Source organism: Altericista sp. CCNU0014 (assembly GCF_044923475.1).
Lineage (GTDB): Bacteria > Cyanobacteriota > Cyanobacteriia > Thermosynechococcales > Thermosynechococcaceae > JAAURS01.
On the sequence record NZ_CP137338.1, the window covers coordinates 3,543,729 to 3,601,399 of the forward strand.

Sequence of the window (57,671 nt, forward strand, 5' to 3'; positions counted from 1 at the left end):
ATGCTGAATATTGACCGTAGAGTAAACGTCAATGCCTGCATTGAGGATAATTTCAACGTCCTGGTAGCGCTTTTCCCGTGCGGAGCCGGGGACGTTGGTATGGGCGAGTTCGTCAATGAGGACGAGCTGGGGCGATCGCGCTAGTACGCCTTCAGTATCCATTTCGAGCAGTCTCAGTTCTCCGACGGCGATTCTGGGGATTGTTTCTAATCCAACTGCTTTATCAGCCGTTTCTTTACGTCCGTGGGTTTCTAATAAGCCGATGACGACATCAATCCCTTCTTGTTTGAGCAAATGGGCTTCTTCGAGCATTTTGTAGGTTTTACCCACACCCGGAGCCATACCGATGAAGATTTTGTGCTTGCCACGACGGGTTATTTGGAGATAGAAGGGGTCGGGGGATGAAGGATGCATGGCTGATAGGCTGTTGGGGTTGGACTTTTAATCGCTCCAGCAGGTTTTGACGTAAGCGATCGCCTCTTTCACGTTTAGCTTTTAGCAAAGCTAAGCCAACCAAACAACTCTCCTAGGGTTAACGGCCAATCGCCCAACAGCGACAAAACTGGCAATACATCAGATTCCTCTTCCAGCGCGATGGGTTGCTGATTGGGTTGGAATATAATCACCGTTTTTTCTTCAGGGTCAATCAACCAACCTAGTGTTGTCCCGTGATTGAGACAAAACAAAATGTTATTAATGACTCTCGTAGGACGCTGGTCTGGAGACAAAATTTCAATTATCCAGTCAGGATAAAGCGAAAACACATTCTCGACTTCGCCTGCGGCACTAGTCGGAATCCTGTTCCACTCAAAAACAGTAATGTCTGGAACAATAGAGCGTCCCCCAAAAGTGCAGCGTAATTCCGTAAAAGCATGGGTAATACGTTTCGGGACGACCAATTGGTTAATCGCAGGAGCAAAGAGAGTTTGAAGTAAGCTATGTTTTCCTTGAGGCATGGGTTTTTGGTAAATTCGACCGTCAATAAATTCGCTGGCAGGTTTTGTCTCCGGTAACTTCAGGAACTCTTCTAACGATATGGTCGGCGGTGCTACGGGCGATATGGTCATACAACGTTCCTCGTGAATTACCCGACGTTCACCTGAGTACAGGTAGAACGCGGGCTTCCCAGCTCAACCGCAACAGCCTCGACAGTAGTGGATTTGCGTCCATACCGCTTTGGTCTTACATCGCGTCCTTGGGCAGTAGCGCTGATTCCCAACGCCAAGATCCGTAAGCCTTCATTTCTGATATTGATGGCTGCATTCACATCTCGGTCATGACGCTCATGACAATAAGGGCATTCAAACGACCGAACAGACAAATCCATCTTTGGAACTGGCAGCAACGTCAAATGACACAAGTGTGACGATGGGAAAAATCGCCCAATCTCTAGGTAGATTTTTCCGTCAAATTCAGCCTTGTATTTGAGCATGGTACAAAATGTCGCCCAACCTGCATCGCTGATTGCTTTAGCAAGATTGTGATTTTGGACCATATTTTTGACTGCCAGGTTTTCTACAACAATAACTTGGTTCTCGTTCACTGTCTTACGGGACAGCTTGTGTAGAAAATCAGCGCGCACTCTCGCAATTTTAGAATGCACTTTTGCCACTGCAAGTTTTGCTTTGCGCCGCTTGTTCGTGGTTTTATCCTTTTTACGGGATAGTTTGCGCTGTTTACGTTTTAAGTTGCGCTCATGTTTTTGCAGATGCCTGGGATTCTGATATTTTGAGCCGTCTGATGTGACAGCAAAATCAATTAACCCCAAATCAATCCCAATCGCCTTCCCTTCACTACTGGGTTCTGGCTTTTCAATGCCATCCTCAACCAATAGAGAAGCGTAATAGCGACCATCTGGCATTCTGGATATCGTCACCGTTCTCAGCTTCCCGGAAACATCGCGATGCACCTTAGCCTTTACAGTCCCTAGATTTCCAGGAAACTTAATTTCAGTTTGGCTGAGCACTTTGACATTTGCGGGATATTGCAGGGATTGACGATCAAACTTACTTTTGAAGGTTGGGTATTGGGCTCGACCATCAAAGAAGTTGATGAATGCCTGAGACAAATTCAAAACGGATTGCTGAAGACATTGAGAATAACAAGTTTTCAACCAATCATGCTCAGCCTTCCACAACGGAATTTGTTTCTTCATGTCAAAGGCAGAAACCCCTTTCCCCGTCTCTTTATAGGTCAAGGATATGACTGCAAGAGACTGGTTCCAGACCCAACGAACACACCCAAAGGCTTGAGCCAAATGAGCTTGCTGTGCATCTGTGGGATAAAGCCTGATCTTCACTGCTTTCAACATATTCACATATTATCACACTCATTAAATTGCGATAATATAAAAATAAGTGATTTTGCGAGACATTATTTGTTCGTCTCGGCACTGTTACCTTCTCTCGCCTCCGGCATTGCTCAGGCAACGTACCTCGACTCACGCGTCTCTCATCCCGTCGCTCGCCTGGATACAGGTAGAGCGCGGGGCTTCCCGCCTACAAGCTAAAACAATCCTAACGAACAAATCATTTGCGGTTCTCGCTGCTGCTCGTCTTCACGCACGAGGCACAAGCGGTCGTCGATTCGGAGGGCGATCGCCAATTCTACCCGGATGGATGATATGGCTTTAGGGTTTAGTTTGCATCCTATCAAGCGCGAGATTGAGCTTCAAAACATTGACCCCTGGTTCGCCAAAGATGCCTAAAAATCGACCATCCGTATGTTGGGCGATCGCAATTTCAACGCGGTTGGTGGCTAGTCCGCGCGCCTTGGCAACCCGCTGGATTTGCGCTCTGGCTGCTTCTAGCGTGATGTGAGGATCCAAACTCGATCCAGAGGTATAGACTAAATCGGCGGTGGGTTGAATCCCTGCGTCTTTGAGTCTGGGCAGGTCGCCTGCGATCGCCTTGTTCGGGTCAGGATCTGCTTTCCCCCTAATCCGATCCAACAAAGCAGGATTACTGGGGGCCAGATTACTTGCTCCCGATACGCCCGTTTTGAGCACGCCAGCGTCGTCTTTTTTAGGGTCGGCGGTGCTGTAGTTGGTGGTGCTGGGGCGGCTGTTGAAATAGCGATCGCTCGCAAATGGCTGACCGATCAGTGCCGAACCCACGACTTGACCTCGGGCATCGGTCAGTAGGCTGCCATTGGCTTGAAAGGGAAATACAATTTGCCCGAAGGCGATCGTCATAAAGGGATAGATGATGGCTGTGAGCACCCACAAAACTAAAGTGGCTCGGATAGCTCGACTGACTTCACGCGCAAAACTCATCAGAATTTCTCCGGTACAAACATCACAAAGAATAGGTAGATGGAGAGGGCGACAGTCACTAGACCTAACCCAGCCAGCCAATACGCTTGAACCTTAGACAACTCGCCCCCCGTTGCGGCAAAGACGGCAGGAGCCAGCACCAAGTTGAAACACAGCCCTAGAAATAAGTACAGCGGGAATTTCTGCTGTCGCCAGCGTTCCCAAATCTCAGTAGCGGTTTCTAGAACCGTTGTTAAGGCGTGTGGGAATAAGTTCGGTTGGAAAGCGTTGCGTTTCATAGCAGTTCTGTTGGAGCAAACAACGTTAAGCAAGCGGAATCAGCACGTCGATGATTTTGATAGCAATAAATGGTGCAATCACGCCGCCTACGCCGTAGATCGAGATATTGCGGAGCAAGAGCCGATCGGCAGTCAGCGGTCGAAACTGAACCCCCTTGAGTGCTAAGGGAATCAAGGCCGGAATAATCAGCGCGTTATAGATCAGCGCCGAAATAATGGCAGATTGCGGACTTTTTAGTCCCATGATATTCAACGAACCGATCCCCGCCGCTGCGAAAATGGTAGGAATGATGGCAAAGTATTTGGCAATATCGTTGGCGATCGAAAAGGTGGTCAGCGCTCCCCGTGTAATCAAAAGCTGCTTGCCGATAGTAACGAGGTCGATCAGCTTCGTCGGATCGGAATCTAAATCCACCATGTTGGCCGCTTCTTTGGCAGCTTGGGTACCGGAGTTCATCGCTACGCCCACGTTGGCCTGGGCTAGGGCAGGAGCATCATTGGTGCCATCCCCCGTCATAGCAACCAGTTTCCCTTCAGCTTGCTCTCGGCGGATGACGTCAATTTTGTCTTCCGGCGTGGCTTCCGCAATGAAATCATCGACCCCTGCTTCTCGAGCAATCACCGAGGCCGTAATGCGATTATCGCCCGTGAGCATGATCGTTTTGACCCCCATGCGGCGAAGCTGGTCGAAGCGTTCTCGCAGCCCTGGCTTTACGATGTCTTTGAGGTAAATAACCCCGTAGATATCGCTATCCTGACAGACGGCTAAGGGAGTGCCGCCCAACCGCGAGACTTTCTCGTAGGCTTCGTCTAACTGGGCGGGGATGGTGCCACCCCGCGACCGAACAAAGCCCTTCACTGCTTCCACCGCACCCTTGCGAGACTCTTTCCCATCGGGAAGATTTGTACCGCTCATGCGGGTTCGGGCTGAGAATTCTACGCCTTCCGCTTGGGCTATATTAAACGTCGTTTTGGCCTGATGCTGTTGTTCGGCAAGCTGCACGATGGACTTGCCCTCTGGGGTTTCGTCAAAGACACTGGCGGCTAGGGCAATTTGTGCCACTTCCTCAACGCTGCGCCCGTTCACCGGAATAAACTCATTTGCTAACCGATTGCCCAGGGTAATCGTTCCCGTCTTATCGAGCACTAGGGTATTGATATCGCCGCAGGCTTCCACTGCCCGACCTGACGTGGCAATCACGTTAAACTGCGCCACTCGATCCATCCCCGCAATGCCGATCGCGCTTAGCAGCCCGCCGATGGTGGTAGGAATTAGAGCCACCAGCAGCGAGATCAGAATGGCGATCGTGGTAGGTGCCTGCACGTAGTTGGCGAGGGGCGATACGGTTGCGACCACAATCAGAAACACCTGCGTCAGTACCGTTAGCAATACCGTCAGCGCAATTTCATTCGGGGTTTTACTGCGCTCGGCTCCTTCCACTAGGGCGATCATGCGGTCAATAAAACCTTGGCCTGGGTCAGAAGTAATATTGAGAATTAGCTCATCAGATAGGATGCGCGTTCCTCCGGTCACCGAGCTGGAAATATCCGTTCCTGGCTGCTTGAGCACCGGAGCGGATTCTCCCGTAATTGCCGACTCATCCACGGATGCGACGCCCTTGATGACCTCTCCATCAGCAGGAATCATATCGCCTGCAATTACCTTGACCCGATCGCCCCGTCGCAGTTCTGTAGAGCTGATTTCCTGAATAGTGCCATCGGGAAGCAGTTTACGGGCAATAGTATCGGAGCGCGTAGACCGCAGAGAATCGGCCTGAGCTTTCCCGCGCCCTTCCGCAACGGCTTCGGCAAAGTTAGCAAATACGACCGTGAAAAAGAGGATTAGCGTAATCAGACCGTTGAGGATGCGTTGAGAGCCTGCATCGGCGGACACAGTCCCAAATAGGTTTGGGTCGAGGGTAACGAGTGCAGTGACGAGAGTACCCACCCAGACAATAAACATGACTGGATTTTTGACTGCATTGCGCAGGTCGAGCTTAATAAACGCTTCGCGGACGGCTCTTGGGTAAAGTCCGCTCGTGTTGACTTTGGGCGTATGTTTGCGAGTGGCGCGCTTACCGCTGGGCATACGCCGAACTGTAGAATCTTTTGGAGCTTGCATGGTTTATCCAATCCCTTTGGCAACTTGAAAGGCTTCGGCAATGGGGCCAAGGGCCAGAATGGGGAAGAATGTCAGGGCACCTAGAATCAAAATGACGCCTCCTGTAACGCCAATAAAGAGTCCGGTATCGGTGCGAAGGGTGCCTGCGGTCATGGGAACGGGTTGCTTGCGAGACATGCTATCTGCCAAGAGCAGTAGCGCAGTGATGGGGATATATCGACCTGCCAGCAGGCTAAAGGTGGTGCTCAAGTTCCACCAGAGGGCTGTCGCGGTGGGTGCTGTACCAGCAGCGATCGCAAAGGGCGATGGCTGGGAATCCCCTAGCCCTTCAAATCCAGAACCGTTGTTGGCGGCGGCTGAAGCATACTCGTAAATCACCTGTGCCAGCCCGTGAAACCCAGGATTGCTGATACCGCCCAACTGCTCGGAAAAGGCCAGCGTAATTGCCCCTGGAATCAAAATGGCAATCGGGTGAACCAGCAGCAGCAAAAAACTGGCGAGGACCACTTCGCGCTTTTCAATCTTGCGACCCAAGAACTCCGGCGTGCGACCTACCATCAGCCCCGTCACGAATACCGCCAAAATCATATAGGCAAAGAGATAGGCCGTCCCCGTGCCCTGTCCGCCCCACACGATCTGCAGGAACAGATTAGAGAGGGTCACAAATCCCCCGTTAGGCATAAAGGAATCGTGCAGGCTGTTGACCGCGCCCGTCATCGTCCCCGTCGTCGAGGCGGCGTACAGGGCAGACTGCGCCCAGCCAAACCGGACTTCTTTGCCTTCTAAGTTGGGTGCCTGACTGCCCAGGAACGCATTCACCGCAGGGTTGCCTTGATACTCGCCAATCGCCGTCACAATAACGAACGCGATATAGAGAACCAAGACCATGACATAGATTAGCCATGCCTGTTTGCGGTTGTTAGCAAACACGCCATAGGTATAAATCAGCGATGTAGGAATTGCCATCAGCCCTACAATTTGCAGCAGATTTGTAAACGGACTGGGGTTCTCGAAGGGATGGGCTGAGTTGATCGCAAAAAATCCGCCGCCGTTTTCGCCGATCTGCTTGATAATTTCAAAATGGGCGACAGGGCCACGGGCGATCGCCTGACTCACGCTTGGGTCTTCAAGGGTAGGAAGCACCACAGGCCCAGCGAAGGTTTCCGGGACGCCTGCTGCAATAAAGATAATGGCCCCCACAACGCTGATGGGCAGAAGAACCCGAGTAATCGAGCGAATTAAATCGACATAAAAATTCCCCAAAGGCCGACCCGTCAGCCCTCGGATAAACGCAATTCCTACGGCCAACCCGGTCGCTGCCGACGTAAACATGGGGTAGCCCAAAGCCCACATCTGGCTGCCATAGCTCAGGTAGGTTTCGCCAGAGTAGTGCTGCTGGTTAGTATTGGTCATAAAAGAAATCGCGGTGTGCAGGATCGTATCCCAGGTTGGGGCACCGACACCCGTGGGGTTGAAGGGCAGCCAACCTTGATTGGCAATAATAAAAATAATCAGCGCAACCATCACAAGATTGCTGTACAGAATTGCCCGTGCGTACTGCCAGCCCGTCATAGTTTCCTGCACTTGTAGACCCACCAGCCCATAAATAACGCGCTCAACCGGATTCAGCATCCGATCCAGAAAAGACCGTTCGCCCAGGTATACGCGGGCCATGTACCCGCCTAGGAGAGGGGTGACTGCCACAACAATCAGCAGTGTCAGGGCAATTTGAAACCAGCCTTGTAGCATGAATGTAAAACCGCCTGAAGGGTTTTGATGGTTTAATCTCACTTTCTATCAAACAGCGATCGTCTAGCAAAGAGAAGGTATAGAACGATATAGATTCGCGTTTAGATTTCTAAACGGTATTCAGGAAAGTTTGGGAAAGTGCTGAATGCTATCGGTACCGTTCTTTTATGATTGAGGTATGCAGATCTGAGCGCCAGCCTTACGAACAATGGTCAAAACTCCGCCGCAGTCAAAACTGTTATTGCCGCCCCTTGAAAATGGCGATCGCCTGAATCGCTACGAATTTGAGCGGCGCTACAGTGCCATGCCCAGCCTCAAAAAAGCAGAATTAATTGAAGGAGCCGTTTACATGGCAGCGGCAGCCCTGCGCTTCAAAAGTCACGGTCAACCCCACGCTCATCTGATGGGTTGGCTGTGGACTTATGAGGTCGCAACATCGGGGGTTGCGTTAGGCGATACGCCCACAGTCAGGCTAGATTCTGAGAATGAACCCCAACCCGATGCAGTGCTGCTTATTGAAGAACGGGCAGGCGGACAATCTCGAATCAGTGTGGATGATTATGTAGAGGGAGCACCGGAATTAGTCGCAGAGATTGCAGCGAGTAGTGCGGCGATTGACTTAGGAGATAAAAAGCGCGCCTACTGCCGTAATGGAGTGAAGGAGTACATTGTCTGGCAGGTATTTGACCAAAAGCTAGACTGGTTTTACTTGCAAGAGGGCGAGTATTTGTCCTTGCCTACCGATACAGATGGAATAGTTTGCAGTCAGATATTTCCAGGTTTATGGCTGGCAGTTGAGGATCTATTGGCTGGGAATATACCTCGCGTTTTAGCGATATTGCAGGAAGGGTTAGCTAGCCCAGAACACGCCATGTTTTTGCAGAAGTTAGCGAAGCCTTAGGCAAAAGTTGCTCGCCATGCCATTGATACTCGAAGGGGCAATCGCGCTAGCATAGCCTCAGGTACAGCCTGCACTATGCGTACAGACGCATGTAAATCGAGTAATGCACCATCCTAAATGCCAGCACTCAAACTTACTCCGTCCACTTTGAGCCTACGCTCTGGCATCCCTTGGCTGATTACCGTCTTATTTGTCGGCATCTTTACCCTGGAATTTTTAACCCCACCCAATTATATTTTTGGTTATTTCTACATCGGCCCCATTCTACTTGCCAACTCCCGCCTCGGACGCAAAGCCGCCATTATCGCGACAATTACCGCTGTCGTCCTCACCCTGCTCAACCTCTACATACCAGGCAACGAGATCGTGGAACCCTCGACGATCGCCAGCCGCTTCATCGCCGCCATTGCCCTCATCGTCACCGCCCTCTTGAGCGATCGCAACCGCCATTACGAAAGCGCGATCGCCCAGCAGCAGTCCAAACTCCAGTCCCAAACGCAATTAGCCCAACTGCGCGAAGACTTTGCCTCCACCCTTACCCACGACCTCAAAACTCCTATTCTAGGCGCGATCGAAACCCTCAAAGCCTTTCAAGTAGAGCAGTTTGGCGCAGTACAGCCCGCCCAGAAAAAAGTACTAGATACCCTCACCCGCAGCCACCAAACCAGCCTGCAACTATTAGAAACCCTCCTAGATGTCTACCGCAACGACGCCGAGGGACTAAAGCTTCAGCTTGCGCCCCTCGATCTCATCCCCCTCGCTGAAGAATCCGCCAGTACGCTCCTAGACTTAGCCGCTGCCCGTCGCGTCCATATTGGCTTCAGCTACGGCGCGTCGGATTTCCGTCAATCGCTGTGGGTCAATGGCGATGCCCTTCAGCTTCAGCGGGTGTTTGTCAACCTGCTGGTGAACGCCATCAACCATTCCCATCGCGGCGATCGCATTGAAGTCGTGTTGGAATCTCAGCCCTCGCACCAAGTTGTCAAAATCCTCGATACGGGCGCGGGGATTCAACCCGATGAGTTCGCCCACCTGTTCGAGCGATTTTATCAGGGCCGTGGCGATCGCCACGCCAAAGGTTCGGGGCTGGGTCTATACCTATCGCGTCAAATCATTGAAGCTCACGGCGGTTCGATCTGGGCAGAAAACCGTCAGTCCCATCCAGGGGGCGTTACCAAAGGCGCAATGTTTGGGTTTCGGCTCCCGGTTTACTTGGTTTAAGCTTTGAAATTACTGGCTGATTAGCCCTCAGGAATCAGCGATACTAAGATAAAGTGGCGGAGGTCAGACCATGCCAAAAACCGTACAAGAAGCAATGGGAAGAATCATTACAACATTAGTCATTACCAACCGTGTGGATGAAGGGCTATCCGAACGGGGATTTGTGCCAAAAGAAGAAGTACGTTCCGTCACGCTGAAGAATGTCTTAATCGATACTGGAGCCACGACCCTTTGTTTACCCGCTGACGTTATCGAACAACTTGGCTTAGAAATACTCAGAACGGTAGAAGTAGAGACAGCAACGGGCATCAACCAAGCTCGAATTTTTCAGGATGCCAAAATTTCGCTCTTGGGTCGGGAAGGAACGTTCGAATGTCTAGAGTTACCGGGCGGTCAAAGTCCATTACTGGGCGTGATTCCGCTGGAGGCGCTAGGAATTGAGCTAGATTTACAAAACCAAGCCCTCAAAGTGCTACCGATTAGTCCCACTCAAACGTATTTGACCATTCTGTAAGCTTAGGAATTACGAGCGCTCAGTGGAGACATTCAGCCAAAAGAACGTAATGACCCCTAAACCCCTTCGGATTTTGCTGGTTGAGGACGACGAACTCTTTCGCCTAGGGCTATGCGTCAGGCTCCAGCAAGAGCCAGATTTAGAAATTGCAGCAGAGGCTGAAGATGGCGAAACCGCGATCGCCTCAGTCAACCAAACATTACTGGACGTCGTTTTACTGGATGTGGGGCTACCGGGCATTGGCGGCATTGAAGCCTGTCGTCAAATCAAGCAAAGGCAGCCTCATTTACCCGTGTTAGCGCTCACGTCTCACTCCGAATCGTCCCTCATCGCCCGTCTGATCGAAGCGGGAGCGCAAGGCTACTGCCTCAAGGGAATTGCAGCGGACACTTTGGTTTTAGCGCTCCGTTCCGTCGCTGCTGGCGCATCCTGGTGGGATCGGGCCGCCACCAAAGCAATTCATTCTGCCTTTGATACCCAGGCGATAGCTGCGCACCAAGAGTCCGCCTCGACGCATCCCCATCATCCAACAAACAGTCCGCTGACTCAGCGAGAACAAGAAATTTTGCTGCTGCTGGCAGATGGAAAGACCAACCAGGATATCGCTGAAGACCTGTACATCGCTCCAGGCACCGTGAGAGTACACGTCCACGCCATTTTGCGTAAGCTTGGAACGCACGATCGCATCCAAGCCATCCAGGTTGCAATACAGCGGCAGATCGTTCCCCGCTAGGGTTTGCTGTCACGGGTCTATCAACTAATGTTAGGATCGCGACAGGAAAAAAGAGGAAAAAGAAACCTGAATGTCAGAAATAATCAAGTCAATATCCTTTGATGGACGGGATATTCGGCTCACCATTGGACGGTTTGCGCCACAGGCGGGAGGAAGTGTCCTAATTGAGTCGGGTGATACATCAGTTTTAGTCACAGCAACGCGGGCAAGCGGTCGAGAAGGCATTGATTTTTTGCCATTGCTCGTCGATTACGAAGAGCGGCTCTATGCCGCAGGTCGGATTCCAGGAGGTTTTTTACGTCGGGAAGGGCGTCCGCCAGAGAAGGCAACGCTGATCAGCCGTCTCATCGATCGCCCCTTGCGCCCCTTATTCCCAGATTGGATGCGCGACGATATCCAGGTGGTGGCCACGACCCTCTCGATGGATGAGAACGTCCCGCCGGATGTGTTGGCTGTGACGGGGGCATCTCTAGCCGTCCTACTGGCAAAGATTCCATTTTACGGGCCGATGGCAGCCGTCCGGGTGGGCTTGGTCGGCGATGACTTTATCATTAACCCGACCTATGCCGAAATTGAAGCGGGCGATCTGGATTTGGTGATCGCGGGTTCTCCCGAAGGCATCGTGATGATCGAGGCTGGAGCCAGCCAAGTCTCTGAAGAAGACATCATCGAGGCGATTGAGTTTGGCTACGAAGTCGTCATGGATTTGATCAAAGCCCAGCAGGAGATCGTAACCGAGCTGGGTCTAGAAGTGGAAATGCCGCAGCCGCCTCAAGAGGATCCAACCCTGGAAAATTTCATTCGCGATCGCGTTACCGCTCCCGTCCAAGCCGTGCTGGGTCGGCTCGAAAAAGACAAAGTCGTGCGGGATGCAGCCCTGGACGAGGTGAAAGCAACCTTGGTTCAAGAGATTGCCGAACTGCCCGACGAAGATGCGGTGAAAGTTGCCGCTACAGCCAATGCTAAGGCGGTTGGTAAAACCTTCAAAAGCATTACCAAATCTCTCATGCGCCGCCAGATCGTGGAGCAGGGCGTGCGCGTAGATGGTCGCAAGCTGGATGAGGTGCGTCCCATCAATTGCAGCGTGGGGGTATTGCCCCGGCGCGTCCACGGTAGCGGATTGTTCAATCGCGGGTTAACCCAGGTGCTCTCTTTGGCTACCCTCGGTACCCCTGGCGACGCTCAAGAGATGGACGACCTCCATCCCGACGAGAAGAAACGCTACCTCCACCACTACAACTTCCCGCCGTTCTCCGTCGGCGAAACCCGACCGATGCGATCGCCCGGTCGCCGCGAAGTGGGCCACGGTGCCTTGGCAGAGCGGGCCATCACGCCCGTACTGCCCACTAAAGAAGAGTTTCCCTACGTCATCCGCGTCGTGTCCGAGGTACTCTCCTCCAACGGTTCTACTTCCATGGGTTCCGTGTGCGGCTCTACCCTCTCCTTGATGGACGCGGGGGTTCCCCTGACGAAGCCCGTGAGCGGCGCTGCGATGGGGTTGATTAAAGAAGGCGACGAAGTTCGCGTGCTGACGGATATCCAGGGCATCGAAGATTTCTTGGGCGATATGGACTTCAAAGTGGCCGGAACCGATACGGGCATTACCGCCCTTCAGATGGATATGAAGATCCAGGGTCTAGCCCTCGATACCATTGCGAAAGCCATCCATCAGGCCAAGCCTGCTCGGATTCATATTTTGGGCAAGATGCTAGAGGCGATCGCCGCGCCCCGCGAAAACATGTCGCCCTTTGCCCCAAGGCTGCTGACCATCCGGATCGATCCAGACCAGATTGGTTTGGTGATTGGACCGGGCGGTAAGACCATCAAGGGCATCACGGAGCAAACGGGGGCCAAGGTCGATATCGAAGACAGCGGCCTCGTCACCATTTCGTCCATCGACGAAGAAAAGGCCGTGCGGGCAAAGAACATGATCCTGGGCATGACGCGACGGCTGAATGCGGGGGATGTGTACCTGGGCAAGGTGACTCGCGTGATCCCGATCGGGGCCTTTGTGGAAATCATGGCCGGAAAGGAAGGCATGATCCATATTTCTCAGCTTGCGGACTACCGGGTCGGCAAGGTGGAGGATGAGGTGAATGTGGGCGACGAAGTCGTGGTCAAAATCCGCGAAATCGACGGTCGCGGTCGCATCAACCTGACGCGCCTTGGCATCCACCCTGAAGAAGCCGCTGCCGCTCGTGCCGGTAGTGCAGCGGAGTAAGACGCCGTCTCAATCGGTTGCCCCGATGTCAAAGGTCCGATGTAAAAGATCCAATGGTCTTTTACGTCTTAGCCCTCTGCCATTGCAGAGGGCTTTTCCAATCGGCACAATCTTTCAGAATCGAAAGATTGTGCCCATTCGAGCTTCGGTATGCGTTCTCTCAAACGATCGCCGGATTTGCTGCTGTCATTTGGAGCGCGTAGAGGTTGGCGTAAATCCCCTGCTGCGCCACCAGCTCGGCATGGGTGCCCTGCTCGACGATATTGCCTTGCTGAACGACCAAGACCCGATCGGCCTGCGTTACCGTACTGAGGCGGTGAGCGATTACAAAACTGGTGCGGCCCTCTAACAGACGGGCGATCGCCGTTTGCACCAATACTTCGGTCCGCGTATCGATGCTGCTGGTGGCTTCGTCCAAAATCAAAATGCGGGGGTCGATCAGCACTGCTCGGGCAATACTAATGAGCTGGCGCTGACCTTGGCTGAGGGGCGCGCCCCGTTCTCCCAACTGCGTGGCATACCCTTGAGGGAGCGACGTGATGAACTCGTGAACGTTTGCCATTTGGGCAGCGGCTTCAATTTCAGCCTGGGAGGCCTCGGGCATTCCAAACGCGATATTTTCAGCCACCGTCCCGCTGAACAAAATATTGTCCTGGAGCACAATGCCAATCTGACGGCGCAGGCTCTGCTGGGTCACGCTCCGCACGTCGATTCCGTCGATCTTGACGGCACCGCCGGAGACATCGTAGAAGCGCAGGATCAGGTTGATGATGGTACTTTTGCCCGCGCCCGTCGGCCCCACTAGGGCGATCGTCTGACCGGGGTGCGCCACTAAATTAACCCCTTTGAGGACCTGTTGCTCGGGCGTATATCCGAACTTTACGGCTTCGAAGACAACTTCTCCTTTAATGGCAGGCATCTCTGAAGCATCCGGGGCATCTTGCAACTCTGAAGGTTCGTCCAGGAGCAGAAAAATCCGTTCCAACCCTGCAAAAGCAGATTGGGCTTGGGTATAAAACTGGCTCAGGATTTGAATGGGCCGAAAAAACTGCTGCACGTACAGCAAAAACGAAGTCACCACCCCCACCGTGGCCGCGCCCGTCACCGCCAAATAGCCGCCGTAGGCCAGGACCCCTGCCGTCGCTAAGGTGTTGAGAAAATCGATGGACGGCAAAAAAGCCGAGGTGATGGCAACGGCCTGCACGTTTGCATCTCGATTGGCTGCATTGAGCAGGTCGAACTCTTCGATATTGAGCTGAACCCGATTGAACGCTTGGGCTTCGCGCACGCTGCCGATGTCTTCTTCGAGCTTGGCCGAGAGGTCTCCGATGGTTTGGCGCGTGACCCGAAATCTAGCTCTAGCCCATCGGGAAAACAGTCCCGTGGTAAAAATCATCAGCGGTACCACTAGGTTGCTCAATAACCCCAACTGGAGGTTGATGGCCAGCATGGCAATGACAATACCTACCAAGCTCAACAGGTTACCCAGCATTTGAGCTACGGTTTGCCCGAAAGCCTGGTTGACGGTATTCACGTCGTTGAGCAGGCGGCTCATTAAGTCCCCGGCTTCGCTGCGATCGAAGAAACTGAGGGGCAGGCTCTGAATTTTGACAAAAATATCTTGGCGCAGTTGGGCCAACAGCCGCTGCATAATGGAACCAACCCGCAAAATTTGGCCCCGAATCGCCCAAATCCCCGAGATATAAATGAACGCCAGCAACAGCAACAGCAACAGCAATCCCTGCAGGTTGCCTTGGGCGATGACATGGTCGATCGACCATCCCAACAAAAACGGCCCGATGGCTTGAGTGGCTGCCCCAATTGAAACCAGGGTCAGGGCGATCGGGATTTCTGTTCGGTAAGGGTGCAGGTACTGTAGAAAGCGCCGCAGGGTAGAGCGCTGGTTCTGTGCTTTTCGATCCGAGACTATCATGGGGCCAATACTTCTCATGGGTTCTCATTCTCTGCTCGCGACCGCGATCTCGCGAGAACGACGGCTATAGCGCGGCGGTCGATCCAGGTGCTTGTTTGACCTGGGATTCTAGAATTGCGCCGTAGAGGGGGCTATTGTGCATGAGTTCTGTATGGGTGCCCTGTCCGACTAAGCGACCTTTATCCATGAGTAAAATGCGGTCGGCATTTTGAACGGTGCTGATGCGCTGCGCGACGACAAAGGTCGTACAGGCTTTTTGACGCATCAGACCGTCGAGTGCCGCCTGAATTTGAACGGCGGTTTGGGCATCCACGGCGGAGGTGCTGTCGTCCAAAATCAAGATGCTGTAGTCGGTCAAGAGGGTACGGGCGATCGCCACGCGCTGCTTCTGTCCTCCCGATAACCCCACGCCCCGCTCTCCCACGATCGTTTCGTAGCCGTCGGGCAAGCCCATAATAAAGTCGTGCATTTGAGCGGCCTTGGCGACCTCTATCACGCGCTCGAGGGATGCGTTGGGGTTTGCGTAGGCAATGTTTTCGCGAAGAGTGCCGGAAAATAGGGTGGTTTCTTGAAACACGATGCCGATGTGAGATCGCAGGCTCTTCAGGGAAAAGTCGCGCACGTCTGTGCCATCGATCCGCACCGATCCGGCAGTGACATCGTAAAAGCGGGGGAGCAAGTTCATGATGGTGCTTTTGCCGGATGCCGTCATGCCCAGGACCGCAATCAGCTCCTTGGGCTTGGTTTCAAAGGAAACCCCTCTGAGCGCTTCGACGGTCGCGCCAGGGTAGCGGAAGAAGACATTCTCAAAGGTGATGCGACCCGCACAGGCACTAAAGGGGACGGCATGGGGGCGATCGCGGATTTCGACTTCGGCATCGACCACTTCATAGACCCGTTCGGCGGAAGAAGCGGCCTGGGCGATCGCGGGGGCAGCAAAGCCGATGAGCAGAATGGGTTGCAAAATGAGCAGCAGGTAAGCGTTAAACGCTACCAATTCGCCCACTGAAAATTGACCGCCGATGACCTCGGACCCGCCGTAGCCGAATACCGCCAGCGTCACCAAGTTACTGAGGAGAAACACAAACGGAAAGGTATTGCGGATGGCGCGGATGGTCCTCATGCTGGTTTCTACGAGGGCATCGTTCATGACGGTGTAGCGCTTTGCTTCAGCGGCTTCGCGCACGAACGCTTTGACCACCCGAATGCCGATCAAGTTTTCCTGGAGCACTGCGTTCAGGTTGCCGAGTTGTTCCTGAACTTGCCCGAACAGTTTGCTATTGGTCGTAAAAAACCTAGCCAGCAACCACCCTGTCATGGGCACCACCGTCAGCGTGATCAGCGCTAACCGCCAGTTCATGACCAGCAATACGATGGCGATAGTCGCCAGCGTCACTAAAGAGCTAATCACCTGAACCAGGCTAGTCCCCACAAAGGTACGGATTTGCTCGATGTCGTTGGTGACGCGGGTGAGCAGTTGCGAGGTTTGGGCTCGATCGTGATAGCTAAAGCTCAGGTTTTGGATTTTGCTAAAGATCCGGTTGCGCAGGTCGTAGGCAACGCCTTGGGAGGCGGCTTCAGCCCAGAAACTTTGACCGAAGTTAAAGAGCCCGCGACCGATAGCCGCCAATACCATTGCACCGGCACTGTACAGTACGACCTGGAGGTCTTGTTTTTGAATCCCCCGATCGATTCCCCACCGGAATAACTGCGGAGTGATAGCATTGGCTGCCGTCAGACAGAGCAAACTGCCCAAAGACCCGAAGGAGAGCCAACGATAGGCCGATAAACTCTGAAGCACTCGCAGCAGCGAATGCATGGGAGAGGAATGCGGGCGTTCGGGATGCTGGAACAAGGGAATCTAGCCTTGGAGGGACGAATTGAAAGGAAGAGTCTCTCTGGTTTTAGCGTATCTTTGACCCTGAGGATTGCAACATCTTAAAATTAGCGAGCGAAAGAGGCGACAGTCATTCGTTCGTCCCTAGACCTATTTTCTTGTTTTTAGCCTAAATTCCTCAATATCCGGCAATATAGGCACTTTTTGAGATCTTCGACCGTTGACGACAGTCTGAAAAAAACGATCGCTATACGTCTGGATTTAGGTCTCGATCTGCGCGTTGCTGGCCCAGTCGCGGTTCGGTGCCAGCCCATAGCCGTTGGATATTGCTGCGGTGACGTATCACGACATAACTGCCTCCCACAAGGCCCAGAAGTACGTAGGCCAAGGGTTGGTGGAGCGCCACCATCAGCAAAGGCACCGAACTCACGCTCAAGATGGAACTGAGAGATACAGTTCGAGACAGGGCAAGCACTACGGCAAATATTCCAAAGGCCGATAACCCTACCTGCCAATTGAGTGCCAGCAACAGTCCCAAGCCCGTCGCCACAGATTTCCCCCCCGAGAATTTCAGCCACACAGACTTGCTATGCCCCAACACCGCCGCAAGTCCTGCTAAGACTGCAATCCAGGGGAACCATTGGGTGGGGTCAACCGTTGAGGGGGCCCAAGTCAGGAAGGAAGAGCTGGGTTGGTAGACCAGTTGAGTGAGGGCGATCGCCGCTGCCCCTTTGAGCATATCTACCGCTAAAACCGTCGCTCCAGGTCCTTTGCCCACAACCCGCAATACATTGGTCGCCCCCGTCGAACCCGACCCGTGGTCGCGAATATCGATGCCCTTGAGCCAGCGGCCCAAAATGTAGCCTGTAGGAATAGACCCTAGCAGATAGGCAGCAATCAATAGGGCAGCATTGCCCAAACTCCAAAGTGCAATGAGCGGCATGAGGGGTTCCTAACGCTTACGATGATGTCATCCTATTCTTTCATAGGCTGGACATCGCCGTTTTGGGATTGAGCCGAGAGCGTTGCGAAGGCATGCTCTATTTCCGCTTCTTTCCTTTGCTAGAGGCTTTCATCGCTCCTCCAAAGCCTCCAGCCGATTCTCTAAGTTTTGTCGCTTTAGCCTCTAGGTGCTCGGCATCGACATAGTTACGAAGCTCGTAAACGTCCGATCGGGAGAGCGACCCTAACGCATGCTGCACCTCTATCCAATCCCCAGCCATTGAAGTATCTACTCGCTTGGCAGAAAAGGCTGCTTCAATGAAGGGTGCGGCTTCTCTCGCTTCAAGGTCAATGAGCGCACAGATGAGCGCGCCATTCAGCTCTCGGCTGTTTTTGGAGTATTGACCCAACTGCTGAATCAACCCGCTGAGACACTCGTCGCGGGCTGAAGGATGTTTGTGTTCCATTTGGACGAGAATCTCAGCACTCATCCATCTAGACGAAAACATATTCTTGGGGTTAGCCAAAAACTCGGCCACATCTGGAATAGCAGTTGGGCCGATCGAACTAAAAACCTCTGGCATCTCTTCGCGAAACCAATCGCTATCGTCCATTTCGTTGAAAATGGCTATAAGGGGCTTAATCGCAGCTTCGGCTTTCAGTTGACCGAGCGATCGCCATGCATGGACGGGTGCCCAGACTTCTAAACTCTCGGAAGCAGCCCAATTCAAGTCTGAGTCGGTCGCCATCCGAATCAGCTCTGGAATATCTGCTGCTGTCAGGTTAAATTGCGTCAGGTAATCTGCCCACTTTCTTCCATGGGGTTCTCCGACGCTGAGGAGTGCATCAACTGGTGCGGCGTAAGTTGTTTGAACCATCGCTATTGATTCCTCTTTGGTTAAACTTACAGCGACGAGAGAGCTTTGGGCTTTCTCGTTGCAGAAAACCAACTGTGGCTAAGACTTCATTTTGAAGTTCTTCCGCTTGCTTTTCAGAGTATTTTATCGGAAGACTGCTGAAACTCTAGCAAAACTGGGACACCGTCATGAGCGCATGGAACTTCTGCTGAACGAGCCAAGCATTTTTGATGAATCTGCTTCGTCATGACGGTTCTGAGCATTGAGAAGCTGGAGCGTCGTCATGCGGTAGAGCAATGAGACTGCGGCAAGGAGGCTCTCAATCGGTTCTCGATCTAAGGCGATCGCCCCAATCTTTGCTTAACGTCGGCAAACATTTGCCTTTGATTTGGCACCAGTTGCTGTATTTTCAATATTGAAATGGAGAGGTTGATATAGAGAATTAATGGCTCGGCTTCCCGAAGAAATAACAACCGTAGTGCTAGAGCTACAGCGAAGGCTGTTAGGAATTCTTCATCAGGCTACAGCATTGAGTTTCCTGATTTTAGAACGGTACGGCGAGACAGAAACAACTCTCACCGACTTAGAACAACTGGATAACACCAGAGACCGAGCAGATGCTTATTATTCCCGATTTTTCACGATTCTGCGAAGAATTTCCGAAGCCCAGCCCATAGTCGACTCTGCTATGCTGGATTTACTGATGGTTGCCGCAGAAGAACAGGTCACAGTTAATGCTTTAGAAGCAACCCTTGCAGAAACAAAACGGGATTGGAATCTTCTATGACTCAGCAGATCTCACCACCAGATCTTGAAACCGTAAAACAGCGCGCGGCTCAGGTTCAAGACATTTGCACACGGGCCGATGCAAGCATCTTGATTTTGGATGACCTAATTGCCCAGTTAGAGCAGAATATGCGTTCTTCTTCAACCTATCGCTATCGCTTGAATAAAGCAAAGCATCTCCTCAATCTATGATCTGAATTTAGAACGAGCTTTTCAGCTCAGCTAGCACTCTGCGATCGCCTTCTTCGCGCGATCGGCTCCACCTCAATCTCTGTGGCAAAGGATCGCATAGGGTCTTTTGCTGGAGAGGGAGAAAGGCGGAAACCGTCATTCTTCGTCAACTTAACCGATGCGTTGGAGAGATTTCGCCCGCACTGCAATCTCAGATTCAATCGTTGACCCTCGATCGAGATCGATTGCTTTAGGCCACCTTAGGCTTTACAAAGTTTTCAAGTCCATCAACCACCTTCGCCGATACAATCTTGTCGCCTTCTTTGATTTCGCCTAACACCTCTTGCCCCGACACCACGTAACCAAACACCGCATAACGACCATCTAAAAGATTGCGCCCTGCTGGGGTCAGTTCTGGCTCAAACAAAAAGAAGAAAAACTGCGAAGACGCTCCATTGGGGTCCGTATCTGGCGGTGCCATCGCCACTGCACCGTACGCGGAAAAGGGCAGCACCGGATTGTCTAAATAGCGTCCCGCTTCCTCCAAAGTGGATCCGTAAAACGGAACCTTATCGCCTTGGACCAAAATTTCCATCGGGATAGATCGATATTTCCCGCTGGTGGGGTCTACAAAGCCAACCTCAGGACCTTGAGGGTCGCCAGTTTGCAGCACGTAGGATTCTTCAGACCGGGTAAAGGGAAGACCATTGTAAAAACCGCGCTGCACTAGATCCACAAAGTTGCCCGCCGTGACCGGAGCGCTATAGCCATCGGCGACGACAGTGAGGGTTCCTTTGCTGGTTTCGATGGCAACCGTCGCTCTTCCCTTAAGCTGGGGGAAGGTGTCGTAAGCTTTTGGGACTTCGTAGGGAAATTTTTCGACCATGGAAGCTTCTAAGGTGCCGATGGTATCCAGCACCTCATTTTTCTTCTCGTTGAGTCGTTCGCCATCCTTGGCCTCCGTAATGGATTTCAGATCTGTCAAACCCGTCGATATTTTGTCAATTAATTCCGTGGCCTGCGATCGCCGCGACTCCGGAACGCTAGCTAGAATCTCGTCCTTGTGCCGGCTCAGCGTGGTTGTGGCCTTGGCGACATCGCCATTAATGGCAGACCATCGCCTGGCCCGGATCTGAGGGGTAATATCTTCAATGCTGCGCTGAACTTGGCGAATGGAGTCGTTTTCAAAGGGCAACGCCAGCCGCAACAGCGATCGCGGATCGGTCACGGCATTACCAGGGGGCAGGGCCGCCACCAAAACTCCTGCCTGGGCTGGCAGACACAGCGCAAAACAGAGTCCAAACACCAGACAAGCATAGGAGCCGAGCCGAACTGCTCGTTTTAATCCGTTTAAAGTAATCATGGGATGAGGCAAATCTCTCGTTAGCGTTTGCGGCGTGCATTAAGCACCTCAGCAGGACCTTTCGTCCCTCAGATCCACTCTAAACCATCGAGTTACCCAGACCGCTACTATTTATTGAGAAGGTTTACCTAGAAAGCGTTTCGGCAGCCAAAATCGCGCAAAAAATCGAGGGCGATCGCCTCTTGCCTTCCGCCGCCTCAGGGCCAAGACAATTCCCCTTAACCGCCTCTTTTGGCGCACCAGATTCGTGCCTGAAGGTTTATATCATGGTTTCCACACAATCCTTAAACTGATTGTTTTGTATGGCTTTCAGACAATCTGATGTATCCTTTTCCCAGCAATGACCGGAGGATGTAGAACCGCATCCGCAATCCTACGGACACCTGAGCGGATAAATCCTCTCAAAGTCTCGTAAATTCTCGGTTTAACCCACGATGGATAAGACCCTATATTGAATTCATTGATTGGGCTGTCATACCCCCCGTATAGCCCACGTAGTCCCCGAAAAGGCAAGTTGTTCCGAAAGGACAGCGCGCAAAATAGCAGACCTAAGCCAATAAGCATTAGGGTATGGATGCTGCTAGTGTCGAAGGGACTTTCCTTCTTCTCCATCCACGAACACGCAAGCCCTGACTCGCTTCGTTGTTCTCCATAACGACAAAGGCGGCAAGCACCCACAGATTGCCGATCCAGAATCCGATCGGTGCAGTCGTTACCTTCGGTTTCGTCATTGAGTCGCTATGCCCCTAACACCCCTGGATTTGGACAACATTTTGGCGATCGTGCCTGTGCTCGACGAAGCAGAGACGATCGCCGAAGTCGTTCGTCGGCTACAGGATCGGGGTCTAAAGCATATCAGAGTCGTCGATAATGGCAGTACCGACGACAGCCCACAGCAAGCCGCTATTGCCGGGGCAGAAGTCTTAGACGAACCCGAAGGCGGCTACGGTCAGGCCTGTTGGCGGGGACTCCAAGCCATGCCCGCAGAAATTGAATGGATTTTATTTTGCGACGGCGATGGCAGCGACGACCTCAGCCAACTCCCGCAATTTTTCGAGCACCGCGATCGCCACGACCTCATCCTGGGCGATCGCACCGCTACGGCCCAAGGCCGTGCCGTCCTCACCCCCGTTCAGCAATTTGGCAACCGCCTAGCCACTCAGCTCATCCAGTGGGGATGGGGGCATTCCTATCGAGATCTCGGCCCCCTGCGCCTGATCCGGCGATCGGCCTTAGAACAAATTGCCATGCAAGATCGAGCCTTTGGCTGGACCGTAGAAATGCAGGTGCGCGCCGTAGAACTGGGGCTGCGGATCTGCGAATTGCCCGTGGCCTATTCCCCGCGTCAAGGCGGACAGTCAAAAATCAGCGGCACGTTAATCGGCAGTTTTAAGGCAGGCCGCTTTATTCTGGGCACCCTCGCGCAGCTCTACGGACGGCGTCTGCCCCAGTTTCCCTACTGGCTTTGGCTGAGTACGCTATTCCTAGTCCTAGGCTGTATTTTGATGCAGCCCTACGGCAATTTTAGAGAGGTCGCAACCCTGCATCGCTTCTGGATTGGGGCTGGAGTCATGGGATTGGGGTATATGCTGTCCTGGCCCGTAAAGCACCTTTCCGCCGGATGGTTTTGGGGTGTTGCCCTCCTCGCGCGGCTGCTCTTGTTTCCCATGGTCCCTGGGGATGACCTATGGCGATACCTCTGGGAAGGGCACATTCAAAATCTTGGATTCAATCCTTTCCAGTTGGCACCCAACGCGCCAGAACTGGAAGCTTTTCGCACCGTTTGGTGGCCCCAAATCAACCATCTCGATGTATCCGCCATTTATCCTCCCCTTACGCAGTTCGGCTTTCGCTGGCTGGCCGCGCTTTCCCTCAACGCGAGTCTCTTTAAGGCGGCTTTTGTGCTGGCAGATGTGGGGGTCTGTTGGCTGCTCTGGCGTCGGTTTGGCGCGGCAAAATCCCTCCTCTACGGATGGAATCCCATCATCCTCTACAGTTTTGCGGGGGGAGCGCACTACGATAGCTGGTTTATTTTGCCGCTCGTGGCAGCTTGGCTGGTCGCCGATCGCAATCCGCGTGCATTGGACTGGCTCTGGAGTGCGGTGCTCGTCGGGGTCAGCGTGGCGATTAAATGGATGTCTCTACCGATGCTGGGATTTTTGATTTGGCGATCGCTCTGGGAACGGAAGCTTTGGCAAACGGTCTGTATTGGGCTGGCTGGCCTTCTGCCGATGGCCTTGTTTGCCCTACCCTTTTGCAGCGTTAACAGTTGTCCGCTCGTTCCGACGGGTTCTGTCTTTGTTTCCTACGGGCGCAGTGCGGAGTTTATCCCCCATTTTGTAGCCCAGGTTTGGCCGTACTCCCTGAAGGCGAACTGGATTTTTGGGGTGCCTTTGGCGTTCTACGTTATCTGGTTGGGGTTGCGGTCGAAGCGGTTTCTGTCGTTTGCGGAAGGGTACTGGTTTGGGTTGTTATTGCTGACCCCAATCGTCCATTTTTGGTACTTTACCTGGATGATTCCCTTTGCGGTGCCCAGCCAAAATTGGGGCGCGCGCTGGGCGAGTTTATCGGCATTTATTTACTTCGCGTTGCCGTCCCGTCTCCCCGATTGGCGCTTGACGGAGCCAGAGCGGCTTCTGCTGTGGCTGCCCTTTGTGTTGGGATGGCTCTGGAGCGCTTGGAAAACGAGCCGCGATCGCCCGAAGATATTGGGAGCGAATGAATTCGAATTGCGATCGCCATCTTCATGACCGCTGGGCGATCGCCATGCACCAAGAGTCTGCACTTTCCAACACCGCCCAATTTAAGACAAGTCTGCCAGTCACTTTCTCAAGCTTGACTTGTTTGTAACCAATTCCTCAAATCGGTAAGGGTTGAAAAATCCAGCAAGGCATCGGCAAGGGCTTCAAGCTGATAGAGGGTCAACGATTGAATCTGAGATTGCAGCTCGGGCGAAACGTCGCCAACGCGTCGAGCGAGGAGCCGAAGAATGACGGTTTGCTCTCCTTCAAGTTTGCCTTTAAGGATGCCGCGTTCTTCGCCTTCTTGTTGAATTTCTTGGTAAATCACGGATTCGCGCATAATATCCTCCCGAAATACTTGACGAATCAAAGTTTTGTCGAACCGTAAGCCTGCCAGTAGCTGGACATAGGCAGACGCTTCGCGGCGCTGCTGGACTGACTCTATTGTACTGACCCGTTGAGCGACTTGATTCAAGAGCTGCTCTGGGGATTGAGCGGCAGCTAGGATTGCAAGGGGCAGTAGCGCGATGTCTTCTAGGAAGATTGATGGGTCTTGCTCCCACATGCATAGGACTTGATATTCATGGCGGGTTGTCCCGAGCACAAAGGCCGATTCAATAACTGTACCTTCGGCAGGAGGGCGCAAGAGTACGACAACTTGCCGGATGGGGAGGCGGTAGAGCCGATACAGTCTGACCCAATAATCCAGCATCCGCAGGGGAAGGGGCGGTTCGGAGTCGAGTTTGACCTGAAATTCTAGGTGCAGGATTTGACCTTGCAGCTTCAACAAGATGACGGAATCTGCACGGATGGGTTCGATGCTGAGTTCGGATTTCAGGACTTCAGCGGATTCGATGGGTTGTCCTAAAACCCAAGAGGCAAAGCGGACAGGGTGTTTTTCAGCGAGCAGCTTACAGAGGTTGTCGAAAGCCATTAAGAATTAGAGGTTAAATGAATAAATATCGTAAGAATTCAGGTCTGGGTTGGAATGAGAGATAAGGCGGTTGGGTCAATCAAGGCTTGACGAAAAAACTCCAATGCAGATTTGCCCTGGGCTTTACAAGTTTGAATCACCGTTAGTAGAGCTGCTGTATTGTCCAACCCATTCATTGAACGCGACCCGCCACAAACCTTACGCTTGGTGACGGCGAGTCTGAGATTGCGTTCAGCTCGATTATTATCTGGTGGTACATTCGGGTCTTCTAAGAAATACCACCACTGTTCGCTTTTATGCTTGAGCGACCGCAGTAACTTTGCGGCTGAGTATCCCACTTTTGGCATCCAATCCGTGATGGCTTTGCTCACCTTTTCCTTGAACTTGTGTGCCCACCGAACGTATTGTGCATCATCTTGGCTTGCTTGCCACTTTCGATAGCCCCTAAAGGCTTGGTCAATCAGATTGATAAAGACTCGACCAATGTTTTGTTGCGATTTTGAGACGAGCTTAAGAAGCTGCTTAAAGTGCCGCCGCAAGTGGGCTAAGCACTTCTGCTGCCGTTCTACGCCATAACCGTTGTAGACACTATAGTCATCACTGCTTAACACGCCCTCAAAGTGCTCACCGAGCACTGCCTCTAGTTCTGCACGGCTGCGGGTATCAGCACCGCGATATAAAGCATATCCCGCTCCACTAAATGACCAAAGCCATTCTTTGACGCCTTTGACGGGCCAACCTGTCTCATCGACATGGGTATGAGGCTGTTCTCTGATCCAATCTGCTAAGGCTTCGACTTTGCCCTTAATTCGCTCTGCCACTCTTTCTGTCGTTGCCGCTAAGGTGCCGATGCCAATTTTCTCTAGACCCATCTGCATGAGCCATTCTTGCTGCTTCTCATAGGACAGATGCCCATAGGTGCCTAACCACACCAACATCCCCTGTAAACTCGCTTCGAGGTCTTGTTCTGCGATGACCTCTTGGGGCAGTTCGCCCCAAACTATCGTTTCACAATTTTGGCAGCAACATTGCTGCTGTTGGTATGCTACGACTTCTATCGGCTTTTCGACTAATCGCGCGCACTGTCTTGTTTTTACGCCCATATCGATCCAAGACTGTCCCCCACATTTGGGGCATTCTTGCGGCTTCAATACTTCAAATCTATCGACTCGGCCAAATCCTTTTCTCGTTGTCCCCCGATGTCCGGGTTGCCCACCCGCTTTTCGCTTTCCCACCTCTGCTGTCTCTTCTTTGGCAAGCTCTGATTTTTTCAGAAAGTCGCTAGACGGCGGCTTGGAGGAATCACTACTATTGCGATTGAGGATTGCCTTGAGTCTTGCTACTTCCTCAAATAATTGTTGTATTGCCTCCTGTTGGCGCAAAATAACATCCACCAGAACTGGCTGGCTCATTCGCTCTAGCGCGTCTCTCTCAAACTGCGGCGGTTGCTTCATGTCAATACACTAGTCTGCTTTTCTTGTTTGTCAACCCCGTACCTGAATTCTTACTAAATATCATAGCTTGTTGTCGTAATTGAACTATCGAAAGAGATATCAAACACATTTAACCAAGATGAATATTGAATAATTTTTCATTCAGAAGTAAAATTTAAATGCTTTTAAATACAAAATTCCTAAGAAGCAAGCGAAAATTATATTTCATCGATCTAGGCCTTCAAAATTATTATCAAACTTGAATCACAGCTCTACTTTTAAGATATCATTTATTACATTAGAATATATTAAAAAATTCAAATTAATTTTGACTCAAAATAATTACGTTGAATGTGTTAGAGAGCATGAACATTGGTTTCATATCATTGTATGATTTAACAGTTGACACGGAAAAGTTAATGAGTTTGTCAATAGCGATCGAAGAAACAATAAATTAGGATTTAATATGTAGAGAGTTGAACAAACATGAAATTTGGCCACACAATCATTTATGTCCCAGACGTAGCAGCTTCTCTAAACTTCTTTGAAAAAGCTTTTGGGTTTTCTCGTCGCGTCTTGCACGAGTCAGGCACTTACGGCGAACTAGAAACTGGCGAGACCACTCTTGCTTTTGCCGCCCATGAACTTGGCGAACTGAACTTCCCAACAGGCCATGTTGCCGCTCATGACTCGCCTCAGCCACTTGGGATAGAAATCGCCTTTGTTACGCCCGATGTCCCTTCCGCTCACGCTGTCGCAATAAACGCTGGAGCGGTTGAGCTTGCAGCGCCTAAAGAGAAACCCTGGGGCCAAGTTGTTTCGTACGTCCGCTGACGGCACGCTCGTTGAATTATGCACTCCTGTTGGCGAGTAATCTCAGGACATATTAAGCAAAAGGAGCGAAGGATTGTAGCGATCGCTGCGCACTCTTCCAAAACCTGAAACCAAAACATTGAGAGAGCGCCATCTTCATGACCGCTCGGCGATCGCCCAGCACCCAACGGTCGCACTTTCCAACGTTAAGGGCCGCACGACCGATTTATGAATTCGATGCATCAGAACTCTGGCACTTTTGTTGAAGCACTCAAAGCATAAAAAAATTTATACCCCGCTAAGCTTTGATGGATATATTTTTACCCATCTATGTGCCTGCCAGGAAATCAAATCTAAAAAAATCCCGACTCCCTAGTCTTTCTTTGAACATTTTGAATCGTTCGCGAGCGGTGAACTCAAATTGCCTGTTGTTTTTGTAGTAATGCAACCATTCGCTCGGAACAATTGATTTTGTCCAATCAACACCCTCATCCAGAAACTTATAATGCAAGAAATTATTTTGATTTACAGACCTAGCAGCTTGACGAGTCTCTAATCGCAAGCGAATCTGTTCCGGGTCTCTATATTGATAATGACGGTTCGGAATTTTGTAGGAACTTTTTTTCAGCTTTTTATCCCGCATCGGGATCATATATCCCCTGGGATGTAGAGAATCTACGCTCTCAGACCATACTAAATCTTCACTGACGCGAAATAAACGCTGCTCGATATTGACGAAGCGATAGTAGCGTCGGCGTTGGGTAATTGGGTTTTCGCGAGAATCATTTCCAGCGTGGTAAGCTTCTAAATCCTTATCTGTGAAGTAGAAATTGTACTGTAGTGTATTGATTTGTTCTGCGCCTTCCCGCTCTGCAATCTTAATGGCTTTACGAGGGTCCTCCGCCAATAATTCATCCGCATCTAAAATATAAATCCAATCCCCAATAGAGCAACTCGATCGGATGGCGTTGAAGACTTGAGCGCGCAAGCCTACATAAAAAGGAACTTCTTCGTGCCTGAAAGGCACAACAACAGAGTTGTTGATTTTCTGAACTTTTTCCCAGCTACCATCTGTACTACCAGTGTCGAATACATAAATCTTATGGCAGAACTGACTGGCATGAGATAGAGTTTGAGCGACAACATCTTCTTCGTTTTTGACAAGGCAAATTCCGTGAATTTTTACCACGATCGCACTCCAGTCAGCGGTAATCTACTGCAATAAGCTCTGAGACGGACTAGTTTGCTTGACAAAAAATCAAAATTCTTATCACTTAACCATACATGAATTAAGAATTAATGTATATAAAGATACTTGATTTACGATTTCTAGGGCGATGCCAGCAAATTCTTTGAGAAGAACTCTCTTTGCAACCTAGCTCAGCCCCACGCAATGGCTGTATGAATGCACTGCCCGACTGAATGCAAACGCTACGGCTGAACGAAGCTTCATGGGAACCTCAATCTGTCGATCCACGGGCTGCGCCCAGAAAACAGACGAGTTTTCAGGTTCGATCGCCCAGACAAAACATTTGAGAAATGAGAGCATTATCATAAAAAAAGACAGCATAGGTTCTCAGAGCATTGGGCCTGTGCGATGCCGAACATTCTCAAAAGGACAAGCCTGATGATTATTGCCATGAAAAGCGGTACCCCTGCTGAAGAAATCGAGCGCCTCTGCGAGGAGATGTTGAGCCGAGGGTTCACGCCAGAGAAGATTGTGGGCCGCCATAAAGTGGTGATCGGGCTAGTGGGTGAAACCCAATCGTTAGACCCAGATCGCATTCAGGAGGCAAGTCCGTGGATTGAAAAAGTATTGCGAGTGGAAAAGCCTTTTAAGCGCGTCAGTCGAGAGTTCCGCCACGGCGAAGCCAGTGAAGTCAAAGTACCGACCCCCAACGGGATCGTTACCTTTGGCGAACACCATCCCATTGTCGTAATCGCTGGCCCTTGCTCCGTGGAAAACGAGGAGATGATTGTTGAAACAGCGCTGCGGGTAAAGGCTGCGGGGGCTTCCTTTTTGCGAGGTGGGGCCTACAAGCCGCGGACCTCTCCCTACGATTTCCAAGGCCACGGCGAGAGCGGGTTAGAGCTATTGGCCGCCGCTCGCGAGGCTTCCGGGCTTGGCATTATTACAGAAGTCATGGACGCAGCAGACCTGGACAAAATTGCGGCAGTGGCCGATGTGGTGCAGGTGGGTGCCCGCAACATGCAAAATTTTTCGCTGCTCAAGCGGGTGGGCGCTCAAGACAAGCCCGTACTGCTCAAGCGGGGGATGGCAGCCACCATTGACGATTGGTTGATGGCAGCAGAATACGTGATGTCTGAGGGCAATGCCAACGTCATTTTGTGCGAGCGCGGTATCCGCACCTTCGACCGCCAGTATCTTCGCAATACCATCGACCTTGCCGTCATTCCCGTCCTGCGGACCCTCACCCACCTGCCCATTACGATCGACCCCAGCCACGGAACTGGATGGTCTGCTTACGTGCCGTCCATGGCCAAAGCGGCGATCGCAGCAGGTACAGACTCCCTCATGATCGAAGTCCATCCCAATCCACCCAAGGCACTGTCCGACGGACCCCAGTCCTTGACCCCGGATCAGTTCGACCGTTTGATGAAAGAGCTGTCCGCGTTCGGAAACGCAATGGGCCGTTGGCCAGAAGCAGGTGCCAATTTAGCCCAAAGCACGCGGAACGAGCAACCGACAGCGCTGCTATAGTGCGGGCATCAACAGTTTGGGCATCGACAAACCCTAAATTCCTTGGAGCCTGCGACCATGACGCTAGCACTGCGCTTTGCCGTTGTGAGCGATCTGCACATCGGCCTTCCCCATACCCTTCAAGACCATCCCACGCGATTTCACCTGGTTGAGGTCAGCATTCCCGCTTTCGAACAGGTTTTAGAGCAGCTTTCTGAGATGGATCTGGATTTTCTGCTCCTTCCCGGCGACCTGACCCAGCATGGCGAACCGGAAAACCATGAATGGCTCTCTCAACGATTGGCAGAGCTCCCTTTTCCCGTTTACGCGATTCCCGGCAACCATGACGTTCCGGTACCCGTCGCGGACGGTACGTCAATCGGCTGGAAAGACTTCCCCAGTTACTATCGCCATTGCGGCTACGGGCTCGAGCAGACCCTTTACTATAGCGCTAGTCCTGCCCCTGGCCTGCGGCTGATCGCCCTCAATTCTAACCAGTTCGATGCTGAAGGGAAACAAATTGGCTGCTTAGACGAACAACAGCTCGACTGGCTGGCCGATGTCCTCAGCCAATGCCGGGACGAGCTGGTTCTAGTCATGGTTCACCATAACGTGTTAGAGCATTTTCCCCATCAGGCTCGCCATCCGATCGGACGCCGCTACATGCTGCAAAATGCGCCAACGCTGCTCGAAATGCTGCGGGCGGCCAAGGTACAGCTCGTGTTTACAGGCCATCTTCACGTTCAAGATGTGGCGCATCAAGACGGCATTTTTGATATTACGACGGGTTCTCTCGTGAGCTATCCCCATCCCTATCGCGTGGTCGATCTCCATCAGGATGCGGGCGAGATCGACCTCTCGATCGCCTCGCCTCGCGTCAAATCAACGGCGAACTGGCCCGACTTACAGCGGTTCTCCCAGGAATGGATGGGCGATCGCAGCCTTCCCTTCATGACCTACATGCTCACCCAACCACCCCTGAATTTAGACCCCAAAGCAGCAGCAGCAGCCGCACCCATGCTGCGGTATTTCTGGTCTACGATTGCCAACGGCGATCCAGAATTTGAGTATCCAGACTTACCAGAGGCACTGCGGCATCACTTTGAAGGCTACAGCCACCGCCACTCTCAGGAAATTAAGCTGGGGCTGGGGGACAATCAACTGGACTTAACCCTCCCCCATCCGTCTTAGCTTTTCTTCTCAGTCGGCTGCTGCTGGGTTGTTGCAGTCAAGCGAGCCGTTTGGAGCGCCTTGGCTAACTGGGTTAGGGTAGATTGCAGCTCCATGCCAGGATCGACCGCAACCATCCCTTCCGATGTGGCCTGAAGCGTTTCAAAGTGGAGGTGAGGGCCAGTAGAGTTGCCCGTGCTACCCACCAATCCGATTACAGTCCCCTGCTGTACCCACTGCCCCGGCTTCACAAAGACTTCCGAAAGGTGAGCGTATCGGGTTTCTTGTTTCCCTTCGCTATGGTCTAGCAATACCGAAAGTCCGTAGCCGCCCAAAAACTCTGCCAAACTCACTCTGCCGGAATAAGCCGCCAGCACTGGCGTTCCCATGGGCGCGCCGAGGTCTGTACCGGAGTGGAACCGCCATTGACCCGAAATGGGGTGTACCCGCCAGCCAAAGACAGAGGTGATGTCCACTGGAATTGCCAGCGGAAAAATCATGCGTTCCCCATTTAGAATCCACTTGAGCGGATTGGCTCCGGTGAGGGGTTTGACAGCCAAATTACGGGGCGGTACTGCGGAATATTGCAAGGTACTGCGGATTGCCTGAGCGCTGACGCCCGCTCCACTATCTCTGCCGATGGAATTTGCAGAGGCCCAGGCAGGGGGCTGCTCGATGTATTGAGATGAAGGGGCGGTATCGTTAAACCGAGCTGCTGGCGCACCGCACAAACTAGCAGAGACGACTTGACTGGCAGACAGCGTAGCTTGACAGCCGGAGGAGCGCTCGTTCACGACAACTTGCTCGGGAGGCGTGTAAGGCTCAGTTGCGCCAACGCTATAGTCTTTGGTGTCGATGTAAGGTTCGGAGGTTTGGATGGGCTCTGAAGGAGCCGCTGGGGCAACGGGTTCTGGGGCGATCGACTCCGACGAAAACGGTTCCGGTGCGGGTGCGACTGCTGCGGGTTCCGGCTCTACTGGGAGCGGTTCTGGTACGACTGCTGCGGGTTCCGGCTCCGCGGGGACCGGTTCTGGTACGACTGCTGCGGATTCGAAATTTGACGCTGCAGGTGCGGACGGTTCGGCAACGGTCAGTTCGGATGCCGCAGACCGGGTAAAGGCTCCTAGCCCTACCAAACCGCTCAGTCCCATCCAGACGCTCAGCATCAGTAGAGACTGAACCCGGCGTTTTTGGAGCGGAGCTTGACATGCAGGGTATTGTTGCTTCATCGGACTAATCCTCACGGGCTTCGAGTCGTAACAGTCAAGACTGTCGAACGCAAAATAAGTTCGATGGGGTTGACTGCGCTTTTTCTATTATGGGGAGCGATGGAAAATTTTGCTGCGTTGCGGCAAACTTAAAGTCGTTCGGTCAAGGATTTGACTGGCCGTGGCGCTTTTGATGCCACTGCCAAGCATGCTCTAGAATCGTCTCGATCTTGCTGTATTGAGGATCCCACCCCAGCACCTTACGAGCCTTTGTAGCGCTACCGATCAGAATCGCGGGGTCTCCAGCCCGCCGCGGCCCTTCCTCAATGGCAATGCTCAGACCCGTCACTTCCTTGGCCGCTGAAATCACCTCTTTGACTGAAAATCCATCTCCGTTGCCCAGGTTAAAGACCGAGGTTTCCCCATCATCCAAGAGGTACTGCAACCCCAAAACGTGAGCGTCCGCCAAGTCGGCGACGTGGATATAGTCTCTAATGCAAGTGCCGTCGGGCGTTTTGTAATCCGTCCCAAATACAGTAATGTGTTCCCGCTGCCCTAGAGCCGTTAGCAGCACCAGGGGGATTAAATGGGTTTCTGGGGAATGATCTTCTCCCAAGCGTCCCTGGGGGTCTGCACCCGCTGCGTTAAAGTATCGAAACCGTACCGATCGCAGCCCGTAGGCTCGGTCGAAGTCTTCTAGGATTTGCTCCACCATCAGCTTGGTCATCCCGTAAGGATTGATCGGCGACTGAGGGTGATCTTCAGGAATCGGGATCTGATGGGGAATTCCGTAGCTGGCGCAGGTCGAAGAAAACACGATCTTAAAGACTTCTGCCTGCACCATCGCTTCCAGTAAAGTCAGGGTGCCCACCACGTTATTGCGGTAATATTTCGCCGGGTTCGCGACCGATTCGCCCACGTAGGCATAGGCCGCAAAGTGCAAAACGGCATCGATGGGATAGGTCTGGAAAACCCGATCGAGGAGAGGGCGATCGCCGATGTCCCCCTGCACGAATTCAACGTCCAAGACCGTCTCGACAATATCTCGGTGGCCGTAGACCAAATTGTCGAACACCACCACTCGATAGCCCGCTTCTTTAAGCGCTAAAACCGCGTGGGAGCCAATATATCCGGCACCCCCCGTCACCAGAACCGTAGGCTGCTTGTCCATTAGATCTGTCGATAACCTCGCGTATTTTCACTTGTCAACCACTCCATGACGCGATCGCCGCATCGCACCCCGTCCAGTCGGTCGATCTCTCGGATCCCCGTAGGACTCGTGACATTGATCTCGGTGAGGTAGCCCCCAATGACATCAATGCCAACAAATATTAGCCCATTTTTTTGCAGCGTCGGGGCAAGCCGAGCACAAATTTTTTGCTCTCGTTCTGTTAGGGAAGACTGCTCCACCCGTCCCCCTGTCGCCATGTTGCCGCGAAATTCGTTGCCCGTCGGAATCCGATTCAGCGCTCCAATGGGTTCGCCATCCAGCAAAATAATGCGCTTATCGCCCTCCTGGGCTTGGGGCAAATACTCCTGCACCATCACCGGGAGCTGGCCCTGAAAAGTACTGATTTCGACCAGGGAATTGAGATTGCGATCGCCCGCCTGCATCAGCAAAATTCCCTCGCCCGCCTTTCCGCCCAGGGGTTTCAGCACCGCCAAACCTTGAGCCTCGACAAACTCTCGAATCGTTTGCTTGTTTTGCGTCACGATCGTTTCAGGAATGACATCTGCAAACTGAAGCGCAAACATCTTCTCATTGGCCGCCCGCAACCCTTGGGGACGATTGACCACTAGCGTTTTGGTCGGATCTACAAAGTCTAGTAAATAGGTCGCGTAAAGGTAGGCCGTCGAAACTGGCGGATCTTTACGCATAAACACCGCGTCCATCTGTTCTAGGGGCAGCCGCACGGCCTCCCCGAGGGTATACCAAGGCTGAGGGATCTGCCAATGACCGTCAATCGAAGGCATCGACTGGAGCGCGATCGGCTGCAAAATAGCCCAAGCTTTCCCATTGAGAACCTTTAGGTCTTCGGCTTGGGCAATCCAAACCTCATGCCCTTGATTTTGGGCGGCTTCCATCAGGGCAACGCTGGTATCGTGGCCGGGATCTAAGCGCTCGACGGGATCGATAATAAATGCGAGTTTCACAGGGTCAATCCTTTAAAGGCAATCCTCAACCGCGAAGTAGGCCATCGAGCTTGCCCTTTCGATCCAGCGCGTAAATATCGTCGCAACCGCCCACATGCACGCCGTCGATAAAAATTTGCGGCACAGAGCGGCGGCCATCTCCCCGCTGAGCCATCGCATCGCGGGCGAACTCGTCGCCATCGACGCTGTACTCGATAAAGTCCACCCCTTTCTTAGAAAGAAGGTGTTTCGCACGAACGCAAAACGGGCAGGTTGCCCAAGTATAAATTTCAACTTTTGCAGCCATGCTTAAAATTCAGCAACAATAACAACGCTCTCAACAAATTCTAACTCGAGCCTCCTCTCCCGGAAGAAGGAAGCTCGAGTGCGTCCCTTAACCGAACAGTCCGGCCATGGCTCGACCCATATTTGAGGGCTGCATGGCATCCATTGCCGCTGTTGGTTCGTAACCGCAATGCACCATACAGTCTTGGCATTTCGGATTGCCGCTGGTGTGTCCGTATTCTTCCCAGTTCGTTTTGTCTAACAGCTCTTGAAAGGTTTCGTAGTAGCCTTCATTGAGCAAATAGCAAGGCTTTTGCCACCCTAGGACGCTGTAGCTAGGGCTACCCCAAGGGGTGCATTCATAGTCTTTGTCGCCCGTCAGGAAATCTAAGAACAGGGGATTGTGATAAAACGCCCAAGATTTTTTACCTGCTTTGTAGGGTGCCAAAATCTCCCGAAACAGGGCTTTGGTATTTTCGCGTTGCAAGAAATGTTCTTGATCCGGCGCCCACTCGTAGCTGTAGCCGGGAGAGACGTTAATGCCGTCCGTACCCAGCTCGGTCAAGAAGTCAAAGAATTCCTGCATGACTTTGGGATCGGTCCCGTCGAAGACGGTCGTGTTGGTGCTGACGCGGAATCCCTTGGCCTTAGCCGCCTTAATTGCGGCCACTGCAACATCAAAAACCCCTTCGCGATCGACGCTCTTGTCGTGGAGTTCGCGGGGTCCATCGAGGTGAACCATGATGGTAAAGTAAGGCGACGGCTTAAACTTGTGCAGGTTTTTCTCCAACAAAATGGCGTTGGTGCACATGATTACAAACTTGCGGCGTTCGATCAGCCCCGACACGATTTCGTCAATTTGGGGATGCAGCAATGGCTCTCCACCCGGAATAGATACCACGGGCGCGCCGCATTCTTCCGCAGCGGCAAAACATTCTTCTGGGGTGAGGTTTTTGCGTAACACTTCAAGGGGGTGCTGAATCTTGCCGCAGCCCGTGCAGGCCAAGTTGCACCGAAATAGCGGCTCCAGCATTAACACCAACGGAAACCGCTTACGACCCATCAGTCGCTGCTTGACTAAGTACGATCCGATTTCAACTGCTTGCTTGAGCGGGATGCCCATTATTCCATACTCCTTACAACCACAATAACCAAAAAACGCAAACCTCGCAGTCACTATATCACCTACATTTGCAAGCAAATGCGACTGCTTGACAGTAAAGAGAACTGTCCATCTCAGACCATCAAGGAAGGTTTGCCTCCACAATTCTTAATTTACGTTCGCGTATCTTTAGGATAGCTGCTCCAGCCGAAGACTGGCATGTCAGCCCGCATCAGTCTGATTCAGCAGCAGATGGCGGTTCCGGCAAGGTTTCGAGGTGCTTCTCTGAAGGCACCGCAGCCGTTTTTTTGGCGCGCGAACGGGAGGAGGGGTTGAGCTGCGCTGAGGCAGTCTCGTCCAAGTCAGCAGGCGCTTGGGGATGGGAGGTTGCAGAAGGACGAACTCTGGGCGCGATGCGATCGCCCGTCGAGTACCGATCTGCATCTGAGGCTCGATCGTAGCGAGAGCGGCGGTTAGGCTTAGAGGAAGGTTTTGTGAAGGTTTTCCAGGCGGCCCGAACGCCAATCCAAAAGCTTTGCGTCGTAATGCCAGCTTCTTTGACTTGACGCTGGGCGACTTGCAGGCCGCGATCGACCTGCTTGACTACATTTCCAGCACTCTCGACGCCATCGCTGAGGTCGTCGGTCAAATTGCTAATTTCTGAGCCAGTCAGGCGAATAGCCTCAAGGGTCGGTGGCAGCTCTCGGTACAGTGTATCGAACAGTTTTTCAGCGCTGCGGGAAGCGCGCGCGAGTTCTTTGAGTGCGGGGATGGCAGTCACTAAAACTGCTGTCAAGCACACTGCTACTAGCAGGAGCGAGCAAACAAGCCAGAAGATGGGTTCAGTCACGGATGCCCCAGTACGACACGATCGAAAAACACGTTTATTGAGGGAGCAGCTTGAAAAATAAACGTTTCAAGATGAGAACCATTCGAGCTTAAAACCTTACAAAATCAGTCCATCACCCTCAATACTCTGCCATCCTATCAACGGATCGTCTATCGAGTTCGGTCTTGAGAATCCTGCCTTTGGCTCTGGATTGCAAGCCGCTGCGCGTTTGCTGCTTCAACCCCCGCACGGATGGCCTCGCTCAATCTTGCTAAGGTTCCCTCCCATTGATGCACTGCCGACTCCGATAACCGATCCGCCTGAAATTGCAGGCTGGTCGATAGATCTTCAGCCAGTTCGGGCAGGGTATCCGCCGACTTTTTGAGGAGCTGGCGCGTCTCTCGACCGGCCCTTGGCGCGTAAAGCAAACCTGCCACGGTTCCGACCGCAGCGCCGACTAAAAATCCGCCTAAGAGCAGTCCCGAACGTTGCTTTGCCATCGTTTTACCGTGCAGTACTAAGCTTTTCACTAGAATAATACGCGTTAACGCTTAACCCAGCAGTTTCGCCCGAGGGGCTAAGCGTCTTGGAATCGGTTGGAGCGGACGTCGGCCCATCCACTGAAGCAGCTTTAGGAGAGCGGCAAAGCGGGCAATTTGCTGCTGTAGCGCGCCGAGTCCTGCTATTTGTCCGCGACCGTACTGTACGCCAGATTGCCCTAACAAAATATGGTACGGCGCTCTGCTAAGCACTCGGCTGGTATTCCGCTCCGCATTGACAAGCCAGCGGGTCGCTCGCCGCAGCGAGCGTTTAGCTTGACGCAGTTTCCAAGCGATGCCCAAACACAGCGCCGCTAAGGCTATATTGAAACTGATAACCGCTATGACCATAAAATACTCGAGTTGTGAGATTTGACTTTGTTAGCGCGCGACAATAAGAGATTGGAAATCTTGGATTATTTGAAGTCTACTAAAAAAAATCTAGATGTACAGCAATTGGGCTTGTTTGAGGATGGCGCGCGCTAAAGCTCGAGAACAAGAAATCCACTTTAGCCGCAAACCCGCAATTGTAAGTCTTCAATGACGGTCTGGAGGCTGATTCCTCTTTGGGAAGGTCGAGGGCAGATTCAGATGGCTGTCGATCGATGGCTGTTCGATCGATGCTATCGAGGGCTGCATCCTCCGGTTCTGCGCTTTTACGGCTGGACTCCCGCAGCAATTTCCCTCGGCCAGCATCAGCGCGCGTGGCCGCCCCATTGGCAAGCGCTGCGATGGCAAGATCGACCCATCGATCTGGTGCGGCGACCGACGGGCGGGCGGGCTGTTTTGCATGCGGGGGACTTGACCTACTGCATCGTGCTTCCCCATCAGTCTGGGCATCGCCGTCAAACCTATGAATATCTCTGCGAATTTTTGATCCGAGGGTGGCGATCGCTGGGTGTCGAACTTCAGTTTGGCACTGCCGGACGCGGTTACCAGCATCAAGTCAACTGCTTTGAGAGCGCGACCGCTGCCGATTTAGTGACCTCTGACGGGTTCAAGTTGATTGGGAGCGCCCAGGGCTGGCAAAGGCAAACGGTGCTCCAGCACGGATCGATGCAGCTCCAACTCGACCCAGATTTACAGCGCCAAGTGTTTGGGGAAGGTGCGGAGGCGGGGGTTGCGGCGATCGCCCATCGGGGAACGCTGCCGAGCGCCGACGCCATTGTCGATACGCTTGCGCGGGCCGCAGCAGCGCACTTTGAGGCGGTGTTTGAAGTGAGCCCTTTAACTGCGTCTGAATGGAAATCCATTCAGGGCTATCTCGATCCTCCAGGCTGATACCAAATCTACTTGTCGTAGCTACATATCAAGATCCACCTAAATCCTCCTTAAAAAGGGGGAATATGAGTAGATTCCCCCTTTTTAAGGGCGTAGCCGCTCTGAAAGAGCTAGGGGGGATCGGATGTGTAGCGTGATTTTGCAAAATTGGTATCAGGACCGTAGATGTTTGAGCCACTTCTGACTCAAGAGCGGTCTGGGCGGCGGATCGGAAGGTGGATGGGAGGCTATCGATTGGCGGCGCTGCTCCAATACCCGTAAATGCTGCTGTAAAATCTCCTGCTGCTGGAGTAACTTGCGGCGTTGACCGATCAACGTTTTGTCTAAAAGCCTTTGGCGCTCTTCTTCATCCACGAGCTGCACTTCCAAACTCAACCGCTCGTACTCGCTCGCGGCATGGCGATGGTATTCGCGGGCTGCGTTGAGCTTCTCATGCATTTCGCGTACGGTCTGGGACTGGAGGCTGAGCTCTTCTTCTTGTTCTCGCACCAGACGGGCAGATTTGATCCAGTCTTTCTGTAGGGTTTCGATCGTGCCTTGCAGTCGATCGAGCGGTATTTGTTCTAGGGAATCGTTGCGATCGGCAACTGGCCTGTCAAGTTCTTGAAATGGAGGTTGGGACTCTAATCCGTCGGATCGCAACAGCTCCGATCCAGAAGACTTTGACGTCGGATCGCTTTGAGGAGAGGCAATGAAGTAGTAAGGATCGGGCTCGTGAATGGGCTGCACTTGATTGAGCACCAGCCCCAAGGCAGGCTTGCTCATTTGAGCGAGTACCTGTTGCACGAATACAGCACTGTCGATGTCAATTTTGCCAGGTCTTGCAACCAGAAGGATGCCATCGACCAGTTGAGCCAGACGCACGGTGTCTGTGCCAGTTTTAAGGGCCGCCGTATCTAAAATGACGTAGTCGTAGCGATCGGATAAGTCTGCTAGCAAGGCAGCCATTTGGGGAGAATCTAGCCTGGAGATGGCCGGACCGCCAGAATTGCCGGAAAAGATGAGATCCAGGTTAGGAAAAATTCGCTGTACTACGGTGTGCCAGGGGGTTTGGTCTACTAAAATATCCCCCAGACCTCGGTCGGCGGGCCAGGCCCAAATGTATTCCTGAATCGGATCCTGAAAATTGGCCTCGACCAAGATCGCAGATCGCCCATTTTGGGCTAAGGCGATCGCCAAATTTGCCGCTACTGTCGAGGTTCCCTCTTGGGCCAAGGTGCTGGTAATCGCCAGCACCTTACAGGGGCGGGCTTTTCCCAAAGACTGAAGGTTGCTCTGAAGCAGCCGATAAGCCTCGCTCGCTTTACAATCGGGAAAGTCTACGAGATAAAGGGTCGGTACGGCGTTTTCAACCGTTGCAGAGTGAAACAACCGGAACGGTTGCTGCCCGACAAAGGGAATGACGCCGAAAATGGGTAAGTTAAGCTGCCGTCGCACTTCCTCTATCGTCCGCAGCGACTTATTCAGCGATTCAAGGCCGTATAGGGTCAAAAATGCCAGTACAGACCCTAAAATAAATCCTGTTGCAGCATAGAGGGGTTTGCGAGGGGTAGTGGGCCGATCGGGAACGACGGCTTCGGCCACGATTCTGACGTTTCCTTGAGCTTGATTGGAAGCAACCTGGGTTTCTTGAAATTTTTTAAGGAGGGTTCCGTAAGAATTTTGGGCAACATCCAATTGACGTTCCAGTTCGTTCTGCTGCTGCTCCAAGGTTGGAAGCAGCGCGACCTGCTCTCGGTAGGACCTTAAATTCTCGGATTGGGTTGCGATTTCCTGCTGAAGTCCTTTCCTGGATGCTTCGAGACCGACTAATTGAGCTGTCAGGTCTTGCCGGAGCTTACCGATCAGGCTATCTGGATCGAAGGCAGCGCTAGACCCCGAAATTTTGGCTGCCTTCTGGGCGAAAAGCTGTTTGAGATCCTCTAAATTGCCCTCTAGAGAGACAACGGTTGGATGGGAAGCGGTCAATCGGTCTCGGCTCAATACCAGTTGCGATTGAGTCTGCTGAATCTTAGCCAGCAGATCCTGTATTTCCGGAGATTGACTCAGGGAGGAGAGGGCAACAGCCTCTTGCGGGTTGATGCCGAGTTTTGCGATGACGACGTCTGCTTGAGCTGAAGTATTGGCAAGTTGAGCTTGGGCATCGGCAATTTGTTTTTGGAGGCCGTCAATGCGAACCTGGGCCGAGGTGACTTGCTCTTTGAGCGTCAAAATCTGATAGGTTTGCTTAAATCGGCGCAGCTTGCTTTCAGCAGCCTCGACCTGCTTTTTGGCAGTCGGGAGCTGAGCTGCAATAAACTGACGGGCAGTATTCACTTCTCCTTGGCTGGAGCGAACGCCGCTTTGCAAGTACACCTTCATGAGGGTGTTGACGGCCTCGGCTGCTTTCTTGGGGTCGCGATCCTTAAATTCGATTTGGAGAATGTCTGCGTCTTTAACGTGGTTGACGCTGAGTTGTTTGAGAAATGCGTCGGTTCCAAATGGCTTGCCGTCCGGTAACGCCCAACCCAGTTGCTGAAGGGTTTGCTCGAGAATGGGCTGGGACTGAATGACCTGGGTCTCGGTTAGGACGGGATTGCTCGTTTCGGTGACCGAGGCCATGTTGTCGATACTTTTTCCCAGGTCAGTTAGGGATGAAACGGGATTTTCTCGGTTTAGCTTGAGTTTGCTTGCGGCAGTATAGGTTGGCTTTTGGACGTAGGCCATGACAATGGATAGCGTCAAAACGGACAAAAAAACGGCTCCCGCAGGCAGCCAGTGGTATTTAAACAGCTTTCGATAGTCGCTAATGCCTGTAGAAGGTACGCTTGGAGTTTCCATTACAAGGTCTATGGGAAGGATGGATCGGTCGATCGCGAGTTTTCAATAGAGGTACTGCGGCGATCTTTGAAGCGAAACGCTACATTCGATGGCCGCGCTCCACTGGGGTGGCCGCAGGCGCTTTAAGTAGGGTGAGCCTATTCTACTGAAGCCATCTGGAATTGTCGCTGAATTGTTGCAACGATTCGATTGCGGTCGGTCTGGGTCAAACTGGACCCAGATGGCAAGCATAACCCACGGGTAAATAGATCCGCTGCAACTCGACCCCCAATGACCTCGCAATCTTTGAAAACAGGCTGGAGGTGGAGCGGTTTCCAAACGGGTCGGGATTCGATCTGCTCGGCGGCTAGGGCGAGCCGGAGCTGTTCGGGGTTGAGTCCGCTGCGGTCTGGGTCGAGGGTAATGCAGCTCAGCCAGCGGGTGGAGATTCCGAAGGATGCCTCTGGCATAAAATCGATGCCGGGAAGGTGTTGTAGGGCGTCGCGGTACATTTTGAAGTTATGCCGTCGCGCTGCAACTCGGTCGGCTAAAACCTGAAGTTGACCTCGACCGATGCCCGCTAAGACATTGCTGAGTCGGTAGTTATAGCCCACCTGAGAGTGCTGGTAATGCGGAGCCGGATCGCGCGCTTGGGTGGCAAGATACCGAGCTTGGGCCGCTAAGGATTCATCTTCCGTTACCAGCATCCCCCCGCCAGAGGTGGTAATGATTTTATTGCCGTTAAACGAAAAAATGCCGAGTTTGCCAAAGTTACCGGGCGATTTTCCTTTATAGGAGGCACCGAGCGCTTCGGCTGCGTCTTCGACGAGCGGAACCTCGTACTGAGCGCAGGTCGATCGGATGGGGTCTATATCTGCACTTTGTCCGTATAAATGGACTAACACGACGGCCTTCGGTAGCTTGCCCCGTTTCGCGCGATCGGCTAAGGCCTCGGCCAGTAATGCCGGGTCCATATTCCAACTGCTGCGATCGCTATCTATGAATACGGGCGTTGCACCTTGGTAAAGAATAGGGTTCGCGGTCGCCACGAAGGTAAAAGTAGAGCAAAATACCTCATCGCCGCGCTCAACTCCCAACAGTTGCAATGCCAGGTGTAGCGCTGCCGTCCCAGAACTGACCGCAGCGGCGTGACGGGCACCGACTATTTCACAAAATTCCCGTTCAAAGGCTTCTATATGAGGCCCGACCGGAGCAATCCAGTTGGTTTCAAAGGCTTCTTTGACAAACTCTAGTTCTTGAATCCCTAAATGGGGTGGAGAGAGCAATATCGGTCGATTCATGAGGTATCAGTAGAGCGCATCCAAAGATTTGGGCAGACATGATGATTTTGTCTACCCTGAACGATAGGCAGGAAAAAATCCTGACTCCATTAAACCCTGCGGAGAAGACTGAATTGCCCGAGCGCGTTGCTCTATTAAAGAGAGATAGAGAGGCTGATTCGCGATCGCCTTTAAGACGGCAAATCGGCTGCGGAGGGGAGAAAAGCCAGCTTTGAATTCAAAGAGACTATCTTTTGCGCTCCCCAAACCTCCGCCCAGATGGAAGGCTGAATTTCCCCGATTTTTTGCCCAACTTCGCACAAAATCTAACATGAGCTTGCTGGGGGCGGGTTTTAAAAAGTCAGGGTGGGTGCCGCTCAAATGAAATTGGACGGTGCCGCAACATTCCAAAAACAAGCCCGCGCAGGCAACGCGGCTTTCTTGACGCACGAGGCAAAGATGAACCTGGGGAGAGGCTGCTAGTGCCTCAAAGTAGGATTTGTCAAAGTAGTAGGAAGAAGTCGCAACGACGCGATTCATGGTGGCATGGTAAATCTCGATAAAATCATCGAGATACTCGAGCACCGGAACCATTTGGGCACTGAACCCCAGACGTTTGCAGTGGTTAATCCGATTGCGATGTTTGGCAATGGTTTGCGACCAGATCTGTTCTTCAGATTGGGTTAAGTCAATCCAGACGGTTTCTCCGAGGGGCTGGTAGATTTGCCCCAGAACGGACTCGTTAAGCGTCGCGTTGAGGAGCGGATGTAAGCGAATAAAAGCAGTGCAAATCCCGCGATCGCGCAGGATCTCGATCAGCGCGGAAAATGCCCGACGGATGAAGTCAGAATGCGCCAAAGCGACTGAGTTGAGTAAGGGGCCGGGATAACCATAGGGGGAAGCAATATCCCAGGTATCTAGCTCGGATTGAGGTTGCAAAATGGATGCACAGGAACGCCGGAGATAAGGTAAAAATAGAGCGCAATCTCCTTCAGATAGATAAATCGCTTCAGGGGCAGCATTTTGCCGATCTGCTTCGAGCTTTACGTAGTCGGGCAAGTGGTAAAAATCATACTTAAATTGTTTGAGTGCTTCAGACCACTGAGTATCATCCGAGGTTAAAAATTTACAATCCATAGGTTAATTGGCGCAATTTTTGAATGATATATTGACCTGTTACTTCAGGAGAACACTTGTTTCTCCACCACATCAAAGCTTCGCGATGTTTATTAAACATAAGTTCCCTATTCTCCATCAATTCTTGCACCACCAAACCTAATTGATGCCAGTTTTTTATGGAAACAGCAGGCGATTTATCGTAAAACCATCGGGAAGGTAAAGCCTCTGAAATAACAACACAACCATACCGCATCGCCTCAAAAAAACGATAGGTTTCAAAGGAAGTTCCTCTCGGAACGAGACATATTTTTGAATTCATGAGCTGTTCTGAGTAGGTTCTAGAATCAGATGCTTCAGTTGAGAAAAAACCGGGGGTTAACGAAAGGCGAATATTTAATTCAGGGTGTTTAGATTTAAGGCTGTTGAGATTAGAAATCATCTGCTTTCGCGACAAGGTTTTGGGCGGCTTGAGCCACTGAGTTATTCGATCTTTCAAAGATCCTTTAATATAGGTATCGTTGTCAACGCTTCCGGCAAAGAAAATATCGTATTGACGTGCTTCAAATGTTTTGATGGGCAGTTCTAGCTGTTTGTAATACCCCAGCGGAATGGTAAATAAATTATTGCGATAACTCCGTCCTAATCTCAGGCGATTTAGGCCAAAATTCCATAGCCCAGGCAGGCAATTAATCCAACTCTTGAGAAATTGAAGCAGACTCAAGCAATTAATATAAGAAGGATTTAAGAACGGATTACAGCCCAGAAATGGCTTTGTTCCATAGGGTTTAAATACCGCCAAAACTTTGTAAAAATACAGCGGAATACGACAGGCTTCATCACCTACCATAATGACGACTACGTTTTTTCCGTAGGAGGGCAATTCATCTAGTCGATCGAAGGTTATGTAAAAGGTTAGATGCTTGAATTCCGATGTTTTCTCTAAAACTTGCAATACTTTGGCACAATAATCGGATTGAGTCCAAAATAGTTCGGGTTCGGCGCGCGGTTTGGGATCGAAAATATTCCATTGAAGGGGAGCCTGCCCGTTTCTGAGAAGATAATACTGACTCGTGAGTACCTGGTTCATGGGGAAACCTTCCTCGATTTACATGGGGTTGTTCGAGTTTACAAGTTTGGGATCGACTATCCTTCCCGGTTTTGGACGGCTGAGGGGTCTGTGCTGTTACCCCAAAACTCTGGCATGGTGGCGTGGTCGGGCGCGGAGATGCCGTCTTGTTTTAAGACTTTGAGCGCGGTCAAACCTAAGATTTTCAAATCTAGGCCGAGAGACCAGCGATCGATATACCAAATATCGAATTTGAACTTTTCCTCCCAGCTAATGGCATTGCGTCCTTTAACCTGCGCCCAGCCTGTAATTCCAGGTAGCGCGTCGTGGCGGCGGGCTTGTTCTGGGGTGTAGCGATCGAGATAGCGGATTAAGAGCGGGCGCGGTCCCACAAAGCTCATGTCTCCTTTCAGAACGTTCCATAGTTGGGGAAGTTCGTCGAGGCTGGTTTGCCGCAACCATTGCCCGAAGGGTGTGATTCGTTGCTCGTCCGGCAAAAGTGCGCCTTGGGAGTCTCGGGCATCGGTCATGGTCCGAAATTTATAGAACTCAAACACTTTTGCCCGATATCCCGGTCGAGCCTGCGTAAAAAAAACTGGACGGCCCATTTGAATGGCGATCGCCAAGCCAATCCCCACCAATACAGGCGATACCGCAACCAGCAAAATAGCTGCAAAAACGCGATCGCACGTCCATTTAATCCAGCGACTCAATCTCATGCTACCTCCTCAAGCACGTCTGCATATATACCATCATGCAGGCTCAAGATTTCGTATAGGTCGTACCTTTGGATCTGTTGGCGACCTTGCAACCCTAGCATTCTTGCCGCTTCGGGATTGTCGAGAATCCAAGACATTTCCGCCGCAATTGCAGTACTATCGCCCACTTCTACGAGCTTGCCAGCCCCCTCCTTTAATAAATCTTCCGTACCCCGAATTCTAGTGCCAATTGCGGGAACACCCATGGCCATTGCCTCCATGATGCTGCGAGGCAGTCCCTCCTGCTCGGATACGAGCAAGACAGCCGTAGCTGTATAGATAAAACGAGGGATGTCGGGACGAAATCCTAAAAAGTGAACCTGCTCGGCAATACCGAGCTGAGCGGCGAGGGCTTTGAGCTCTGGCGTCAGGGGACCCTCACCTGCCAAAGCTAGATGAGCGGTCGGTCGCTGAAGTTTTGCGAGCGCCAAGAGCAAATCTTTAGGGCGTTTGCGCGGGATTAGTTCTGCGATCGCCAGAAACAAAACATCTTCCGGTTTTAAGCCTAATTCCGTCCGCGTTTGGAAGCGATCTGCCTCGGTAACGGACTGCTCGCTGTAGTGGCTCAAGTCCACGCCAATGCCGGGGGTGTAGTGAAGGTGGCGGGATGGCACGATCCGGTGGATGAGGGCGGCGTCCCGATCGTCTTGATTGATGACAATCAGGCGATCGCACCAGCGTCCGGCCCATTTTTCTAAGGTTAAAAATATGCCGTTCCGCAGCCGCGATCCGTTGCGATGGAAGTGAAACCCGTGGGCGGTATAGATCGCTTTCAATTTGCCTTGACGGCGTAACTCGCGCAGCGCGAAGCGCGTGACAAAGGCGGCCACGGGCGTATGAACGTGGACGATATCGTAGGAGCGGGCGATCGCGCGAAGGCGCTGAGGGGCCGCCACAAAATTGAGGGGGTTGAGGGGATTGCGCGACCATTTAACATCCCAGACTTGATTGAAGGCTCCAACGCAGGCTGGACAGCTCGAAATACCTCGAGCCATGGCATCTACCGTCCACCCTTTCGCGCGGTAGCGTTCCGCCCAGGGAAGCAAGAACCCGCGAACCGTTTCGGGAACCGTCGCAACAATTAAAAGGCGCGTCATTGGGGAACAATATCCTTCGATTCAGTCGATTTTCTCATGCCAATTCCCTTTGCTCTGTCACGACGATAGCTCAATTGAATGCGTTGCACCAGTTCTGGGTTTTGGGCAACGCTCAAAACTTCTTTAATGTTCGATCTTTATTGCATGATATTAGTCATGTCAGTGTAAGAGATTTATTGTTATGGACTTTCAAAGCCCGGTTCAAGAAAAGCACTATACAAAAGTTTCCGGCTGGATGCGACCTTTATTTGGCGATATCCCGTGGGAAAAGTTAGACGAACCCGGCTTTGGATTGTTTATGGGTTCTGCGTGGGTGGAAGTGCGGATTTTGCCCTGGAAAGAGGATACGGTCGTCAACGTCCGTTCGACCGTGGTGAGCGATGCGACCCTGACGGCGGATCTGCTCAATTATCTTTTGCGCGAAAATCATGAAATGCGGTTTGGTGCATTTTCAGTCTCCAAGGATGGAGATATTCTCTTCGAGCATACGATTGTGGGTTCTACTATCGATAAGAGAGAACTGGAAGCCTCCGTCATTGCCGTTCTAGAGATTGCAGATAAATACGACGACGAAATTGTGGCGCGTTGGGGCGGAAAACGCGCGTTGGATAAAGCGCCCTAGGATTTTCAGTTCGCCGCAACTATTCCCTGAAGCTTAGAAAGGGGGATGGGGTATTGAGAACAAAAATCCCTAGGGATGTTGGGAGAGCCACGCTTCAGTTTGCTGTCGCAGCGCTCGATAAAACGCCGTTCGCCGATCTTGAATGCAATCTTCGCGGAAGTCTTGCGCCCGATGCAAATTCCGAGCCGACATCTCTGACAACCGCTGAGGATCGCTCACCATTTCTCGAATCTTAGCCGCCAATGCCGAGACATCGACAGGCGGTACCAGATCTTCCGAGGGCAGTAATTCCGGCATCCCGCCTACGGTGGAACCCAAACAGGGCAGCCCCCGGGCCATGGCCTCTAGCATGGCCCGAGGTAGGCCCTCCTGACGCGAAGGCAGCACAAAGAGGTCTGCGCGATCGAGCTGCTGCCGCACCGCCGCACCCGCGGTCAACGCTCCCAAGAAAAGACAGCGATCGCCGATGCCCAACTCCGCCGCTTGCTTCTCTAACATCGGGCGGTATTGTCCGTCCCCTACAAACACCAGCTTTAAATCCAGTCCTTGCTGCGTGCAACGGGCGATCGCCTCAATTAAAATATCCTGCGCCTTATAAAGCTGAGACATGGCTCCCACCGTGACGAGCATCCAGGACGTCCGATCGGGCGCAAAAGTTTTGGGCTGCTCGACAAACGTATCTTCGGGCAGTTCTGCCATAGAGTAATGGTCCGTGTAAGCTGCGGGCGAAGGCGGATACTGTTTCTGAAGGGCCGCTTCCGTGATGTAGGCTGCCGCGCTGGCCCCGTAACAGAGCGATCGCAGTTGGCGGGGAACCGACCACCGAAAAAACGGGCGGAGTTTACTGCGGACAGCCCCAGGCGAAAAGACATCGTAGGGATCGGCGATGATGTAAACGCCGTAGGGATAGGCGGAGGCTCGCAGCTTGTTGCGGAGGGCAAGGGCGGGCGGGCTTGCAGAGTAAAACAGGACTGCATCCCCTACCGTAAAAGCATTCCGAGCGCTATTCAAAACCCTCTGCCGTCGCAACAGATATTCCCAAGGGCCGATGTAATGTGGCAATGGCTCCACAGAAATGCGATCGGTATTGACCCGCACCCAGTCAGGAGAGGCTTCAGCGACAGGTCGGACGCGGGCGACAATTTTTACTTCCTCAAAAACCTCAAAATATCGCTTCCAATAGGAGGGTGCAAACATGGTTTGGGTCCAGATCGCTCCATCGGCCGTGCTGTGGAAACGATGATCGATAACGACTAATACGCGCATGTTTCTTTTTACTGAATTTGATATAGGTAAACTGCTTTCGGTGGCAAGGTTAGGACCACCGTACCGCCCGCATTTTGTTGGACCATCGGCGAACCGAATAGCGGCGCGATCGCCCGACCTTGCTTTTCCCGTACGAGGGCTTGCTGGCTGCGATCGACAGAAGTATTCGCGATCGCCCACAGCGACTTTTCCCCCTTCGTCCAGATTCCGCCTTTCAACGGCTTCGAGGAAAAGGTAAGGGGTTCAAAGGTGCCATCCAGGAAAAAGGGCGATAAAGACTGTACTTCCCGATTGAGCGCTTTGAGTCCTTGCCAGAGTTGCGGGCGATCGGGCAGAAACCAAGCTTCATCGTAGTAGGTGTAGTACAAAATGCCTTTCGCTCCTCCTAGGAGTGCCTGATAGGTCATGTTGCGTACTTCTAGGGTGTCGGGGACCGTTCCCCGCTCGGGAGGTCCCGCTACTTCCCAAGGAAAGGTTTGTAAGTTAGCAAATAATGCCTGCTGCGGTGCTGTTGCTGTTATTTCCGCGATTTCGGCAATTTCTGAGTGGGTTTTGGAGAGTTCGTCCGTGGTGTGGTTGCGGATGGGGTAGGATTGCCGACCCAAGATGTCGGCGCACCGGGCAAATTTCTGTAAGTCCTTAGAGTAACCGCTAATGTAAGTCAGGTGATTTGGATCGGCGGCCCGAATTTTACGGTTCAGCGCCATCACTTCCAGGGGAGTGCGTTTCCCATTATCGACATCGTCAGCTAAATTCCAAGCCAGGACGGCGGGTTCGTTCTTGAAGCGCCGTACGAATTCGAGGGGGTCTAAATGATGTTCGCTCACTACGTAGACCCCAAGCCGATGGGCACGCTGCAAAAGTTTTGCATGACTCGCCCAGTCATTTGCAGAAACATGAACGGTATTGAAGCCTGCGGCGGCAATATCTTCAAGGTGCCGGATCTGCCGGGCTGAAGAAATTCCCCAAGAGACGTGGTAAAAGCCCATCGGAAAAAAGGGGCGACGATCGATGGCCAGGGAACCGTTCGGGCGAATGCTAATCTGCGAGGGCCGAGCCTGCGCGGCGCAAACGGCTGGCGGAACTGCCGAACAACCCGCCCAAACAGAACTGGCGATCGTCAACAGCGCCGTTAGGGGTCGAGTTAATGCTGGAATACTGCCCATCTTCTCTCTCGATTCTTTTGCAATTTAGCCCAACCTACTATTCTGCTGGGGTCGGTACAGCATCAGACCAATCGATAACAAGTAGGCGATCGTCAGCCCTCTGCCCAAGGCCCCAAACATGCTTTCCGCCATCGAGACGATCCAAAACAAAATGCTGACGAGCAGAGGGGCGATCGCGTAGGGATTGACAGCAGATTGCTCCAAGAAGAAGCGATAGGCCGCATAAAAGCTCATCAACGCGAAAATAACCATTAGATAGGCTGCAATCAAGCCGTTTTGACCCAAAATATCAATTAAGGAGTTATGCCCTCCCAAGTTGAACTGCTGCATAAAATAATCGTTACTGCCATAACCGAATAACCGAGCATCTTGAAAGGTTTTGCCCCAGATATAGCTGCGTCCGTTAAACGTATCGTTGGACTCCAGCTTGTCGTCGTACCCGGCCTCAAGACCCTGCACCATCGCAGACAGATCGTTTCCCCAATACAGCATCAAAGTTCCCGCTAACCCCAACCCAAACAGCAAAAGCCGCGCTAAATTTCGAGGGCGCTGGAGCGTCAGAAAAGCCGGATAAAGCGCTACGCAAAGACCAATTAACCCTCCGAGTAAAGAGGTGCGGGAATTAGAGATCGAGATAAGTCCGAAGGTTAAAATCAGCGCGCCGCTCAATCCAAAGAGGTTGAGGGTTCTAAAGGGCCGGGGAGGATCCAGCAAGGTTTTGTTCAGCAAAATCAGCAACCCGCAGCAAATTGTCAGCATCGTGATACCGAGCTGATTGGAATTGCTAAAAACACCCGCGTACGGAAGGCTGGCGGGGGGAGATAGCACCACGGATCCGATCGCGTAGGGGACGTGACCTAAAATGAGTCCCCAAGCCATGACAGCTTCCATCGATCGCCCTGCGGCTCGCGGTAGGGCATAAAAGAAAAGACAGGGCACGCCAATTAAAAGCCAGACCCCATCGTTGAGCGCTTTCGCATTTTCATTGACTAACCCCGATAGAACGGCTGCCGTTCCAAAACACAGCCACAATAGCAGCAGCAATACGAAGCGCGGTTGAAGAATGCTAGCAGGTTTGAAGATTGCGGTGGCGATGAAAATTACTAAAGGAATTCCCACCAATCCGTAGCGGACCCGAAACCAAATTGGATCTAGAGGATGGTCGTAACTCCCCAATGCCACAATGGAAGCTCCGCCCATCAGCATCGCAAGCAATACGATGAGACTCATCTCTCCTAGATGGATGGCTGTTTTGGGATGGACGGCGATCGCTGCGGCGGTCGCGGGGGACTTTCTATTGATTTGCGGCGGCTGCATAGAGAGCTTCCAAAAGCGGAACGGTGTTTTCCATATTGAAGGGACTTGCTTCGAGCGATGGAAGCGTCTCTTTGACAGATTTCCGAGGGGTATTGCGACTGTGGGTCAGGAGCGCATTCGCCCACTCCACGGTCGAGCGCGCGAGCGACAAGCGTCTCACTAAACCCGGTACCACGTCAGCTTCTACGGGAACGACATCTGAGATCAGGCAGGGCAACCCCGCCGCCTGCGCTTCCACAATCGCGACACCTAAGCCTTCATGAATCGAAGGAAACAAAAAAGCATCCATCCCTCCCAGCAAGATTGCCGCAATATCCGAACGCGGACCAGTAAAAACGACGCGATCGCCAATGCCCAGAGCTCGCACCTGCCGCTCGATTTGGGGCTGCAGCGACCCCTGCCCGACCAACAGCAGGTAGCTATTGGGGTGCTGGTGCATCGCTTCTGCTGCCACTCGCACCAGAAAGTCGTGATTTTTTTGCGGCTCAAACCGTCCCACATGCCCGATAACCCAAGCATCCGCCGGAATCTGCCACTCCTGACGGACGTCGTCGGGCGCAACCTCTGTGACAAAGGGATGCAAATCCAGGCCGCTAAAGAGCAGATTTATCCGTTCGTCTTCAACCCAGGCAGGCCCGAATAAATCGAGGGCAGCTTGCTGGCTAGTGGTCAAACCGTGGGTCATCGAGCGCGAAATCGAACGTTTCATCAGACTGAGATAACCTTGCCTCAGCCAGTTTTTCGAGCGTTCTATCGCGCGGTGGTCGTTGTGACTGTGGGCGATCAGACAGGGAACTTTGGCCGCCTTAGCAATTTGCAAGACATATCCGCTAAAGAAATGGACGTGGCTGTGCACGACGTCGTAAGGACCGTAGGCGCTCAAAACCCGCTTGAACTCCCAGGCATAGCGCCAAGGCTGCGTCAGATAGGGACATGGCAAGATCCGGCAGCCCAGCGCCAGAACCTCTGGATCGTAATCCCCTGCTGCTTGGGAGTGAACCATAATATCGATTTGAAAATGCTGGCGATCGATCGATCGCAAAACGCGCATCAGCCACGTTTCCAGACCGCCGCGATCCATTTTCCCCACCACATGTAAAATTCGCACGGGATGTTTGGCTGAATCCGACAGCTCAGGATGCTTCTGCATGGGCGCGTTGAGTTGAAATGGCATGAACGATCGCTCCTAAACTCATACAAAACTGCACCCCCGCCGCCAAAATGAGGGCAAAGGCCGCACCCATCAACCCCTTAGAGGGAATCAAACAGTAACAAGCGATCGCCAAGCTGACGGCGCTGATCGACAGCAGAGGCACCTGAGTCTTAAAATATCGAGCTGCTGTCAACCCATAGCCCAAGAAAGACGCCATGTACTGCATCCCAGAAGCGACCATCAGCGCGATAAATAAGGGTTTTCGCTCGCCATAGTCCGGGCTGTACAGCAGACTCAGTAACGTCCCGCCGCCGAGCGCCGCGATCGCGACGGCTGCCGCACCCAAGACAAACCCGATGCCGACCAATCGAAACAGCAGCAAACTATAGGCCGCGCGATCGCCAGAGGCATAGTGTTTCGCCAACCGAGGACTGGCCGAATCGCCCAAGGCCCCCACAATAATGTTGCCAGCAACCATCAGATAGGCGATCGCATTAAAAATGCCCAGTTCTCTTTCCCCCAGGCTTGCGATCGTAAAGTAGTTCGGCAAATTAGAACTCAACGAAGACAACATCATCACTAAGCCCAACGGCAATGCTAGCTTGACTAATGGGAAAAGTCTCTTAATGTTCCAATTCGGTTTGAGCCGCCCTAACTCCATCCAACGACGTGGGCTGTTCGGCCCTTCAGCCTCTAGCAATCGCAACGCATTGGCGAGGTCATACCCGATTAATACGATCCCCCAGGCCAAAATTAGTCCCAATACGCCCCCAATGGCGCTACCGCTCGACCAAACGCCCAACCCCAGAAACAATAATGCCAACGGCCCCCTCATCATCAACGACAGGGCAATGCGATCCATGCGTTCGTGCTTTTGCAAGAACCCATAGCAAACATCGCTGATGGATTCCAGACATTTGGCGAAGCCCAAGAGCATCACCACCACCATCGTCTGCCAACGATAGCCTGAGAAAAGGGCGATCGGCACGACAGCTAAAACCGCCAATTGACCGGATAGCAATCTCAGCCCTAGATAATCTCTAAACTGGTAAAGCTGTTTGGCATCCGTAGCTTGAATTTGACGCAGTTGAAGATTGGTCAGCATAAAGATGGGAGCCGTCACCGCTAACCCTAGAGTGAACTGGCCCACCATTTCTGGACGCCCCAACTTGGTAAACACCACCAGGATGCCCCACTGGGATCCGGCATATACCAGATTCCCCATCATGGTCCAAGAAAAGTTGCGTTTGAGAGAAAGAGAGACTGCAGGTTGTGCCATCTAGCCGTTCGACAAAATATGCCCGTTAAAACGCCTAATTCAAACTTTGAACTTGGAGAAGTGTCTGAGCCTGCGCTCCATTAATCGGTCTTAGGAAAAAGTAACCTTGACCGTACTTGCATTGAAGATTTTTGAGTTGCGTTAATTGCTGGGGCGATTCAATTCCCGTTGCGATCGTATCGAGTCCCCAACTTTTGGATAAATCTAAGACTGTTTGAAAAAAGTCTAAATTATCGGCATTTTGGGATAACTCATGGATGCGGGAACGATCGATTTTTAACCCGTCAAATATGTGAACCCAATCCATGAGGGGCGATAGCTGCTTCAAGGGCGAAAATCCGAAGTTGTCCAGCAGGAGCCTCGCCCCCAATCCCTTCATCTTGAGAAGCGCGGCGATCGCCGCTTCAGGATGCTGAGTAATAAACTGTTCGGGAATCTCAAAACACAATCGACTGACGTTCGCTTGGGTTTCCTGAAAAATAGCGCCCAGATTTGCAATAAAGTCGGGATGGAGAAGCTGCGAACTCGACCAATTGACACTGATTGTAAAGCTGGGATGCAGATTTAAGACTTCGAGCGTTCGCAACTGCAAACAAATTTCGCGCATCCCCCACAACCCAATCGCATGAATGTGCTGCGTTCGATCTGCAATCTGAATGAACTGACTGGAGCGCATTAACCCGTGTCTGGGATGCTCCCAGTGGAGCAGGGCTTCAAACCCTGCTACCACATAATTTTTTTGAAGCATCAAAATCGGTTGATAGAGCACCTTAAAATCTCGGGTCACTACAGCAACGGACAACTCTTGGGCGAGTTCGTCGCCGCGGCTCGGGTTGGGCGCTGGACTTAAAGGATTGGGACGACTGCTGATGTGCGGCTGCGGTTTTCGATCTCCCTTGAAGGGGTTGAACTGGGCAAGGCGGAGCGATCGCTGCGTCGGAAAAATACTAGACCCAGAATTCGATCGCAAACCTGGAATCAAACGCTTGAAGTAAAACCGAATCATTACTTCGTTATGATCCAGTGCCGCCTGAAACAGGCCGTGCAAGCCTTCTTCTAAATGGGTAGGGATTTGAGAAACCGCATTTTGAACCACAAATAGATTTTCGTTTTCAGTCGGTTTGCAAGCTTCCTCGGCTAGAAAAAGCTCTTCGTGGAGTTTTTCTCCAGGGCGCAGACCGGTATAGATAATGTCAATATCAGTCCCTACCTCATACCCAGACAGTCGAATCAGATCTCGGGCTAAGTCCACAATCTTGATGGGGCGTCCCATGTTCAGCATAAAAATTTCGCCCCCTTGACTGATTGCCTTTGCCTGCAACACCAAATGCACGGCTTCAGGAATCGTCATAAAATAGCGCGTTACGTCGGGATGGGTAATGGTAACGGGACCGCCCCGCTCGATCTGCCCCTTTAAGGTAGGGACGACGCTGCCCCGGCTGCCGAGGACGTTCCCGAAGCGCACCACGCAAAACTGCTTGTGTTTTTGCTGTGCTGCCCTCAGAACGATTAGCTCGCCGACCCGCTTGCTCGCCCCCATCAAGCTGCTGGGATTGACCGCTTTGTCCGTGGAGATCATTACAAACTGACTGGTATTGTGAGCCAGAGCCATTTCTACCAAGTTCTTGGTCCCCAATACATTATTCATAATGGCTTCAGAGGGATTTAGCTCCATCATAGGCACGTGCTTGTGGGCCGCTGCGTGAAAAACCACTTCGGGCTTGAACTTCTGGAACGCATACTCTAAGCGATTGTGGTCTTTTAAATCTGCAATCAAAACGCTCAGGCGGATCGACAAATGCGGCTGAGATGCTCTCAATGCTTGCAGCAGTTGATTCAGTTCCTGCTGGATCGAGAACACGGAATTTTCGCCGTGGCCCATTAGAATCAGCTCTGCTGGATGGCACTGGAGGATTTGCCGGCAAATCTCGCTGCCGATCGACCCCCCCGCCCCGGTCACTAAAACTCTTTTGGAACGCAAATTTGGAGCGACCTTTTCGAGATCCGAGCAAATGGTGTCTCGACGCAGAAGGTCTTCAATTTTGACGTCCCTAACGCTTTTCAAATTGACCTTGCCGTCAATAATTTCATGAATGCTGGGCAAGGTACTGGTTGCAAGATTTAGATCTCGACACAACTGCACGATTTCGCGAATAGCAGTCCCACCTGCTGAGGGAATTGCAATAATTACGCGTTTGACATCCAAGCGAGCGACCAAATCCGGAAGCTCTAAACGAGAGCCCAACACTGAAATACCGCGAATTTTAAGGTCGAGCTTTTTAGGGTCGTCGTCTATGAATGCTACGGGTTCTAGAGCAGAGCGTTCGCGCCGCTGAATAGCGTCAACTAGGGCAACGCCAGCAGTCCCCGCCCCATAAATAATAACCCGCTCGCGGGGCTGCCCCGACCGTCGCTGGTGCAAGGATTTCTCAAAAGCTTTCACGCTGAACCGCGCTGCTCCAACACCCGTAAAGGTCAACAATCCATCGAGTAATGGAAAAGAGCGAGGCAGTAGAAAAATATCCGACGCGCCGTAGAAATAAGCGATCGAGAGAATAAAGCTCTCTGCAAAACTAATCGCAGCACAGGCTGCGGCGATTTGAAGTAAGTCTTCCGTACTGGCGAATCGCCAGCAACGCCTGTAGCTACCCAAAAGATTTAGGCACAGAATTTTTATAAGCGTAAATAAAGATAGGGCGACAAAAAGTCCGCTAGTAAAATTTTGAATTGAGTGCCAGTCGTCCAGACGCAGCCACAACGCTAAAAACGGCGTAACAGCAAATATACAAATGTCGATCAGAAGAAAATTAATATTCTTTATCTTAAAAACCCTTTGAGAAAACCGAAGAAATATCGAGATTGACATACTCCTACAAGACCCTCGTCCCACCATTTTTTATTTGAAAAAGAGATAAAAGAAAGCAAAAAAAATCTTAGAGATTGCTTTTTCCTGCATCATCCAGCATTTTAGTCATACTCAAGCATTCTATTGTTTCAAGCAATGCAATTAAAACCTAAAATGAAAAGGAAGTATTTTATTCCAGAGCTTAACAACCCGCCAGATATCTTCATTCTTATTAAAACAGAGAAGAAATTGAAGCAACAAAAACTACCTAAAGAATAAAGATCTAAAATGTCGTCAACCAAACAATACCTTAATAGATTAATGCCTACCTAAAGTAAAAATATTCTGCAGCCATGTCCAAAGCGCATGAGAAATATTGAGAGATTTTAACGAGCTTTGTACTTGATTTATTGAGGTCTTCCTAGCTTATCACACGCGAAGGCAAGATGAGTAGTGGTAGTTTGAGCTAAGCGACCTCAAAAACTCCACGCTTGGGGATGTCAATGATAGGCAGAATAATCTGATGCTATTCCACTGTATAAACACTTTGTTTTATCCGTCCTTAATTTTATTTAAAGGCTATAAGACTCTGGATTGCATTTGCCTCTTAGTAAAGTATTCTCGCTGGCATACTGTTGCCACTCTCACCTGAGCTAAAGCGTGTAAGCTTTGCTGTATGCATTTATCGTTTCGATCGGGTATCTTATCAGTAGGGAATTGTTTTTTTAATTTCTCTAGCCAAAGAAATTAAAAATGTGTCTGCATTCCTCACCTTAATCCGAACTTAATACACCGTATAGCTCAAAGTCTTTGATGACTGACTGGTTGAGCAGGTGCATTCCACCGCATAGGAGTTTCTGGATTAGATAGAGGAGGAGGCTTAAAATTTGCCCCTGCATTCGATGAAACGTTTGAGTACTCATCAGAATATTTTCTCCATTAAGCATTGCAGATTATAACGACGCAGAAGTTAGGTGAAGTTTGATTGTATATAGATTTCAGGCTTCTTTCTAGAAGTGTAGATAACAACTCCCGTGAATCCGCGATTTCTTTGCTTTTAACCGGAATAGTAAAGACACACACAATCCATGCATACATTTATACAATATCAGACTCAAACAGAGCAGCCCCTCTCCATTAAAAGCACTTTAAGATAATATGTATGTATTCGAGATGACTGAGATACGATCGAGCCTCAATATAGAAGATATGCAACTGGGTCGATGGCGTAATTTAGGGATTGCAAGGTTTCATAAGATTTTTTAAGTAGCGTTTACAATTCTTCGAGTCTCGGAAAGCTTCATTATTTTGGGCGGAATTTTCGCGTCAGCGACATCGGTTTGCAACCGCGCGCTTTGTGCTTGACCCAGAAAAATATCGAAACCTAGTGCATTTGAGGGCGCAGATGCTTGGCGTTTCTGCGACTCAACTGTTAGAGACGAACTTTTTTCCGGACGATCGACAGGGATAGGCCATCCTAACTGGGTGGGCTGTTGGTAGATTCGCTTGAGAGTATTGATGTCTCGGGCCGAAATGACCGGCGGGTTGCGCACTTGGGCGAAGTACATCACGTCGGTTGGGTTTTGGCTGTGGCCCCAGATGCCCAGCCCGTGACCGAGTTCGTGGCGGGCTGCTGCGCTCAAGTATTGGATGGTTTGATTGGGGCGGATATAGATGCTGATGCGATGGGCTAGGGTGGGGCGATCGCTGGGTGCGGAGCGGAATGGTGCGGAGCGATCGCCGCTCGCGTAAAGCTCGAACCGGGTCTCGGCGGACCGCACCCGCGCGCCGCTGCGCTGCTGAGGAGGGTTGGCCGAAATAGCAATGTCGGCT

52 protein-coding genes and 1 riboswitch (2 of these 53 cut by a window edge) are annotated in these 57,671 nt (G+C 51.9%); of the genes, 14 read left to right on the plus strand and 38 right to left on the minus strand.

Annotated elements, in window-relative coordinates; all coding sequences use genetic code 11:
* The 7 genes from R6H26_RS16870 to kdpA all read right to left on the minus strand — a co-directional run.
* On the minus strand, positions 1 to 414 hold the 5' end (the start) of the coding sequence (locus R6H26_RS16870) for a universal stress protein (RefSeq protein ID WP_404783955.1). Its footprint begins 693 nt before the window's first position; the window shows 414 of its 1,107 coding nt (coding positions 1–414); it begins with the start codon at positions 412 to 414; the stop codon falls past the left edge of the window.
* A 74-nt stretch (positions 415 to 488) separates the two neighbouring features.
* Entirely contained in the window at positions 489 to 1,067 is a 579-nt protein-coding gene (locus R6H26_RS16875; protein WP_404783956.1) for a Uma2 family endonuclease, read from the minus strand.
* 17 nt (positions 1,068 to 1,084) lie between these two features.
* On the minus strand, positions 1,085 to 2,311 hold the full coding sequence (locus R6H26_RS16880) for an RNA-guided endonuclease InsQ/TnpB family protein (RefSeq protein WP_404783167.1): 1,227 nt from the start codon (positions 2,309 to 2,311) through the stop codon (positions 1,085 to 1,087).
* Positions 2,312 to 2,629: 318 nt separating this feature from the next.
* Positions 2,630 to 3,274: a K(+)-transporting ATPase subunit C gene (gene kdpC / locus R6H26_RS16885; RefSeq protein WP_404783958.1), complete on the minus strand. Its 645-nt coding sequence runs from the start codon at positions 3,272 to 3,274 to the stop codon at positions 2,630 to 2,632.
* On the minus strand, positions 3,274 to 3,552 hold the full coding sequence (locus R6H26_RS16890; RefSeq protein WP_404783960.1) for a potassium-transporting ATPase subunit F: 279 nt from the start codon (positions 3,550 to 3,552) through the stop codon (positions 3,274 to 3,276). The genes kdpC and R6H26_RS16890 overlap by 1 nt, the downstream gene beginning before the upstream one ends.
* A gap of 25 nt (positions 3,553 to 3,577) precedes the next feature.
* Complete coding sequence (kdpB, locus tag R6H26_RS16895) at positions 3,578 to 5,674, minus strand: potassium-transporting ATPase subunit KdpB (RefSeq protein WP_404783962.1); 2,097 nt, start codon at positions 5,672 to 5,674, stop codon at positions 3,578 to 3,580.
* A gap of 3 nt (positions 5,675 to 5,677) precedes the next feature.
* Positions 5,678 to 7,423, minus strand: coding sequence for a potassium-transporting ATPase subunit KdpA (gene kdpA / locus R6H26_RS16900; protein WP_404783964.1), 1,746 nt, complete (start codon positions 7,421 to 7,423; stop codon positions 5,678 to 5,680).
* Between the two features lie 208 nt (positions 7,424 to 7,631).
* Here kdpA and R6H26_RS16905 point away from each other — a divergent pair, with 208 nt between their 5' ends.
* The 5 genes from R6H26_RS16905 to R6H26_RS16925 all read left to right on the plus strand — a co-directional run bounded on the left by R6H26_RS16905 (position 7,632) and on the right by R6H26_RS16925 (position 13,013).
* Positions 7,632 to 8,324, plus strand: coding sequence for a Uma2 family endonuclease (locus R6H26_RS16905; protein WP_404783966.1), 693 nt, complete (start codon positions 7,632 to 7,634; stop codon positions 8,322 to 8,324).
* 147 nt (positions 8,325 to 8,471) lie between these two features.
* Positions 8,472 to 9,545 (plus strand): sensor histidine kinase, encoded by a 1,074-nt coding sequence (locus R6H26_RS16910; RefSeq protein ID WP_404783968.1) that lies wholly within the window; start codon positions 8,472 to 8,474, stop codon positions 9,543 to 9,545.
* Between the two features lie 70 nt (positions 9,546 to 9,615).
* Positions 9,616 to 10,059, plus strand: coding sequence for a retroviral-like aspartic protease family protein (locus tag R6H26_RS16915; RefSeq protein ID WP_404783970.1), 444 nt, complete (start codon positions 9,616 to 9,618; stop codon positions 10,057 to 10,059).
* Between the two features lie 49 nt (positions 10,060 to 10,108).
* Positions 10,109 to 10,792 carry a response regulator gene (locus R6H26_RS16920; RefSeq protein WP_404783972.1) on the plus strand — a complete coding sequence of 228 codons (684 nt, stop codon included), beginning with the start codon at positions 10,109 to 10,111 and terminating at the stop codon, positions 10,790 to 10,792.
* Between the two features lie 70 nt (positions 10,793 to 10,862).
* The gene (locus tag R6H26_RS16925) at positions 10,863 to 13,013 is read left to right on the plus strand and encodes a polyribonucleotide nucleotidyltransferase (RefSeq protein ID WP_404783974.1); all 2,151 of its coding nucleotides are present in this window, start codon (positions 10,863 to 10,865) and stop codon (positions 13,011 to 13,013) included.
* Positions 13,014 to 13,173: 160 nt separating this feature from the next.
* Here R6H26_RS16925 and R6H26_RS16930 read toward each other — a convergent pair whose 3' ends face one another.
* The 4 genes from R6H26_RS16930 to R6H26_RS16945 all read right to left on the minus strand — a co-directional run bounded on the left by R6H26_RS16930 (position 13,174) and on the right by R6H26_RS16945 (position 18,603).
* Positions 13,174 to 14,964 carry an ABC transporter ATP-binding protein gene (locus R6H26_RS16930; protein WP_404783976.1) on the minus strand — a complete coding sequence of 597 codons (1,791 nt, stop codon included), beginning with the start codon at positions 14,962 to 14,964 and terminating at the stop codon, positions 13,174 to 13,176.
* Positions 14,965 to 15,010: 46 nt separating this feature from the next.
* Entirely contained in the window at positions 15,011 to 16,801 is a 1,791-nt protein-coding gene (locus tag R6H26_RS16935) for an ABC transporter ATP-binding protein (RefSeq protein WP_404783978.1), read from the minus strand.
* 229 nt (positions 16,802 to 17,030) lie between these two features.
* Positions 17,031 to 17,726, minus strand: coding sequence for a glycerol-3-phosphate 1-O-acyltransferase PlsY (gene plsY / locus R6H26_RS16940; protein WP_404783979.1), 696 nt, complete (start codon positions 17,724 to 17,726; stop codon positions 17,031 to 17,033).
* Positions 17,727 to 17,823: 97 nt separating this feature from the next.
* Positions 17,824 to 18,603, minus strand: coding sequence for a hypothetical protein (locus tag R6H26_RS16945; protein ID WP_404783981.1), 780 nt, complete (start codon positions 18,601 to 18,603; stop codon positions 17,824 to 17,826).
* Positions 18,604 to 19,027: 424 nt separating this feature from the next.
* On the opposite strand from R6H26_RS16945, the gene R6H26_RS16950 reads away from it, so the two are divergent.
* The 3 genes from R6H26_RS16950 to R6H26_RS16960 are packed head-to-tail and all read left to right on the plus strand — an operon-like array spanning position 19,028 to position 19,793.
* The gene (locus tag R6H26_RS16950) at positions 19,028 to 19,369 is read left to right on the plus strand and encodes a hypothetical protein (RefSeq protein ID WP_404783983.1); all 342 of its coding nucleotides are present in this window, start codon (positions 19,028 to 19,030) and stop codon (positions 19,367 to 19,369) included.
* Positions 19,366 to 19,560 (plus strand): hypothetical protein, encoded by a 195-nt coding sequence (locus tag R6H26_RS16955; RefSeq protein ID WP_404783984.1) that lies wholly within the window; start codon positions 19,366 to 19,368, stop codon positions 19,558 to 19,560. Before R6H26_RS16950 ends, R6H26_RS16955 begins: the two co-directional genes overlap by 4 nt.
* 38 nt (positions 19,561 to 19,598) lie before the next feature.
* Complete coding sequence (locus R6H26_RS16960; RefSeq protein ID WP_404791357.1) at positions 19,599 to 19,793, plus strand: DUF4351 domain-containing protein; 195 nt, start codon at positions 19,599 to 19,601, stop codon at positions 19,791 to 19,793.
* Here R6H26_RS16960 and R6H26_RS16965 read toward each other — a convergent pair.
* Positions 19,790 to 20,902 carry a peptidylprolyl isomerase gene (locus R6H26_RS16965; protein ID WP_404783986.1) on the minus strand — a complete coding sequence of 371 codons (1,113 nt, stop codon included), beginning with the start codon at positions 20,900 to 20,902 and terminating at the stop codon, positions 19,790 to 19,792. The genes R6H26_RS16960 and R6H26_RS16965 overlap by 4 nt on opposite strands.
* A gap of 498 nt (positions 20,903 to 21,400) precedes the next feature.
* A riboswitch (cyclic di-GMP riboswitch) is annotated at positions 21,401 to 21,493 on the plus strand.
* Between the two features lie 149 nt (positions 21,494 to 21,642).
* Here R6H26_RS16965 and R6H26_RS16970 point away from each other — a divergent pair.
* Positions 21,643 to 23,652, plus strand: coding sequence for a glycosyltransferase family 2 protein (locus R6H26_RS16970; protein WP_404783988.1), 2,010 nt, complete (start codon positions 21,643 to 21,645; stop codon positions 23,650 to 23,652).
* A 79-nt stretch (positions 23,653 to 23,731) separates the two neighbouring features.
* On the opposite strand, the gene R6H26_RS16975 is transcribed toward R6H26_RS16970, so the two are convergent.
* Both R6H26_RS16975 and tnpC read right to left on the minus strand, forming a co-directional pair.
* Complete coding sequence (locus R6H26_RS16975) at positions 23,732 to 24,577, minus strand: Rpn family recombination-promoting nuclease/putative transposase (protein ID WP_404783990.1); 846 nt, start codon at positions 24,575 to 24,577, stop codon at positions 23,732 to 23,734.
* 38 nt (positions 24,578 to 24,615) lie between these two features.
* A complete protein-coding gene (gene tnpC / locus R6H26_RS16980) occupies positions 24,616 to 26,031 on the minus strand; it encodes an IS66 family transposase (RefSeq protein WP_404783364.1) in 1,416 nt (471 codons plus the stop codon).
* Positions 26,032 to 26,496: 465 nt separating this feature from the next.
* Here tnpC and R6H26_RS16985 point away from each other — a divergent pair, with 465 nt between their 5' ends.
* A complete protein-coding gene (locus R6H26_RS16985; protein ID WP_404783992.1) occupies positions 26,497 to 26,844 on the plus strand; it encodes a VOC family protein in 348 nt (115 codons plus the stop codon).
* 307 nt (positions 26,845 to 27,151) lie between these two features.
* Here the strand turns inward: R6H26_RS16985 and R6H26_RS16990 are convergent, their stop codons facing one another.
* On the minus strand, positions 27,152 to 28,012 hold the full coding sequence (locus R6H26_RS16990; protein ID WP_404783994.1) for a glycosyltransferase family 2 protein: 861 nt from the start codon (positions 28,010 to 28,012) through the stop codon (positions 27,152 to 27,154).
* Between the two features lie 186 nt (positions 28,013 to 28,198).
* Positions 28,199 to 28,393 carry a hypothetical protein gene (locus R6H26_RS16995; RefSeq protein ID WP_404783995.1) on the minus strand — a complete coding sequence of 65 codons (195 nt, stop codon included), beginning with the start codon at positions 28,391 to 28,393 and terminating at the stop codon, positions 28,199 to 28,201.
* A gap of 57 nt (positions 28,394 to 28,450) precedes the next feature.
* Here R6H26_RS16995 and aroF point away from each other — a divergent pair, with 57 nt between their 5' ends.
* Both aroF and R6H26_RS17005 read left to right on the plus strand, forming a co-directional pair.
* Entirely contained in the window at positions 28,451 to 29,545 is a 1,095-nt protein-coding gene (gene aroF / locus R6H26_RS17000) for a 3-deoxy-7-phosphoheptulonate synthase (RefSeq protein WP_404783996.1), read from the plus strand.
* A gap of 57 nt (positions 29,546 to 29,602) precedes the next feature.
* Positions 29,603 to 30,715 (plus strand): metallophosphoesterase family protein, encoded by a 1,113-nt coding sequence (locus R6H26_RS17005; protein WP_404783998.1) that lies wholly within the window; start codon positions 29,603 to 29,605, stop codon positions 30,713 to 30,715.
* Here the strand turns inward: R6H26_RS17005 and R6H26_RS17010 are convergent.
* From R6H26_RS17010 to R6H26_RS17045, 8 genes are all read right to left on the minus strand, one after another.
* On the minus strand, positions 30,712 to 31,923 hold the full coding sequence (locus R6H26_RS17010) for a M23 family metallopeptidase (protein WP_404783999.1): 1,212 nt from the start codon (positions 31,921 to 31,923) through the stop codon (positions 30,712 to 30,714). The two genes, R6H26_RS17005 and R6H26_RS17010, sit on opposite strands and share 4 nt — an antisense overlap.
* Before the next feature lie 142 nt (positions 31,924 to 32,065).
* Complete coding sequence (galE, locus tag R6H26_RS17015; protein WP_404784001.1) at positions 32,066 to 33,073, minus strand: UDP-glucose 4-epimerase GalE; 1,008 nt, start codon at positions 33,071 to 33,073, stop codon at positions 32,066 to 32,068.
* Entirely contained in the window at positions 33,073 to 34,056 is a 984-nt protein-coding gene (gene gshB / locus R6H26_RS17020; RefSeq protein WP_404784003.1) for a glutathione synthase, read from the minus strand. The genes galE and gshB overlap by 1 nt, the downstream gene beginning before the upstream one ends.
* A gap of 25 nt (positions 34,057 to 34,081) precedes the next feature.
* Positions 34,082 to 34,342 (minus strand): glutaredoxin 3, encoded by a 261-nt coding sequence (gene grxC, locus R6H26_RS17025; RefSeq protein ID WP_404784005.1) that lies wholly within the window; start codon positions 34,340 to 34,342, stop codon positions 34,082 to 34,084.
* 87 nt (positions 34,343 to 34,429) lie between these two features.
* Positions 34,430 to 35,443, minus strand: coding sequence for an adenosyl-hopene transferase HpnH (gene hpnH / locus R6H26_RS17030; protein ID WP_404784007.1), 1,014 nt, complete (start codon positions 35,441 to 35,443; stop codon positions 34,430 to 34,432).
* Between the two features lie 211 nt (positions 35,444 to 35,654).
* Positions 35,655 to 36,272 carry a hypothetical protein gene (locus R6H26_RS17035; RefSeq protein ID WP_404784009.1) on the minus strand — a complete coding sequence of 206 codons (618 nt, stop codon included), beginning with the start codon at positions 36,270 to 36,272 and terminating at the stop codon, positions 35,655 to 35,657.
* Between the two features lie 149 nt (positions 36,273 to 36,421).
* The gene (locus R6H26_RS17040; protein WP_404784011.1) at positions 36,422 to 36,751 is read right to left on the minus strand and encodes a YtxH domain-containing protein; all 330 of its coding nucleotides are present in this window, start codon (positions 36,749 to 36,751) and stop codon (positions 36,422 to 36,424) included.
* A gap of 51 nt (positions 36,752 to 36,802) precedes the next feature.
* Complete coding sequence (locus tag R6H26_RS17045; protein ID WP_404784013.1) at positions 36,803 to 37,141, minus strand: hypothetical protein; 339 nt, start codon at positions 37,139 to 37,141, stop codon at positions 36,803 to 36,805.
* A gap of 189 nt (positions 37,142 to 37,330) precedes the next feature.
* On the opposite strand from R6H26_RS17045, the gene R6H26_RS17050 reads away from it, so the two are divergent.
* Positions 37,331 to 38,071: a biotin/lipoate A/B protein ligase family protein gene (locus R6H26_RS17050; protein WP_404784015.1), complete on the plus strand. Its 741-nt coding sequence runs from the start codon at positions 37,331 to 37,333 to the stop codon at positions 38,069 to 38,071.
* A 153-nt stretch (positions 38,072 to 38,224) separates the two neighbouring features.
* On the opposite strand, the gene R6H26_RS17055 is transcribed toward R6H26_RS17050, so the two are convergent.
* The 6 genes from R6H26_RS17055 to R6H26_RS17080 form a co-directional block, all read right to left on the minus strand.
* A complete protein-coding gene (locus tag R6H26_RS17055) occupies positions 38,225 to 40,891 on the minus strand; it encodes a GumC family protein (RefSeq protein WP_404784016.1) in 2,667 nt (888 codons plus the stop codon).
* A gap of 137 nt (positions 40,892 to 41,028) precedes the next feature.
* Entirely contained in the window at positions 41,029 to 42,171 is a 1,143-nt protein-coding gene (locus tag R6H26_RS17060) for a DegT/DnrJ/EryC1/StrS family aminotransferase (protein WP_404784018.1), read from the minus strand.
* A 51-nt stretch (positions 42,172 to 42,222) separates the two neighbouring features.
* A complete protein-coding gene (locus tag R6H26_RS17065; RefSeq protein WP_404784020.1) occupies positions 42,223 to 43,287 on the minus strand; it encodes a GNAT family N-acetyltransferase in 1,065 nt (354 codons plus the stop codon).
* A complete protein-coding gene (locus tag R6H26_RS17070; protein WP_404784022.1) occupies positions 43,277 to 44,356 on the minus strand; it encodes an exostosin family protein in 1,080 nt (359 codons plus the stop codon). Before R6H26_RS17070 ends, R6H26_RS17065 begins: the two co-directional genes overlap by 11 nt.
* A 56-nt stretch (positions 44,357 to 44,412) precedes the next feature.
* Complete coding sequence (locus tag R6H26_RS17075) at positions 44,413 to 45,054, minus strand: sugar transferase (RefSeq protein WP_404784023.1); 642 nt, start codon at positions 45,052 to 45,054, stop codon at positions 44,413 to 44,415.
* Positions 45,051 to 46,190 carry a glycosyltransferase gene (locus R6H26_RS17080; protein WP_404784025.1) on the minus strand — a complete coding sequence of 380 codons (1,140 nt, stop codon included), beginning with the start codon at positions 46,188 to 46,190 and terminating at the stop codon, positions 45,051 to 45,053. The genes R6H26_RS17075 and R6H26_RS17080 overlap by 4 nt, the downstream gene beginning before the upstream one ends.
* A gap of 181 nt (positions 46,191 to 46,371) precedes the next feature.
* Between R6H26_RS17080 and R6H26_RS17085 the strand changes: the two genes are divergently transcribed.
* Complete coding sequence (locus R6H26_RS17085; protein ID WP_404784027.1) at positions 46,372 to 46,812, plus strand: T3SS (YopN, CesT) and YbjN peptide-binding chaperone 1; 441 nt, start codon at positions 46,372 to 46,374, stop codon at positions 46,810 to 46,812.
* A 69-nt stretch (positions 46,813 to 46,881) separates the two neighbouring features.
* On the opposite strand, the gene R6H26_RS17090 is transcribed toward R6H26_RS17085, so the two are convergent.
* The 8 genes from R6H26_RS17090 to R6H26_RS17125 all read right to left on the minus strand — a co-directional run.
* A complete protein-coding gene (locus R6H26_RS17090) occupies positions 46,882 to 48,009 on the minus strand; it encodes a glycosyltransferase (protein ID WP_404784029.1) in 1,128 nt (375 codons plus the stop codon).
* A gap of 77 nt (positions 48,010 to 48,086) precedes the next feature.
* On the minus strand, positions 48,087 to 49,244 hold the full coding sequence (locus R6H26_RS17095; protein ID WP_404784031.1) for a hypothetical protein: 1,158 nt from the start codon (positions 49,242 to 49,244) through the stop codon (positions 48,087 to 48,089).
* 24 nt (positions 49,245 to 49,268) lie between these two features.
* Complete coding sequence (locus tag R6H26_RS17100) at positions 49,269 to 50,561, minus strand: hypothetical protein (RefSeq protein ID WP_404784033.1); 1,293 nt, start codon at positions 50,559 to 50,561, stop codon at positions 49,269 to 49,271.
* Entirely contained in the window at positions 50,539 to 51,735 is a 1,197-nt protein-coding gene (locus tag R6H26_RS17105; RefSeq protein ID WP_404784035.1) for a glycosyltransferase, read from the minus strand. Before R6H26_RS17105 ends, R6H26_RS17100 begins: the two co-directional genes overlap by 23 nt.
* Positions 51,695 to 52,993: a lipopolysaccharide biosynthesis protein gene (locus tag R6H26_RS17110; RefSeq protein WP_404784037.1), complete on the minus strand. Its 1,299-nt coding sequence runs from the start codon at positions 52,991 to 52,993 to the stop codon at positions 51,695 to 51,697. The genes R6H26_RS17105 and R6H26_RS17110 overlap by 41 nt, the downstream gene beginning before the upstream one ends.
* Positions 52,994 to 53,027: 34 nt before the next feature.
* Complete coding sequence (locus tag R6H26_RS17115) at positions 53,028 to 55,646, minus strand: polysaccharide biosynthesis protein (RefSeq protein WP_404784038.1); 2,619 nt, start codon at positions 55,644 to 55,646, stop codon at positions 53,028 to 53,030.
* A 965-nt stretch (positions 55,647 to 56,611) separates the two neighbouring features.
* Positions 56,612 to 56,761 (minus strand): hypothetical protein, encoded by a 150-nt coding sequence (locus R6H26_RS17120; protein ID WP_404784040.1) that lies wholly within the window; start codon positions 56,759 to 56,761, stop codon positions 56,612 to 56,614.
* 339 nt (positions 56,762 to 57,100) lie between these two features.
* A protein-coding gene (locus R6H26_RS17125) for a hypothetical protein (protein ID WP_404784042.1) crosses the window boundary here: on the minus strand, positions 57,101 to 57,671 show its 3' portion. 398 nt of this gene lie beyond the right edge of the window; the window shows 571 of its 969 coding nt (coding positions 399–969); its start codon lies off the right edge, out of view; the stop codon is at positions 57,101 to 57,103.

What these genes read in the sequence shown, in the direction of transcription:
- R6H26_RS16930 (WP_404783976.1), bottom strand. Translation starts at nt 14,964, where the DNA reads ATGAGAAGTATTGGCCCCATGATAGTCTCGGATCGAAAAGCACAGAAC.
- R6H26_RS16945 (WP_404783981.1), bottom strand. Translation starts at nt 18,603, where the DNA reads ATGGTTCAAACAACTTACGCCGCACCAGTTGATGCACTCCTCAGCGTC.
- R6H26_RS16950 (WP_404783983.1), top strand. Translation starts at nt 19,028, where the DNA reads ATGGCTCGGCTTCCCGAAGAAATAACAACCGTAGTGCTAGAGCTACAG.
- R6H26_RS16920 (WP_404783972.1), top strand. Translation starts at nt 10,109, where the DNA reads ATGACCCCTAAACCCCTTCGGATTTTGCTGGTTGAGGACGACGAACTC.
- kdpB (WP_404783962.1), bottom strand. Translation starts at nt 5,674, where the DNA reads ATGCAAGCTCCAAAAGATTCTACAGTTCGGCGTATGCCCAGCGGTAAG.
- R6H26_RS17095 (WP_404784031.1), bottom strand. Translation starts at nt 49,244, where the DNA reads ATGGGCAGTATTCCAGCATTAACTCGACCCCTAACGGCGCTGTTGACG.
- R6H26_RS17070 (WP_404784022.1), bottom strand. Translation starts at nt 44,356, where the DNA reads ATGAACCAGGTACTCACGAGTCAGTATTATCTTCTCAGAAACGGGCAG.
- kdpC (WP_404783958.1), bottom strand. Translation starts at nt 3,274, where the DNA reads ATGAGTTTTGCGCGTGAAGTCAGTCGAGCTATCCGAGCCACTTTAGTT.
- R6H26_RS16965 (WP_404783986.1), bottom strand. Translation starts at nt 20,902, where the DNA reads ATGATTACTTTAAACGGATTAAAACGAGCAGTTCGGCTCGGCTCCTAT.
- R6H26_RS17075 (WP_404784023.1), bottom strand. Translation starts at nt 45,054, where the DNA reads ATGAGATTGAGTCGCTGGATTAAATGGACGTGCGATCGCGTTTTTGCA.
- R6H26_RS17040 (WP_404784011.1), bottom strand. Translation starts at nt 36,751, where the DNA reads ATGGCAAAGCAACGTTCGGGACTGCTCTTAGGCGGATTTTTAGTCGGC.
- R6H26_RS16955 (WP_404783984.1), top strand. Translation starts at nt 19,366, where the DNA reads ATGACTCAGCAGATCTCACCACCAGATCTTGAAACCGTAAAACAGCGC.
- kdpA (WP_404783964.1), bottom strand. Translation starts at nt 7,423, where the DNA reads ATGCTACAAGGCTGGTTTCAAATTGCCCTGACACTGCTGATTGTTGTG.
- R6H26_RS17010 (WP_404783999.1), bottom strand. Translation starts at nt 31,923, where the DNA reads ATGAAGCAACAATACCCTGCATGTCAAGCTCCGCTCCAAAAACGCCGG.
- plsY (WP_404783979.1), bottom strand. Translation starts at nt 17,726, where the DNA reads ATGCCGCTCATTGCACTTTGGAGTTTGGGCAATGCTGCCCTATTGATT.
- tnpC (WP_404783364.1), bottom strand. Translation starts at nt 26,031, where the DNA reads ATGAAGCAACCGCCGCAGTTTGAGAGAGACGCGCTAGAGCGAATGAGC.
- R6H26_RS17055 (WP_404784016.1), bottom strand. Translation starts at nt 40,891, where the DNA reads ATGGAAACTCCAAGCGTACCTTCTACAGGCATTAGCGACTATCGAAAG.
- R6H26_RS16890 (WP_404783960.1), bottom strand. Translation starts at nt 3,552, where the DNA reads ATGAAACGCAACGCTTTCCAACCGAACTTATTCCCACACGCCTTAACA.
- aroF (WP_404783996.1), top strand. Translation starts at nt 28,451, where the DNA reads ATGATTATTGCCATGAAAAGCGGTACCCCTGCTGAAGAAATCGAGCGC.
- R6H26_RS16875 (WP_404783956.1), bottom strand. Translation starts at nt 1,067, where the DNA reads ATGACCATATCGCCCGTAGCACCGCCGACCATATCGTTAGAAGAGTTC.
- hpnH (WP_404784007.1), bottom strand. Translation starts at nt 35,443, where the DNA reads ATGGGCATCCCGCTCAAGCAAGCAGTTGAAATCGGATCGTACTTAGTC.
- R6H26_RS17110 (WP_404784037.1), bottom strand. Translation starts at nt 52,993, where the DNA reads ATGGCACAACCTGCAGTCTCTCTTTCTCTCAAACGCAACTTTTCTTGG.
- R6H26_RS17060 (WP_404784018.1), bottom strand. Translation starts at nt 42,171, where the DNA reads ATGAATCGACCGATATTGCTCTCTCCACCCCATTTAGGGATTCAAGAA.
- R6H26_RS16975 (WP_404783990.1), bottom strand. Translation starts at nt 24,577, where the DNA reads ATGGCTTTCGACAACCTCTGTAAGCTGCTCGCTGAAAAACACCCTGTC.
- R6H26_RS16970 (WP_404783988.1), top strand. Translation starts at nt 21,643, where the DNA reads ATGCCCCTAACACCCCTGGATTTGGACAACATTTTGGCGATCGTGCCT.
- galE (WP_404784001.1), bottom strand. Translation starts at nt 33,073, where the DNA reads ATGGACAAGCAGCCTACGGTTCTGGTGACGGGGGGTGCCGGATATATT.
- R6H26_RS17120 (WP_404784040.1), bottom strand. Translation starts at nt 56,761, where the DNA reads ATGAGTACTCAAACGTTTCATCGAATGCAGGGGCAAATTTTAAGCCTC.
- R6H26_RS16915 (WP_404783970.1), top strand. Translation starts at nt 9,616, where the DNA reads ATGCCAAAAACCGTACAAGAAGCAATGGGAAGAATCATTACAACATTA.
- grxC (WP_404784005.1), bottom strand. Translation starts at nt 34,342, where the DNA reads ATGGCTGCAAAAGTTGAAATTTATACTTGGGCAACCTGCCCGTTTTGC.
- R6H26_RS17100 (WP_404784033.1), bottom strand. Translation starts at nt 50,561, where the DNA reads ATGCAGCCGCCGCAAATCAATAGAAAGTCCCCCGCGACCGCCGCAGCG.
- R6H26_RS17080 (WP_404784025.1), bottom strand. Translation starts at nt 46,190, where the DNA reads ATGACGCGCCTTTTAATTGTTGCGACGGTTCCCGAAACGGTTCGCGGG.
- R6H26_RS17090 (WP_404784029.1), bottom strand. Translation starts at nt 48,009, where the DNA reads ATGTTTGCACCCTCCTATTGGAAGCGATATTTTGAGGTTTTTGAGGAA.
- R6H26_RS17065 (WP_404784020.1), bottom strand. Translation starts at nt 43,287, where the DNA reads ATGGATTGTAAATTTTTAACCTCGGATGATACTCAGTGGTCTGAAGCA.
- R6H26_RS16880 (WP_404783167.1), bottom strand. Translation starts at nt 2,311, where the DNA reads ATGTTGAAAGCAGTGAAGATCAGGCTTTATCCCACAGATGCACAGCAA.
- R6H26_RS17005 (WP_404783998.1), top strand. Translation starts at nt 29,603, where the DNA reads ATGACGCTAGCACTGCGCTTTGCCGTTGTGAGCGATCTGCACATCGGC.
- R6H26_RS16995 (WP_404783995.1), bottom strand. Translation starts at nt 28,393, where the DNA reads ATGCTGTCTTTTTTTATGATAATGCTCTCATTTCTCAAATGTTTTGTC.
- R6H26_RS17045 (WP_404784013.1), bottom strand. Translation starts at nt 37,141, where the DNA reads ATGGTCATAGCGGTTATCAGTTTCAATATAGCCTTAGCGGCGCTGTGT.
- R6H26_RS17105 (WP_404784035.1), bottom strand. Translation starts at nt 51,735, where the DNA reads ATGCCATTTCAACTCAACGCGCCCATGCAGAAGCATCCTGAGCTGTCG.
- R6H26_RS16905 (WP_404783966.1), top strand. Translation starts at nt 7,632, where the DNA reads ATGGTCAAAACTCCGCCGCAGTCAAAACTGTTATTGCCGCCCCTTGAA.
- R6H26_RS17085 (WP_404784027.1), top strand. Translation starts at nt 46,372, where the DNA reads ATGGACTTTCAAAGCCCGGTTCAAGAAAAGCACTATACAAAAGTTTCC.
- R6H26_RS17050 (WP_404784015.1), top strand. Translation starts at nt 37,331, where the DNA reads ATGACGGTCTGGAGGCTGATTCCTCTTTGGGAAGGTCGAGGGCAGATT.
- R6H26_RS16925 (WP_404783974.1), top strand. Translation starts at nt 10,863, where the DNA reads ATGTCAGAAATAATCAAGTCAATATCCTTTGATGGACGGGATATTCGG.
- R6H26_RS16985 (WP_404783992.1), top strand. Translation starts at nt 26,497, where the DNA reads ATGAAATTTGGCCACACAATCATTTATGTCCCAGACGTAGCAGCTTCT.